The organism is Nostoc sp. (genome assembly GCF_036916735.1).
Lineage (GTDB): Bacteria > Cyanobacteriota > Cyanobacteriia > Cyanobacteriales > Nostocaceae > Nostoc.
Genome location: NZ_JBALFV010000026.1, coordinates 1 through 57,671, shown reverse-complemented (window position 1 = coordinate 57,671; position 57,671 = coordinate 1). Strand labels below are relative to the sequence as shown.

Annotated in this window: 38 protein-coding genes and 4 pseudogenes (1 of these 42 running past the window's edge); 20 read left to right on the top strand and 22 right to left on the bottom strand. The window is 41.3% G+C overall.

Annotation, left to right across the window (positions count from 1 at the left end):
• The 5 genes and pseudogenes from V7L20_RS32530 to V7L20_RS06695 all read right to left on the bottom strand — a co-directional run.
• Positions 1 to 284 (bottom strand): annotated as a pseudogene (locus V7L20_RS32530) (TnsD family Tn7-like transposition protein) (its annotated part extends 973 nt beyond the left edge of the window); the annotation flags it as partial.
• A 296-nt stretch (positions 285 to 580) separates the two neighbouring features.
• A pseudogene (locus V7L20_RS06710) lies at positions 581 to 1,194 on the bottom strand (TnsD family Tn7-like transposition protein).
• Between the two features lie 2 nt (positions 1,195 to 1,196).
• Positions 1,197 to 1,868 (bottom strand): annotated as a pseudogene (locus V7L20_RS06705) (TniQ family protein).
• Between the two features lie 120 nt (positions 1,869 to 1,988).
• Positions 1,989 to 2,273 carry a helix-turn-helix domain-containing protein gene (locus V7L20_RS06700; RefSeq protein ID WP_334743313.1) on the bottom strand — a complete coding sequence of 95 codons (285 nt, stop codon included), beginning with the start codon at positions 2,271 to 2,273 and terminating at the stop codon, positions 1,989 to 1,991.
• Entirely contained in the window at positions 2,266 to 2,577 is a 312-nt protein-coding gene (locus V7L20_RS06695) for a hypothetical protein (RefSeq protein ID WP_334743312.1), read from the bottom strand. Before V7L20_RS06695 ends, V7L20_RS06700 begins: the two co-directional genes overlap by 8 nt.
• A 95-nt stretch (positions 2,578 to 2,672) precedes the next feature.
• Between V7L20_RS06695 and V7L20_RS06690 the strand changes: the two genes are divergently transcribed.
• Positions 2,673 to 2,936, top strand: a complete 264-nt coding sequence (locus tag V7L20_RS06690; RefSeq protein ID WP_334743311.1) for a helix-turn-helix domain-containing protein — start codon at positions 2,673 to 2,675, stop codon at positions 2,934 to 2,936.
• Positions 2,937 to 3,598: 662 nt separating this feature from the next.
• Here the strand turns inward: V7L20_RS06690 and V7L20_RS06685 are convergent.
• The 6 genes and pseudogenes from V7L20_RS06685 to V7L20_RS06660 form a co-directional block, all read right to left on the bottom strand.
• Positions 3,599 to 5,458, bottom strand: coding sequence for an RNA-binding domain-containing protein (locus tag V7L20_RS06685; RefSeq protein WP_334743310.1), 1,860 nt, complete (start codon positions 5,456 to 5,458; stop codon positions 3,599 to 3,601).
• Positions 5,459 to 5,543: 85 nt separating this feature from the next.
• The gene (locus V7L20_RS06680) at positions 5,544 to 6,080 is read right to left on the bottom strand and encodes a hypothetical protein (RefSeq protein WP_334743309.1); all 537 of its coding nucleotides are present in this window, start codon (positions 6,078 to 6,080) and stop codon (positions 5,544 to 5,546) included.
• Between the two features lie 120 nt (positions 6,081 to 6,200).
• The gene (locus V7L20_RS06675) at positions 6,201 to 6,731 is read right to left on the bottom strand and encodes a restriction endonuclease subunit S (protein ID WP_334743308.1); all 531 of its coding nucleotides are present in this window, start codon (positions 6,729 to 6,731) and stop codon (positions 6,201 to 6,203) included.
• Entirely contained in the window at positions 6,728 to 8,530 is a 1,803-nt protein-coding gene (locus V7L20_RS06670) for a class I SAM-dependent DNA methyltransferase (RefSeq protein WP_334743307.1), read from the bottom strand. The genes V7L20_RS06675 and V7L20_RS06670 overlap by 4 nt, the downstream gene beginning before the upstream one ends.
• A 32-nt stretch (positions 8,531 to 8,562) precedes the next feature.
• On the bottom strand, positions 8,563 to 9,225 hold the full coding sequence (locus tag V7L20_RS06665) for a HEPN domain-containing protein (RefSeq protein WP_334743306.1): 663 nt from the start codon (positions 9,223 to 9,225) through the stop codon (positions 8,563 to 8,565).
• 10 nt (positions 9,226 to 9,235) lie between these two features.
• Positions 9,236 to 10,848: pseudogene (locus V7L20_RS06660) on the bottom strand (type I restriction-modification enzyme R subunit C-terminal domain-containing protein).
• 62 nt (positions 10,849 to 10,910) lie between these two features.
• Here V7L20_RS06660 and V7L20_RS06650 point away from each other — a divergent pair.
• Positions 10,911 to 11,057 carry a type I restriction enzyme subunit R domain-containing protein gene (locus V7L20_RS06650; RefSeq protein ID WP_334743303.1) on the top strand — a complete coding sequence of 49 codons (147 nt, stop codon included), beginning with the start codon at positions 10,911 to 10,913 and terminating at the stop codon, positions 11,055 to 11,057.
• 72 nt (positions 11,058 to 11,129) lie between these two features.
• Here the strand turns inward: V7L20_RS06650 and ruvC are convergent, their stop codons facing one another.
• A complete protein-coding gene (gene ruvC, locus V7L20_RS06645) occupies positions 11,130 to 11,621 on the bottom strand; it encodes a crossover junction endodeoxyribonuclease RuvC (protein WP_334743302.1) in 492 nt (163 codons plus the stop codon).
• Positions 11,622 to 11,795: 174 nt separating this feature from the next.
• Between ruvC and V7L20_RS06640 the strand changes: the two genes are divergently transcribed.
• Both V7L20_RS06640 and tsaE read left to right on the top strand, forming a co-directional pair.
• The gene (locus V7L20_RS06640) at positions 11,796 to 13,214 is read left to right on the top strand and encodes a gluconeogenesis factor YvcK family protein (RefSeq protein WP_334743301.1); all 1,419 of its coding nucleotides are present in this window, start codon (positions 11,796 to 11,798) and stop codon (positions 13,212 to 13,214) included.
• Between the two features lie 64 nt (positions 13,215 to 13,278).
• Positions 13,279 to 13,734, top strand: coding sequence for a tRNA (adenosine(37)-N6)-threonylcarbamoyltransferase complex ATPase subunit type 1 TsaE (gene tsaE, locus V7L20_RS06635; RefSeq protein ID WP_334743300.1), 456 nt, complete (start codon positions 13,279 to 13,281; stop codon positions 13,732 to 13,734).
• A gap of 725 nt (positions 13,735 to 14,459) precedes the next feature.
• Here tsaE and V7L20_RS06630 read toward each other — a convergent pair.
• Together V7L20_RS06630 and V7L20_RS06625 are read right to left on the bottom strand one after the other, a co-directional pair.
• On the bottom strand, positions 14,460 to 15,635 hold the full coding sequence (locus V7L20_RS06630; protein WP_334743299.1) for a patatin-like phospholipase family protein: 1,176 nt from the start codon (positions 15,633 to 15,635) through the stop codon (positions 14,460 to 14,462).
• Positions 15,636 to 16,236: 601 nt separating this feature from the next.
• Entirely contained in the window at positions 16,237 to 17,556 is a 1,320-nt protein-coding gene (locus V7L20_RS06625) for a dihydroorotase (RefSeq protein WP_334743298.1), read from the bottom strand.
• Between the two features lie 412 nt (positions 17,557 to 17,968).
• Between V7L20_RS06625 and lepB the strand changes: the two genes are divergently transcribed.
• The 5 genes from lepB to V7L20_RS06600 all read left to right on the top strand — a co-directional run bounded on the left by lepB (position 17,969) and on the right by V7L20_RS06600 (position 28,135).
• A complete protein-coding gene (gene lepB / locus V7L20_RS06620) occupies positions 17,969 to 18,610 on the top strand; it encodes a signal peptidase I (protein ID WP_334743297.1) in 642 nt (213 codons plus the stop codon).
• Between the two features lie 261 nt (positions 18,611 to 18,871).
• On the top strand, positions 18,872 to 19,654 hold the full coding sequence (locus V7L20_RS06615; RefSeq protein WP_334743326.1) for an MOSC domain-containing protein: 783 nt from the start codon (positions 18,872 to 18,874) through the stop codon (positions 19,652 to 19,654).
• A 1,119-nt stretch (positions 19,655 to 20,773) separates the two neighbouring features.
• On the top strand, positions 20,774 to 24,556 hold the full coding sequence (locus tag V7L20_RS06610) for a HAMP domain-containing hybrid sensor histidine kinase/response regulator (protein WP_334743296.1): 3,783 nt from the start codon (positions 20,774 to 20,776) through the stop codon (positions 24,554 to 24,556).
• A complete protein-coding gene (locus V7L20_RS06605; RefSeq protein ID WP_334743295.1) occupies positions 24,553 to 26,388 on the top strand; it encodes a two-component system response regulator in 1,836 nt (611 codons plus the stop codon). Before V7L20_RS06610 ends, V7L20_RS06605 begins: the two co-directional genes overlap by 4 nt.
• A gap of 418 nt (positions 26,389 to 26,806) precedes the next feature.
• Positions 26,807 to 28,135 (top strand): sensor histidine kinase, encoded by a 1,329-nt coding sequence (locus V7L20_RS06600; protein ID WP_334743294.1) that lies wholly within the window; start codon positions 26,807 to 26,809, stop codon positions 28,133 to 28,135.
• A 59-nt stretch (positions 28,136 to 28,194) separates the two neighbouring features.
• On the opposite strand, the gene V7L20_RS06595 is transcribed toward V7L20_RS06600, so the two are convergent.
• Complete coding sequence (locus V7L20_RS06595; RefSeq protein ID WP_334743293.1) at positions 28,195 to 29,823, bottom strand: hybrid sensor histidine kinase/response regulator; 1,629 nt, start codon at positions 29,821 to 29,823, stop codon at positions 28,195 to 28,197.
• On the bottom strand, positions 29,820 to 34,547 hold the full coding sequence (locus V7L20_RS06590; RefSeq protein WP_334743292.1) for a PAS domain-containing protein: 4,728 nt from the start codon (positions 34,545 to 34,547) through the stop codon (positions 29,820 to 29,822). The genes V7L20_RS06595 and V7L20_RS06590 overlap by 4 nt, the downstream gene beginning before the upstream one ends.
• A 261-nt stretch (positions 34,548 to 34,808) precedes the next feature.
• On the opposite strand from V7L20_RS06590, the gene ldpA reads away from it, so the two are divergent.
• The 3 genes from ldpA to V7L20_RS06575 all read left to right on the top strand — a co-directional run bounded on the left by ldpA (position 34,809) and on the right by V7L20_RS06575 (position 39,346).
• Positions 34,809 to 35,969, top strand: a complete 1,161-nt coding sequence (gene ldpA, locus V7L20_RS06585; protein ID WP_334743291.1) for a circadian clock protein LdpA — start codon at positions 34,809 to 34,811, stop codon at positions 35,967 to 35,969.
• Between the two features lie 84 nt (positions 35,970 to 36,053).
• A complete protein-coding gene (locus tag V7L20_RS06580; RefSeq protein ID WP_334743325.1) occupies positions 36,054 to 37,787 on the top strand; it encodes a R3H domain-containing nucleic acid-binding protein in 1,734 nt (577 codons plus the stop codon).
• 179 nt (positions 37,788 to 37,966) lie between these two features.
• On the top strand, positions 37,967 to 39,346 hold the full coding sequence (locus V7L20_RS06575; protein ID WP_334743290.1) for a glycerophosphodiester phosphodiesterase: 1,380 nt from the start codon (positions 37,967 to 37,969) through the stop codon (positions 39,344 to 39,346).
• A gap of 384 nt (positions 39,347 to 39,730) precedes the next feature.
• On the opposite strand, the gene V7L20_RS06570 is transcribed toward V7L20_RS06575, so the two are convergent.
• Positions 39,731 to 40,924: a Coenzyme F420 hydrogenase/dehydrogenase, beta subunit C-terminal domain gene (locus V7L20_RS06570; RefSeq protein ID WP_334743289.1), complete on the bottom strand. Its 1,194-nt coding sequence runs from the start codon at positions 40,922 to 40,924 to the stop codon at positions 39,731 to 39,733.
• Positions 40,925 to 41,070: 146 nt separating this feature from the next.
• Here V7L20_RS06570 and V7L20_RS06565 point away from each other — a divergent pair, with 146 nt between their 5' ends.
• Complete coding sequence (locus tag V7L20_RS06565) at positions 41,071 to 42,234, top strand: DUF58 domain-containing protein (protein ID WP_334743288.1); 1,164 nt, start codon at positions 41,071 to 41,073, stop codon at positions 42,232 to 42,234.
• 497 nt (positions 42,235 to 42,731) lie between these two features.
• Here the strand turns inward: V7L20_RS06565 and V7L20_RS06560 are convergent, their stop codons facing one another.
• Positions 42,732 to 42,974 (bottom strand): hypothetical protein, encoded by a 243-nt coding sequence (locus tag V7L20_RS06560; protein ID WP_334743287.1) that lies wholly within the window; start codon positions 42,972 to 42,974, stop codon positions 42,732 to 42,734.
• A gap of 758 nt (positions 42,975 to 43,732) precedes the next feature.
• On the opposite strand from V7L20_RS06560, the gene V7L20_RS06555 reads away from it, so the two are divergent.
• From V7L20_RS06555 to V7L20_RS06535, 5 genes are all read left to right on the top strand, one after another.
• On the top strand, positions 43,733 to 44,098 hold the full coding sequence (locus V7L20_RS06555) for a ferredoxin thioredoxin reductase catalytic beta subunit (protein WP_334743324.1): 366 nt from the start codon (positions 43,733 to 43,735) through the stop codon (positions 44,096 to 44,098).
• Positions 44,095 to 44,487 carry a DUF309 domain-containing protein gene (locus tag V7L20_RS06550; protein ID WP_334743286.1) on the top strand — a complete coding sequence of 131 codons (393 nt, stop codon included), beginning with the start codon at positions 44,095 to 44,097 and terminating at the stop codon, positions 44,485 to 44,487. Before V7L20_RS06555 ends, V7L20_RS06550 begins: the two co-directional genes overlap by 4 nt.
• Positions 44,488 to 44,749: 262 nt before the next feature.
• Positions 44,750 to 45,247, top strand: coding sequence for an LptA/OstA family protein (locus tag V7L20_RS06545; RefSeq protein ID WP_334743285.1), 498 nt, complete (start codon positions 44,750 to 44,752; stop codon positions 45,245 to 45,247).
• A 30-nt stretch (positions 45,248 to 45,277) separates the two neighbouring features.
• On the top strand, positions 45,278 to 46,006 hold the full coding sequence (gene lptB, locus V7L20_RS06540) for an LPS export ABC transporter ATP-binding protein (RefSeq protein ID WP_334743284.1): 729 nt from the start codon (positions 45,278 to 45,280) through the stop codon (positions 46,004 to 46,006).
• 434 nt (positions 46,007 to 46,440) lie between these two features.
• Positions 46,441 to 47,556: an LptF/LptG family permease gene (locus tag V7L20_RS06535; RefSeq protein ID WP_334743283.1), complete on the top strand. Its 1,116-nt coding sequence runs from the start codon at positions 46,441 to 46,443 to the stop codon at positions 47,554 to 47,556.
• Between the two features lie 204 nt (positions 47,557 to 47,760).
• On the opposite strand, the gene V7L20_RS06530 is transcribed toward V7L20_RS06535, so the two are convergent.
• The gene (locus V7L20_RS06530) at positions 47,761 to 48,381 is read right to left on the bottom strand and encodes a CP12 domain-containing protein (RefSeq protein ID WP_334743323.1); all 621 of its coding nucleotides are present in this window, start codon (positions 48,379 to 48,381) and stop codon (positions 47,761 to 47,763) included.
• A 430-nt stretch (positions 48,382 to 48,811) separates the two neighbouring features.
• Here V7L20_RS06530 and V7L20_RS06525 point away from each other — a divergent pair, with 430 nt between their 5' ends.
• Positions 48,812 to 50,071, top strand: coding sequence for a hypothetical protein (locus tag V7L20_RS06525; RefSeq protein ID WP_334743282.1), 1,260 nt, complete (start codon positions 48,812 to 48,814; stop codon positions 50,069 to 50,071).
• Between the two features lie 31 nt (positions 50,072 to 50,102).
• Here the strand turns inward: V7L20_RS06525 and V7L20_RS06520 are convergent, their stop codons facing one another.
• Complete coding sequence (locus tag V7L20_RS06520) at positions 50,103 to 50,783, bottom strand: S-layer homology domain-containing protein (RefSeq protein WP_334743322.1); 681 nt, start codon at positions 50,781 to 50,783, stop codon at positions 50,103 to 50,105.
• A gap of 161 nt (positions 50,784 to 50,944) precedes the next feature.
• A complete protein-coding gene (locus tag V7L20_RS06515; protein WP_334743281.1) occupies positions 50,945 to 51,424 on the bottom strand; it encodes a hypothetical protein in 480 nt (159 codons plus the stop codon).
• A gap of 190 nt (positions 51,425 to 51,614) precedes the next feature.
• Between V7L20_RS06515 and rpiA the strand changes: the two genes are divergently transcribed.
• Positions 51,615 to 52,325 (top strand): ribose-5-phosphate isomerase RpiA, encoded by a 711-nt coding sequence (rpiA, locus tag V7L20_RS06510; protein WP_334743280.1) that lies wholly within the window; start codon positions 51,615 to 51,617, stop codon positions 52,323 to 52,325.
• A 357-nt stretch (positions 52,326 to 52,682) separates the two neighbouring features.
• Here the strand turns inward: rpiA and V7L20_RS06505 are convergent, their stop codons facing one another.
• Complete coding sequence (locus V7L20_RS06505; RefSeq protein WP_334743279.1) at positions 52,683 to 56,942, bottom strand: DUF4347 domain-containing protein; 4,260 nt, start codon at positions 56,940 to 56,942, stop codon at positions 52,683 to 52,685.
• Positions 56,943 to 57,671 lie beyond the last annotated feature (729 nt).

The following is a 57,671-nucleotide window of genomic DNA, read 5'->3' as shown; positions in this document are numbered from 1 at the left end:
CCATTATCACCGCACATATCCTCTCGAACTAATTGAAGTCGCTCTAGTGGCAGGAAAGGTTTATAAAAGGGTAATAAAGTATGATTGTCTATGAAATCATCAACTGTGTAAGAATGCCCGGTGGGTAAAGCAGCAACAAATCTGTTCAATCCGCTTGGTAGGTCAACAATTGCAATCGCATTTTTTGTTTGGAATAAATCTCGAACTACTGAAATTTGACTAGGACAATAGACTCTCTCTTGAAAGCGAGCGCAAATACTATATAACAATTCATTTGGGTAAGGGTTAGGAAAGAAGCCAAGCCCAACCCATGTCCTTTTAAAAAATGTAAAAAGTCATTTGATCTTGTGAAACTTTTTAATGCTTAATTATTGAACACCATTTGTATATTGTTAGCACCTTTTAAAAAATATATGTTTTCTTTTAAAAATTACAAAGAACTATAATTTTAGGTACCGCATATTTCAAGTTTATCACATATTAAATAACCCACCTATGGTGTCGTGAACTTTTCCATTATAAAGGCGAGAAACACACTTTATTTACTTACAAAGTGCTATACAAACTATTTATTTTGCATTTACCTTAACAAAGATAATTTCAAATAACGTACTTGGCGCTCAATTGTCTCCTCACTAACACCAAGATATTGAGCAATTTCTGTAAAATTCAATGCTTGATTTTGCCATAAAATTTTCAAAGCATATTCCCAAGCATAACCGTATTCTATTTTCTTTGTTGCTATTGGTACTTGATACTTCTTAATTCTATCAAAATCTCTGTTGAAAGAGACAAAACCACAAATATAGCGAAAGCGAAATTCAGCTACAGCTTTAGTGCTGTTACTATAGTCTGTATGTTGGTATTTATCCTTAATTAATAGCTGTTGAAAATATTCACCCCCTCGATTGACGCATGGACAATAATCTGTTCCAAAAGGCTTATACTCCAAAGAAGTCTTAAAAAAATATTTACTGTAGATTCAAAAAAAATAATCAACAATAAATGATGTAAAGGATGTCTTATTTTACCATCTAAAATAAATATGTATATAAGCCAGTTACTACATCTACCAAAACCACATTGAAGCATTTTTAGAAGTGGAGGAGAGTAGTACTCTCTAAAATCATTGATAAGTTTAGCTAACGAATTTTTATCTTTAAAATTAAACTCTCCAGATTTTTTGTATAACATATTTATATAAATTTTACGTACAGAATCTCCAAAAAAATGACATTTGGATACTTTAAAAGCCAATCAACATTATGAGCCAATTGTATAAAATGTTTTAAATTGACATCTGATAATTCTAAATAATTATTTATCTTGGTCTTTACTGCTTCTTCTGCTGAAACTAATCCACGACGGTGAGCACCTGTTCCTACCTCACTTTTTTGTAGAATAATGTTATGTATTAGACAAACTTCGACTCCAGGAACTTGATGTAGGCGATGCCAATAGCATTCACAAAATTGCTTTTTATCTCCTAATATACATTGAGGACAAAAACGTAAATAATTCAGATGTCTCATAAAAATTTCAAAACGATTTAAAGTAACTTATGGATTATTTTGTTTCATTGCATCTCGAAGCATTTTGATTAAGTATGGTGGATAAAATGCACTATAAAATGACAATGAAGTATGCTCATCAATTAAGCGATCGGCTGTGTAATTATTTTCGGCGGGTAAAGATGTAATCAGATAATCTAACCTAGTAACTAAATATAGATAGACACGAGAAAAACTTTGTCCAAAAAGGTCTTGGCATATGTGCATGTTATTCTTGTAATTCATCCGTTCAGAGTACCGCGCACAAACACTGTAAAATAATTCATCTGGATAAGGATCTGGAAACCAACCAAGCATTGCTGGAGCGGTTTATGAACAGTAAGTAAGCTGGTGACGATAAATTGCACCCTACTACCTATTTTTTATCTCGGTCAAGGTGATGAACAAAAGTTTTGTCAATTTGCAAAAACTGAAGAATTAATTTGGTGGTTGAGAATTATGCCACTGTGACAACAGAGGATTAATTACTTCAGCATTGGCGAAAAGAAAATCAGCCACAGCCATAATTCTCTGATAAGGTAATCCAGCTTCTCGGCGGCTGGCTTGTCCACCTAACCAGTGATAAGCCGTCGATTTAGAGATGGCACAGATTTTTGCTAATTCCTCATAACCCAATCCCCAACGGTAACTAAACTCTTGGGGAGACATGAACATTTGGTTATGTATTTCTAGCAACTGTTGATGTTGTTGAGCTTCAGACATGATTGCCTTGAAGCCCTTCCAATGATGACTTTTTTAGTAATTCGATATCATCCTCGAAAGCGAAGTCGCAAGTACAAATTTTACGAGAGGGGCTGCGCTCATCTAAAAGAACCAAGTAATGTAAGCCAGTGGCAATGCAACTGGCTTGTTGGGTGTAGATTACTCCGATAACGCGGCCAAAGTCACCGTTGGGTACTTGAAACCAGCGCACCCACTCGCCGAGATGAAATCTCTGCTGAGGTAATTCGCTGGGAATAAGCTCTGGTAAGGTAACTGGCGGTATTTGAAGGAGTATTTCAGGCATAAAATTTTTGTACTAATCTCTAATGTTATTTATACACTACAAATAGTTATTTATAATATGTAGACTTATTCCCTGCACTTTTTGAACATTGTGCAGTGAGTGAAAAAAATGAACTAAGTATTAAACAGCGCTTTGGCAAAGCGGTCAGACGACGTAGGCGTGAACTGGATCTTTCTCAAGAGCAGCTAGCAGAACGAGCCGAACTTCATCGTACTTATATATCCAACCTGGAAAGAGGTGAGTTGAATCCTTCGTTAGAAACTATGGAAAAGCTAACAAACGCCCTAGACATATCCATTCCGGCAATGTTCATTAATTACGGCATTCAGGTTGAGAATGAACCAGGGAAGGATTGTTGAGCAGTTGCATACTGCACTTCATGATTCATCATAAAACTCAGACGCTTATACATTTGAGCAGGCTATCCAATAATAAATTGCCAATTGGTCAGGAACAAACGGTTATTGCTTCTTGATGCGCCAAGGTTTGCATTCAGCTAACGGTGAAAATTTCAAGACCATTAGTCCCCATCGACGTTCGCACGCACGCTGCTCTATGCCCTCTTTTTTCTAGCTTTGGGCTTTTAACGTACAAACGGCAGTATTCCAGTGGTTCCATTGACTGGTTTATTTTGATTACGTCAATTAATGATTTTGTGGCCTGTAGTCCCTTAAAAAATACCCATTATAAATGGTAATTGTCTAAACATATTCTCTTAGCTATTTAGAGATGAACTTTTACAAGGCTTATTTTTCTGACGTAAAATACAATACAGCAGAAGCCCCCCGGCTTAGGTCAACAGAGAAAGTCAATTAGTGCTACTAGTGAATATTGATAAAACCTATCCGATTATGTGCTACTAGTTATCTTGAGTCACCTTGCCACAAAATTGAGTAGCAGTTGACGGTTATGCAAGGGTACGATCGCCAGTTAAGCTGTGGATGGTTGGTGTCAACGCGGTGTTTTATGAGTTTTGCACAGATGGCGGAGTCTCAAAAGCCTAGTTAATTTCTGTATTTGGTCAAGATACCGTTTTGTATGCCTGCTGAGGGTGATTTAGTTGTTCGGGGTATCGCAGTTCTATTAATCCCCGGTCTAACATTAGGCTTAAATAGTGGTTCCTAATGCTGTCCGGTTTACGGTTGAGTAAGTGAGCTAATGTTCGGAGTGCTAGATAATGTTCGGAGCAAAGTTCTAAGATCACACGCTCGACTAACTCTTGATCTACGCGGCTTTTCTCACGAACAGGGACGGCAATATCTTTTAGACGCTTGTAATGTTCGGAGCTTAGTCCGTAATGTTCGGAGCTTGGCTCGTAATGTTCGGAGCTTGGCTCGTAATGTTCGGAGCTTGGCTCGTAATGTTCGGAGCTTGGGAGCAACGCAAGTAAATCCGATTGTTGTTGGTTGACTAAAGCGTAGTATGTGCCACGACCGCGACCAGAGCGTTCTAACCAACCATTATTTACCAAACGCTTAAGGCAGTCTCCTATGTCTCTGGGATGTTCGCGTCTGTAACACTGAATATCACTGTTACAAATATCTCCAAATTGATGCGCTAGTACCAAGATAATGCAATCTAGCTCTGTTAGTTCACAATAGTCATCCCCTATAATCTCCCTTAATTCTTTCTCGACATTTTCGGGAATTAGGCTCACCATTGGTAATGTAACTGATGTCATTTCTAAATCTAATTCTTCTGATACCAGGGGGTAAAACCATTGCTGCTCTTCCCAAGCGCGGAGAATTTTTCCAAAACCTGAGCCGGCCTTCTCACTTAAACCAAGCATTTGAAACATCTTTTGCAGGTTGGGATTGCGAGGATCGCTAATACCACCATCATAAAGTTGTTGAAGAGAGATTCTTAGGCGACCGGGATTATAAAATAAAAAACTATTTGTGAATTTGGTAACTACTAGAGGGCGAGTAGATACATGATCTGCGTGGATAAGGGAATTAACTAGAGCTTCTCGAAGTGCCTCGTGTACGTGAGTTTCACCTCGCCGCACAGCATCCCTATCAAGTTGAAATGGGACATTTATATCGTTGACTAGACGACTGTAAACGCGATAATAGAAGTTGAAAAGATTAGGCTCCCATTTGCCATCAAGCGTCAACCTATAAGTCCACCGAGTTTCTGGATCTTTAGAAAGCTGTTCCTGATAATCAAGTTGGTAGTGAGGAAGTGCATCTAAAATGCTTCGTTCACGACCAAACATCAGTAAACCTGCTAGTGTTAGTCCCTCTTTAGCTGTAAAGCGATCGTACCGCCAGCCACCTAACTGAATTAGCAAACTTTTCTCGTCTAACGCTAACCAAGGGTGATCGGGTTCCCTAGAACTAAACCTTTGACGAAATGATTTGAGTGTTTCTGGATCAAGATCGCTGAGATCAAACCCTTCTAAAATCTTAATGTCTTGAGGTTCATTACTGGCATCCTGAAACATCTGCTGCACTTCCTCTGGAGTGCAACGGTAATCTCCTTCAAAATTCCGCTTGTATGTGCCAGTCATTGGGTTGTTATTTATGTACACGGGACGCTGTGTTCGTGTAGCTCTAGGTACTTTTATAACGACCAAATTGTGTGCTTCAACCTTTACAATTTGTACCTCAGAGTTGGAACATATTGGCTTGTTGAGTTTCTGTGGGTTGTTATGATTATTCCAAAAGTTTTTTAATAATCCATCTGGGTTGCGTACTCCAGAAATGGCAAGTCCACCTTTGCCTTCGCTGACACCTAGTACAATGTAGCCTCCGTCTGTATTCGCAAATGCAGATACTGTTTCCCATATATCATTGGGTAATCCCCCTTGTGCGGACTTAAACTCAATTTCTTGGTCTTCTCCAAGGTTAATGCGTTGGAGTAGCGTTTCTAAGTCCATTCACAGACCTCTGTTAGTCAACTTTATTCATTATGGCTTAGTTAAATTTCCCAACTATGGACAAAGTTTATACTCTTATTTTTTCTTAAAATTCACCTTTAAAGGCTTTGTCAAGGATGAAAGGTAGCAGTGCATCAAGTTCTTTCATCGCCTGTTCTCTGAGTCGTTTCATTGTGTTTACTTTACTTTGGAGTTCATCCAGATAGGTGACAATACGGCGTTGTTCGGAGAGGGGTACATCAGAAGGGAAAGGAATATTCATTACAACTTCTTGCGAAATCTTTTTCATCGTTGGGCTTGTTCCCTTTGCTTTACTCTTGATGTAATCCCGAACTGGTGTGCAGGTAAGCCAACGGTGTACAAATTTTTTATCTGCTTTGGATTCATTAATATCCAAACGCATCATTAAATCTGGATAAATACAAGGGAATGGCGAACCATTGTAAATTGCAGCGTGTCCAACTAATTCAGGTGTATTACTTCTAGTAATGAGAAGGTCACCAAGTTTTAACCAGTAGTGTGCATCATGTGAGACAAGCTCAGATGTTCTTTTAAATTCTGTTTCGCGGTAACTAAAACCTGTGACAGCACCGAGTGACAGTACAGCAATACCTCCTGGCATATTATTACATCGAGCCGACCAGCCATTTCTTGGTTTACCATACAATACATCGGCTAAGTGACCATTGGTCGGAATATTGCTGAATAGCTTTGTAGATTCTACAACCTGAAGTACCTCAGTTTACTTTAGCGTTTGTTGCCTCAGCGATCGCACTTCCTCAACCTTTCCCAGCAGTTCCTCAATCCGTGCCACAATCCGCCGTTGTTCGTTTAGCGTGGGTAGAGGAATTGTATATCCAAGGACATCGTTTGGTCGTATTGCTGCATAGTTAGTTGATCCTTGAGCAGATACTTGATCGCGGAATGCTGGGGTGCGAATAAAATAGTCTAAAAACTTTATACCCAGCAGTGATTCATTAATTTCAAATAAAAAATAATGACTGCTAACAATAGCACCATCAAGATTTGTAGGCACAATACCAAATCCACCTATTTTGGCATCGATTTCAGCAACTAAAAAATCATCTGTTCTACAAATCTGTTGTTTTTTAGTTTTAATTTCAGTACCCTGAACTATATCTCTTAGTTCGATTCCTTGAGCGTGTAACTTGACACGGCATCGCTTATATTTTTGAAAATCATCAATTTCAATGAATTCCTTCCTATATTTAATAATTTTATCTAGTTTTACGTAATTCCAATCTTTGTTCATTCTGCTCCCGCCAAAACTTGCTGAATCTCCCCCATAATTTCAGCTACTCGCCTATCTTTTTCTAAGATATCAGCCACTAACTGTTCAGGCGGTAAATGCTCAAAATCCTGTTGAATATTTGGTTTTTTTCGGTCAAGGTTATAAATCGCCCAGTAAATAGCATCTCCTCTAGCATTTTCATCTTTAGCAATCTGGCGCTGAATTTGCTCTTTAGTTTGAGACTGTTTCACCTCATCTTTGACAACCTGAATCTGATTTTTAATCTGTGCAATATCTTTCGCTGGGGAAAAGTCCAAAATTGAATTTTGTAACCCTTGGATTTTTTCAGTTAATTGCTTAACTATCTTTACAAGCTGATTAGCAGTTTCTTCTGCTTTTTTAGCAGCATCCCAATGAGGTGTTGCTTCTTTTCTAGCCTGCTTATAAGCTTCACGAAAGTTATACTTATAAACCTGTCCATTCTCTTCTCGGTTCTTCCACCATGCCACACATTCAGCAAAATCTTCATCCTGTATCGGCTTAGTTTTGGTATAAGTTTTCCGTCCTTCTGGCAAAGGTAACTCATAGTACCAAATCTCATCCGTTTGTCCAGAACGGTCAAAAAATAAGATGTTTGTAGGAATTTTGGTATATGGTTCAAACACCCCGTTAGGTAAACGGACAATGGTATGCAGATTAAAATCCTTGAGTAAATCTTCCTTCAGCTTGGCGCAAGTATTATCCCCAAATAGCACCCCATTGGGAAATACTACTGCTGCACATCCTGGTTTGGGTCTTTGTCTGAGACGACGCATAATTAACTGAAGGAATAACAACGCCGTTTCTTTGGTTTTTCTATCTGGGGGAAAGTTTTTTTGAATTCTGTCTTCTTCCTCACCCCCAAACGGCGGATTTGTGAGAATGATGTCTACCCAATCTTTTTCATCCATCTCCGAAAGGGTAAACCGCAGACTATTACCATCATCAATATCGGGATATTCAAACCCATGTAACAGCAAACTCATGTGCGCTAACATCAAAGGCAAGGATTTTGCCTCAGCGCCAATAATGCTTCTTTGCAGTATCTGCCAATCTTGGGCGCTACAATTCTTTTTCAGGTATTCATACGCCTCGACCAAAAAACCACCAGTTCCGCAAGCAGGGTCAAAAATGGTTTCTCCCAGTTTCGGTTCCATCACCTGCACAATAAATCGCACTACCGGACGCGGGGTGTAAAACTCTCCCGAATCCCCCGCCGCATCTCGCATTTCCTTCAGCATCGACTCATAAAGGTTGCTGAGGAGATTCACTTCTTCTGATTTATCAAAGTGAATATCATTTACCTTACTCAGCACATCCCACAGCAAAGTACCACTAATCATGCGGTTAGCGACATCTTTGAACACCTTGGCGATGACATCAGCGCGATCGCGTCCGGTTTTGCTTTTGAGATTCCGCAAATAGGCGAGTAAGCCTGCACCTTTGATGCCATCTGGTAAAATTGCCTCATCATTGTTGATGAAACTTTTCAGGCGATCGCCAGTAAAATTTTCATTAGCTGCCCAATCTCGCCAGCGATAAGGCGGTTGAATAGTTGGTTTATAGGAGATTCCTTCTAATTCTGCTTCCACCTCATGCAGTTTCTCGGAATCATCCAAAAGTTTCAAAAACATGATCCAAGTCAACTGGGGAAGGCGGTCTAATTCTCCATTCAATCCCTTATCCGTCCGCATGATGTCACGCGCTGACTTAACCACGCTACCCAATTTTTGGGCGGTGGTTGTGGGTTGATTATTTTGTTTTGTGGAACGTTTTGGCATTTATGTACTGTATTTATACTTTCTAATAACAATTAATAACTATCTTGACTAGTAATTTGAGTGATATAAGTAAATACGACCGATTCAATAATATCAACAATTTGTTGTACGTGCTTCAAAAAAGCCTCTACTTGCTGCTTCTTAACAGTTTCCGAGGCACTTACTCTATGAGCTATTGAACCCCGTAAATTAATATATTTATCTAATTTTAGAGCCGCTTGAGTGGCTGACATTTTTTTCCAACGCCATAAGTGTGAAATATTTTTAATCGCTAACGACTCATCAAATAATTTATCAATATTTACTGTTATGGGTGTATTTAGTTGTCTGTTTCTTTTTTCTTGTAATTGCGTAAGTCTATTTCTGAGATAGTTTCTCCAACCATCATCTGCAAGACTCCAAGCTGCTAATTGATTTTGATCATCTTTTACCGATTTAGCTACTTGTTTTTTGATTTCTATTGATAAATTATCTGAGGATGTTGCATAATTTACTATATGTTCTAATCCTTCGGCTGCAATATCTTCACAATATGCCTCCCAGATGGTACAAATCAAAACAACAGCAGATTTATTCAGGACTTCAAGTCCATAACGTCTCCCACGACTACTTCCACCACTTGACTCATGAAGCTCTAATAGTTTATTAATATCTTCACAGTTTTTATCAAATTTTTGTTTAGCATTACTTTGCATATTCAATTTCTTATGCAGAATATAATAGATTCTGTACTTGATTCACTGCTTCCCTAAGTTGCGGAACTCCTCCAAACCGTTGAGCAATTTCCGCCACATTGCCATATTTATCAAAGTCGCGGTTAGCCTTAAAAGTCGTCGGAATATTAAACTCCTCAACTCCTTTTTCTGCATACTTGTCCAAAATAATCTCTAAAATTGCCCTAGCATCTTCCCCATACTCCTCAAAAAAATCAGCCTTACGACGACGCAACCTTTCAGCCCGTTGCTTACAAGTCAGCACTGGAGCATCAAAGGCAATATGACATAGTAAATCAAAAGGGTCAGCTTCAGGAAGCTTAGTGACTTGTTTTAACTCATCAAAATCAATTCCCCGATCTGCCAACAACTCAATAATTTCTGTACGCTGTTCTGGATCTGCCCAGCGTTGCTGTATTTCTATGGTAGAACGATACAAGATACGAACTTGCTCTCTGGTGTAGTCAATTAGTTGAGACAAGCACAGTTGATTATCTGGATTTAAATCATAAATTCTCTCTTCAATAATTTCTTCGCTTCCCCCGTCAGCGTAATATTTCCGAGGTGGTTCGTCATCATCATCTGGGATTCCCCAAAATCCAGACCTTTTATCCTCTTCCAAGTCGTCTGTTTCCTCTTCTAACTCTGCTGACTCCAACTCCTCCTCATGTTCAGAAAGTATTTTCCCCTGATCATCTATTTCTGATTCATTAATCAGGGCGGGTTCCCCATCAAAATCTCTATCTTCAAACAACACCGTGCTATTGGTATAGTCGAGTATATTAAACGATCCCTTATCCCGTTCTTCTCGTACACGAGTTCCCCGCCCAATAATCTGCTTAAAGTCTGTCATTGAACGAATAACACGAGCAAGCACAACATTTTTACAGGTGGGAATATCTACGCCAGTTGTTAGCAACTTAGCAGTAACAGCAATAATGTGAGTTTCATCTAAGACATCTTTAAATTTATAGAGATGTCCCTTACCTACATCACCACCATCAGAGGTAATGCGAGTTATGTAGTCAGGATTTGTTTTGGTGATATCGCTGTTGAGGTTGCGTAATTCCTTGATCATTGTCTTAACATGTTCCTCATCCACGCAAAAGACAATGGTTTTGGCATAGCGATCACCACTTCTCAAAAAATCTAGTAATGTGTTGTGCGATCGCCTATGTCCTCTCTAATTTGCTCCTTCGCTTCCCCAGTTAATCGTCGCCAAAGTTCATCAGGACTAGGAAACGATTCCATCACATCAGACTGCTTACCCGTGATGAAATCAAACTCTACAATTCCTTGTCCGTTAGTGGAGTAAGCAAACTTCACCCCTAGAAGATTGGCATAGTCTATTGCCTGTTCCAGTCCCTCATCTGGTGTTTTATGTTTTCGCTTGGCTTCCACCACGGCTAAGGAAAATTCTCCATTATATAGCAGCAAATAGTCTGTAAACTTCCGTTTCCCACGGGGTTGGCGCTTATTTTTCGGGCGAATCTTGCCATCAGTAAAATAATATTGCTCATAGTAAGCATGGGATTCTCTCTCCCATCCTGCATCCTTTAACTTTGGCTCCACATACTTACGGCAAGTATTCGCTTCATTGCTCATCTCTTATTTTTCTTGACTTCATCGTTTACTTGTCCAATTTAACCGCTAATTGCTGATAAATCTTGTCCAACCACATCTACGAGCAACTGTTGATTGGATTTGATGCACCCCGCAAGAGTGTCATGTATTTGGATAATCTTCTAAAAGAACATAACTTATTGCAAGCGATGCCTACGGCGGGCTACGCCTACGCTCGTATCGTACCCTAAGTATTTTTACTCTGTGACAGTTAGTAAAGAACTTTACGAACCAGTAAAGAACTTTATTGTTTGCGTACAAATTTACAGCTGATAAGAAGCTGTCAAAGCCACCGCCAAAGCATCAGCAGCATCATCTGGCTTTGGAATTTCATCTAAATCCAACTCCCGCGCCACCGCTTCTTGCACTTCCGACTTATCAGCATTGCCATACCCTGTTAAAGCTTGTTTAATTTGAGCAGGAGTAAACTCTACGTAGGGAAGACGACGCTGGGCCAACACCAGAATAAGTACACCTCGCGCCTGTGCAACCAGTATTGTACTTGACATCCGATAGAAGAATAGTTTCTCGATCGCAACCAAATCTGGTTTAAATTCCTCCATCAGGGTGTGTAAATCATCAAACAAGGTACATAAGCGCTGCCCCATTTCTACATTTGCTGACGTTTTTATTACCCCAAAATCCAGCATATTTACTGTAGTCTCTTGTATCTTATTAGGAATTTGTGTGCAGGTAATTACCCCAAATCCTAAAATTGCCAGTCCTGGATCTAATCCTAAAATTCGTCTTTCCATTAAATTCACTTTTACCAAGCTAGGGTATTGTTTAACTAGGAATACTGGCAATCTTGACCACTTGCTCTTAGTCTAATGGGATAGGCAAATATAATAGTTTCACACCTAGTGTTTTAAACCAAGTGGTGTAAATTTTCTGTTAATTATTGTTTGTAGCACTGCTGTAAATCAGGTATGTCAATTGGTTTTCTCAGACAAGCCCTCAACGCCCTGCAAAAGCAGTCGCGCTCTCGTACTTCCTATCGTGTTAACCAGTGGTTCAAATGGTTATCCCCTGGACTATCAGTAAAACGTTGGTTGTTAATCAGTATTGGGGGTGTACTACTGGCGAGTTTGGGGTTAGCTATCTGGATTAAGTTGACCCCAATTTTTTGGATAATCGAGTTTTTTAGGGGCCTCCTGGGAGTAATCACCAACATTTTACCCAACTATGTTAGCGGGCCTTTGGTGTTGCTTGGTGGCTTGCTGTTAGTGCTTTGGGGACAAACTCGCACTGTAGGCTCAATTACTAAAGTATTGAGAGCAGAAGGCGGAGAAGAACTCATTGATGTCTTGCTAGCTCATCATCGATTGTACCGAGGTCCAAAAATAGTGGTAATTGGTGGTGGTACGGGACTTTCTACGTTGTTGAGGGGACTAAAAACCTACAGTGCGAATATTACTGCTATTGTCACTGTCGCCGATGATGGTGGATCTTCAGGGCGGTTGCGTCAAGAATTTGGAGTGTTACCACCAGGGGATATTCGCAATTGTTTGGCTGCACTAGCAGATGAAGAAAAGTTATTAACAGAATTGTTTCAATACCGTTTTCGGGCTGGAGATGGGTTAACGGGTCACAGTTTTGGTAATCTGTTTTTAACAGCAATGAGTGATATTACTGGAGATTTAGAACAAGCAGTCGCAGCCAGTTCTAAAGTGCTAGCAGTACGGGGACAAGTACTACCAGCAACTCTCAGTGATGTTCGTCTCTGGGCAGAATTAGCCGATGGTCGCCGCATTGATGGGGAGTCTAGCATTCCCAAAGCTGGCGGTAAAATTGTCAAAATTGGCTGTATTCCAGCGAATCCTCCGGCAGTACCAGCAGCTATTAAGGCAATTAAAGAAGCTGATTACATTATTATTGGTCCAGGTAGCCTTTATACAAGCTTGATTCCTAATTTATTAGTACCAGAAATTGCCGATGCGATAGCTCAAACAGATGCCCCCCGTATTTATATCTGCAATATAATGACTCAACCAGGAGAAACTGAAGGCTACACTGTTTCAGATCACATTAGAGCAATTGATGCTGCTTGTGGGGAAAGACGGCTATTCGATGCTGTACTAATCCACAAAAAATCCCCCTCAGAACAATCACTCATGCGCTACGCCGAACAAAACTCCCATCCCGTTTTCCTGGATAGAGAAGCGGTAACTCAGCTAGGGCGAAGAATTGTTCCAGCTAATGTTTTGTATGAAGATGAAACAGGTGTTATCCGTCACAATCCGCAGAAACTAGCACAAGTGTTGTTGCGGTGGTACGGTAGAGGTCAGTCCCTTCTCCTGCGGAGACGCTATGCGAACGGGGAATTCAAAATTCAAAATTCAAAATGAAGGAAAATGAAAATTAGTCATTAGTCTAAACAAAGGACTAGTGACTAATAACTAATGACTAATTATGAAAATTTTTCTTGCAGATACAGAGGCGACCCTACGTTTAGGTATTACTCTCGGTGAATCCCTAACTCCTGGTAGTGTAATTTTATTAGAGGGTGATCTAGGTGCTGGTAAAACTACCCTAGTTCAAGGTATTGGCAAGGGTTTGGGAATTGCTGAACCTATTGTCAGTCCAACTTTCACCCTGATTAATGAGTATACAGAAGGACGCCTCCCCCTTTACCACCTAGATTTATATCGCCTAGAACCACAAGAAGTTGCAGCCCTGAATTTAGAGAGTTACTGGGAAGGTGTTGAAGTCATACCAGGAATTGTGGCAGTTGAATGGGCAAAACGATTGCCCTACAAGCCAGATAGCTATCTAAGTGTGAGCTTGACTTATGGAAATGAGGGCACTCGTCAAGTCGAACTCATCCCATTCAATTGGGCCATTAGCAAAGTCATTGCCGCAATTTGAGCTCATCTGCCTATTTAAATACGAGAAATGTCAGCCCCAGCTCTTAGAGACGCTGTGTTACGACTCTGCTCAACATAGATTTGCTTCTGGCAAATCAAAAGTCACTTTCTTTAGCACATACAACACGAAAAAATTTCTACAAACAGTCGAGGGAGAACTTCACACTCGTTCTATCTGCCGCTACCACGCTCACCACTGCAAATCACTAACATTGTTATCTCAACCCAAAATAAATAAAAAAATTTTGTAACAGCAGCTTTATTGCTGCAATAATTCAGTTAAAAAGCTGATTTAGATGGAGTATGAATCAAGAAAATGTAAACTGTTGTTGGGTTAAATGAGAGTTTTCACAGAACTTAGTCAGCTTGGTTTTACCCAATTAGTTCCTTACTGTGATTAAAAGAACAAATTTGAATTACTTCGTAGCCCAAGTTAGTAGAGGAAGATTAAACAACATCAAGCCATTTCTGTAAAAGTTGTTTAACTTTTCCTTATACCTAATATACCCAACTTTCGGTCATAATATATACACAAAAATACTGATTTATTAAATGTTTTAAAATTAGTTTAAATAATTTTCAATAGCAATAAGTTATTCTATTAACATCTGTAATTAATACTGATATTAATAAATTAAATAAAACATCTCGTATTTATACGATAATTATGTATAAATACGAAAATATTTGTTTTATATTAGTTGGAAATATATTTACGTAGATGCACTAGTTATCTTTAATAAAAGAGGCGATCGCTTCTTTTATCGGAGAACCGGAGTCGTCTCTGGTATAGTACGTAAGACCTTTATCAATGAATGCAGAAGTAGTATTTATTAACTGCTCAATAATCTCTAAACTAGCGTTATCTATTTCTTGACTGACTTTTTCTCCTGTAAATCGATTTTTTCGATCTTGTGGAGGTAATACAATACGAGGATCTTTATAAGTCTCTTCTGGCTTGGCTTTAAATGTCTCATTTAAGTCAAACTGAAGCCGTAAGTAACGTTTAGAATCGTATCCACCCATGATTTGCCGACAAATAGTACTATCAATCTCAGATGTAGGTTCCATAAAGATATTAGTAAGATTTTGTACCCAGTCTAAGCCTCTCCATTTGCTTATTTGCTTATATTGATATGGTTCACCAGTTTGACCTGTACCAATAGAAAGAATAGAAATATCTTCTAATCGTAGATTATCCAGTTTATATTTTTGCTTAATTGTTGGAGAGACTGAAGATTGACTGATCCTCATAACTAGACTCAAAGCTGCCAAACAAGGGTTGTTAGCAGAAACTCCTCCATCAATGTGTGGAAATTCCCAATTACCAAATTTTTCTTTATCTATAGGTTCTAATTTATATGGTGGAAAAAAAGTAGGAGCTGAGGCAGAAGCAGTACATATCTGCCATAAATAACATTCATCGTACCATCTGTCTCCTAAATCGGGATGACAATTTGTAAAAAAGGTTGTATTTCGATATAGTGTATCGTAAGCAAGAATCAAAATAATCGGTTTTTCAATGTCTTTTATTCTTGTGGATTTATATGTATCTTTGAGGACGCTAATAATTCCATCATGAGAATATTTAGGTGGTGAAAATACATCAAAAATTGATTTTATGATAGGCGGCAAGTTTTTATAGCGCTCTTTTCTATCAAGCGGAAATATATCTTTACCTCTATTTTTATACAGTTTAATGAGTTCATGACTCTCCTTTCCTAAAGCAATAGCTCCTGCTAACATTGAACCAGTAGAAGTACCAGAAATTAGATCAAAGTATTCGTGTAAAAAGTTTCCTTTTCCCTGGTTTCTAATTTCTTGTTCTACTTCTTGAAGTATTCGTGCTGCAACGACTCCGCGAACTCCGCCACCGTCTAAAGCTAAAATTTTGAAGGACATAGCAATTCTCTTTGATTATTTCTATGGTTATGTTTACGGGCATAGTTTCTGGGAACAAGCATCATGAAATGAATCACAATACGGTTCCATTTGCTTGTTTACTCTTATCCAAATGAAAGAATATCTAAGTTTTTTTACAAACCGCTAAGGACGCCAAAGACACCAAGCAGGGAAAAGAAAAATAAATAGGTAATTTGATATCAAGAAGGAAGTAGTTATTGAAGTTTTGGCTTGAAACACTTATAAATAAATTCAGGGTTTCAAGTTGCAATCTCTGATCCTGCGACTAGTCAATATCCTTGGGTTAAAAAAGTAAAGATAAAAAATAAGGATTGTCGTCTTTTAGCTTTAACCAAATGGCATTGATCTAGTCTTAACTTGGAATATAGCAATCCGATTTGATTCGGTGAATTATGCGTAGAGACTGGGGACACAACGACTTTGCTCAGTGTATCCCTGGGGACTGGGAAGAAGGAATAAAGGTGTACTGAGTTTTTTTTACGCAATCAAATATGAGTCCTATAGATGAAAATATTGCCAGTTCAAGTATGGCTTTGATGTCTAATTATTTGTCTACTACATAAGGTTAAATAAATATTTCCTATAACAAAGTTAAAGCTTGACCCCGCACTTGTGTATTTACCTGACCTTTGTCATAAACTATCTTACCGCCGACAATGGTGGTTGTAGCCCAGCCAGTAAGGTTCCAGCCTTCAAAGGGACTCCAACGGCATTTGGTTAAAAGTTCCTCACGCCGGACTGGACGATATGTGTTTAAATCTACAAGTACTAAATCAGCATCATAACCAGATGCGATCGCTCCTTTATTGGGAATACCATAAGCCGCAGCTACATTTTTTGACATCCAGTTAACAACTTGGGCAATAGTACACTTTCCTGCCATCGCCGCAGTTAACATCAAAGCTAGGGAAGTTTCCACCCCAGGCATTCCCGAAGGGCTATTGGGATATTCTTGAGCTTTTTCTTCTAAGGTGTGCGGCGCGTGATCTGTAGCGATGAAATCAATCACACCATCTTGCAAAGCTTGCCAGAGAACTTCGTTATCGTGGGGCGATCGCAATGGTGGATTCATCTGTGCCAAAGTACCAATCTTCTCATAAGCACTGGTGTTCAACAACAAATGCTGTGGTGTCACTTCTGCTGTTACCCAACTAGGTTTCTCCTGACGCAGCAAATCTGCTTCTTCGGCAGTTGACATGTGCAGAATATGCAGACGACGTTGATATTTTTGAGAAAGTTTTAATGCCAGTTGGGTTGCAAGCATTGCCGCTTGATTATCTTGAATTTGCGAGTGAACAGCTGGATCGTGGATGTTGGCAAATTCTTGACGGCGTTGGTTAATTCTAGCTTGGTCTTCGGCATGAACGGCAATTAAGCGATCGCCTTTAGCAAATATCGCCTCCAACGCTGTTTCGCCGTCAACCAGCAACTGACCATGCATCGACCCCATAAAAATCTTAATTCCCGGTGTTGGCTTTGCCAAGAGCAAATCTGGTAGATTCTCTGCTGTTGCCCCAATAAAAAAGCCATAATTAACCAAAGACTTTTGTGAGGCACGTTGTAGCTTGTCGTCTAAAGCCTGCTGTGTCGTTGTCAGAGGGCGCGTATTGGGCATCTCTAAAAAGGAAGTGACTCCCCCCTTAGCACAGGCGCAGCTGGCGGTGAATAAATCTTCCTTGTGTTCTAGTCCAGGTTCTCGGAAATGCACCTGCGGATCAATGACTCCTGGCAACAAAGTTAACCCTTCTGCGTCAATTTCAGTGGCTAGTGCCGTTTGGGATATTTTTGGTGCAACTTCGACTATTAGGCGATCGCGGGTCAATACATCCCCAATCATCAGTTCACCATTGGGTAGAATTATGCGAGCGCCGCGAATCAGTAAAATTTGTGGAGATGACATAGAGTTAACAAAGTTGAGACAGAAAGCTATGTATTACAGAGAATTATGCTTTTAGGTTAAACTTATTTGCGATCGGAGTAACCAATTTTTGCTGCACGTTAAAAAAAAGTTTATTTTTAATTGTATGAAGAACCTCGTCAATTAATTTTGGATTTTGGATTTTAGATTTTGGATTTTGGATTGACGTAGCCTAAAAGGGATGCGGCTTGGGTATTTTACATTGGTTTCGCCCACCAGAGGCGAGTCATGACCTAGAACAAACACCCTAATCCAAAATCTAAAATCCACAATCTAAAATTGGTAGTCAAGATGGGAGCATGACTAGGAAATTAAATTTTCCCGTTAAGATTAACAGATAAAGTCTCACTAGGCGAGTTAATTACCTACATCTTTCCTTCAGTTAAGTAATTTCATGCAAAATAAAGTGTCTGATAACAACTCTAGTCAACAGCCCGATAATTCTTGGATCGCAGAGCTAGGTAGAACAATTGTATTGAGCATTGTTCTAGCTCTGGGAATTCGCACCTTTGTTGCTGAAGCACGCTGGATTCCTTCTGGGTCGATGGAACCAACTCTGCATGGTACGCCAAACCAGTGGGAGGCAGATAAAATCATTGTCGATAAGTTGAAGTATAAATTTGCTGACCCGCAAAGGGGAGATATTGTAGTATTTTCACCTACTAAAGAGCTACAGAAAGAACAATATCAAGATGCCTTTATTAAACGTGTAATTGGCTTACCTGGAGAAAAAGTACAACTTAAGGATGGCAAAGTCTATATCAACAACAAACCTCTCCCAGAAGGCAATTACCTCAGTTCTGGTCAGACTACAGTCATTGATGTTTGCCAATCAGGACCACAGCCACCTTTTTTGGCGAAACCCCAGACTATACCAATCGGTTCATATTTAGTACTAGGTGACAATCGTAACAATAGTTACGATGGTCGCTGCTGGGGTGTTGTGCCCCGCGAAAATATTATTGGACGGGCTGTAGTTCGGTTCTGGCCTCTAAATCATATTGGAGGAATAGATAAATCGCCAATATATCCATGATTGACAATATTATTGACACTCCGCTAGTTTAACAAGTAACGCGAGTGCTTACTTTCTCGGAAAATCAGGGGAGTCATTGGTCATTAGTTATTTGTCAAGAGTTAGAAATTCTTCCCCAGCGTTCCGTGTCTCTGAAGGATTTTCAGCTAGCCACTGGTATAAGTAACAAAAAAATTTTAGATTTTAGATTGAGGGGTGCTAAATCACCAAGTTTGACTTTGTTCAGACTTTTCGCAAAATCTAAAATCCAAAATTGCTATGATGCCTTACTTAGCCAAGATTTTACTGTATCCAGTTAAGTCACTAGATGGTGTTGAAGTTGATAACGCTAGAGTTCTTACCAGTGGCGCACTACAGCATGACCGCGAGTTTGCCATTTTTGACAAACACGATAGATTTGTCAATGGCAAGCGTCATGCTAAAATCCATTTACTAAGGGCGCAATTTGCCCTGTTAAATAGAACTATCTTGTTGCACATCCCAGGCGGCGACTCACAACAAATTTTTCATCTGGATGAGGAACGGCAAGCATTAGAAGCAAGTTTGAGTGATTTTTTTGAGTTTGGTGTCACATTAAGGCAAAACTCTCTGATGGGTTTTCCTGACGATACACACTCACCTGGCCCAACGATAATTAGTAGAGGAACATTGGTAGAAGTAGCTTCTTGGTTTCCCGGTTTAACTGTAGATGAAATACGCCGTCGGATGCGTGCCAACATCGAGATTGATGGTGTACCAGCATTTTGGGAAGATCGGCTATTTAGTGAACAAGGTGATTTAGTCTCCTTTCGAGTGGGAGATGTGGATTTTTTTGGAGTTAATCCATGTCAGCGTTGTATAGTCCCAACACGCGATTCTTACTTAGGCAAAGCTTACCCAAACTTTCAAAAAATCTTTGTAACCCAGCGACAAGTAACTCTACCAAATTGGATTGCTTCATCGCCTTTTAATCACTTTTACAGATTGAGCGTCAATACCCAATTATCCCCATCCTCAGCCGGAAAAATTTTACAAATCGGCAATGAAATTGACTTGTTTCCATAATAAAATTAACATTTATTTAAAATAAAAAATATTAAGTAAATTTTTTAGATTTACCCTGTATTTATATGAAAATCTGAAAATTGTTGTATTTATTTTTGTATAAGTCCAAAGGTTTTAAGACCAGAAAATTAAGACATCAGCAATTAAACTAATTCGCAATTCGCAATGACTAGAAAGAAAAAGGTACAGAGCAAGTAAATTTATTTATGGTTACTGAGTTTATAGTGAGCATCTCGGCTTTGCTCGATGGAACCGCAGTCGAACTGCGTAGCCGAAGTATGAGCTTGGTAAATTATTGAATGCGTAAACGCGTGAATGCGTGACTTCGCCGTACCCCTGCGGGGAAGCAAGCTACGCGCAGCGTCCTGTAGGAAAGGGGTTGACGCTTGTTCGCCCTTGGCAGAAGACTCGCTAACGCAATAGGCCACGCCCCACTTCGCTAAAGCAATGGACTGTGCCTCGCTACGTTCGCAAAGCGCCTCGTAGAGAAGAGAGCAATTACGTTTTATAACGGGAATTTAGACCCAGACAAAAAACGCGCTGCTTAATAGGTGCAGGAAACTTAAACCCCCAAACTAAGTAGGTCGGCGTAAATAATTATTGTTGGCATAAAGCAGGGGGCATACTTCGACTGCGGTCAATACAAGGGGAGCAGGGAGCAGGGGGAAAAGAGTTTAAGCCTTATTTACTTTTCTTTACACAGTTTTGTTTTATTACACCGACTTACTTAGGTTAAAAATTAAATTTAGGATTAGGTACTAATGACGACCTGAATTTTAAAATGGCATACTGTAGCTTATCGGTTAAATTTTATTTCATCCGAGAAAATCTGATAAAACTGAGTAAATTTAGGTGCGATGTCTACGACGGGCTATGACGTTCGTTGGCGTAGCGTGCCGTAGGCAAGACTCGCTATGGGCGTCGCTAAATCTGAAAATTAGACCTTAGAGGAATTTAGCCAGTCAAAAAAGTAGAAAATAAATTTTTGTATTTTTTTATACTAACTACTTAAAATTTATGTCATAGTAAATGCATAATATGCCGTAATTATCCTGATATAAAATGTAGCTGATATGGCAAAAATACCCCTAATCTATGCTGGGGAAGAATTAAACAACAATGTTATCCAAACTTCAGCCTATCAAATCTATTAATCGCTTAGTTGGCAAAGTTTATGCCAATATGCCTCTAAGGTATGTTCTGATTGTGCCCTTTATATTGCAAATTTGTGGCGCGGTGGGACTTGTGGGCTATCTTTCGTATCAAAATGGTCAAAAAGCGGTAATGGAGCTTGCTACTCAATTAGAAAATGAAATCTGCGCTCGCATTGAACAGCATCTTGATAGCTATTTAACAACCCCGAAGCAAATCAATCAAATCAACTTAGATGCGATTGAGCTAGATTTGCTTAACCTTTCGGATTTTCAAACCATCGGCAATTACTTTTGGAAACAAATGCAAGTTTTTAATGTTGGCTACAACAGCTTTGCCAATCCTAAAGGTGAATTTATCGGTGTTGAACGTCTAGATAATGGCAACCTCTTGATTAATGAAGTTAACGAAAAGCATGGTATAGGCAAACTTTATATTTACCCTACAGACAACCAAGGAAATCGCCGCCAGCTTCAGCAAATTAAAAATTACGATCCTCGCCTAGAAGCTTGGTATGCAGATCCAGTCAAGTTAGACAAACGAGTTTGGAGTCAAATTTATCAATGGGAAGATAAACCAGAAATTATATCCATATCTTCCAGCTATCCTGTTTACAATAAAAATCACAAATTTGTTGGGGTAATTAGTGTTGATTTGCTATTATCACAAATCGGCAAATTTTTAGCCAATTTAAAGATTAATGATTTGGGTAAAACTTTTATTTTAGAGCGTTCTGGGTTAATAGTGGCTTCTTCTACTAGCGATCCACCATATACCGTCATTAATGGTAAAGGAAAACGTCTATCAGCATTAGATAGTCAAAATTCTTTAATTAGACTCACAACCCAGTCTTTGATCAAACGCTTTGGCAGTCTTAAGTTTGTTGGAAAAAAGCAACAGCTAAGTTTTACCGCCGATGGAATGCGTTATTTTGTGCAAGTAAAAAACTGGAAGGATGAACTGGGTTTAGATTGGCTAATTGTGGCGGTGATTCCCGAAGGCGAATTTATGGAGCAAATTAACGTCAACACCCGCATCACTATTTTGCTGTGTATGGTTGCTTTTTTAGTTGCGACAATAATTGGGATTTTGACTGCTCGCTGGGTAATTAAACCGATTTTACAATTAAACACATCAGCGAAGAAAATTGCTAAAGGTGAATGGGAGCAAATACCAGAAATTCAGCGTTCTGATGAATTGGGGGAACTAGCCAAGTCATTTGAAACTATGGCAAAGCAACTCCAAGTATCGTTCAATACTTTGTCAGCAAAGAATACTCAGATGCAAGTCTTAAATGAGGCGCTATCTCACAGTCAGAGTCGGCTAACTCAATTTTTAGAAGCCATGCCGATAGGTGTATTTATTATAAATGCTGAAGGTGAACCTTATTACACAAATAAAATTGGGCAGCAAATTCTTGGTCAAGGAGCGATCGCAAAAGTTAGCGCCGAACAATTATCAGAGGTATATCAAGCTTACCTTGCTGGGACAGATCAACTTTACCCCAGCGATCGCCAGCCGATATTGAGAGCATTGCTTGGGGAAAGCACCAGGATTGATAATATGGAAATTCGCCATTTTGACAAGATTATTCCTATTGAAGTTTTGGGAAAGGCAATTTATGATGAATCAGGAAATCTTGCTTTTGCGATCACTACATTTTTTGATATTACCCAACGCAAACAAGCAGAAAACTTATTAGCAGAATACAATCGTACCCTAGAGGCTCAAGTAAAAAAACGTACTGAAGAGTTCCAACAAGCGATCAAGCAACTGCAAATCACCCAACAAGAACTGATTCAATCGCAAAAAATTGCCGCACAAGAACAACAAGCAGCCATTCGGGAAGCGGCACGAAGCGCGGCCGCCAACCTTGCCAAAAGCGAATTCCTTGCTAATATGAGCCACGAACTGCGTACCCCACTCAATGCCATTCTTGGTTTTAGCCAAGTTATGAGCCGAGATTATTCGCTATCTAGCGAACATCAAGAAAACTTGGCAATTATTAATCGTGCTGGCGAACATCTACTTAACTTAATTAACGACATTCTAGAAATGTCTAAAATCGAAGCTGGCAGAATCACATTAAATAAGAGCAGCTTTGACTTAATTCATGTATTGAAGAAGTTAGAAGAGATGCAACACGCAAGTGCTGCATCTAAAAATTTAGAACTAGTGTTTGAATATGCACAAAATATTCCTAAGTACATAGAAACGGATGAAAATAAACTGTGTCAAGTCTTGCTCAACCTGTTGGGAAATGCCATTAAATTTACTAATACTGGGAGGGTAACACTAAAGGTGAGACTAGGGGCTGGGGACACTTCTGTTCGAGACGCTTTGCCAACGACAAGCTCAGTGCATCGCTGGGGACACTTATCTTCTCTACGAGAGGCTGCGCCAACGAGACGCTTTGCCAACGACAAGCTCAGTGCATCGCTGGGGACTAGAGAGAGCGAGGAAAGAGAGAATTTTTCGTTTTTACCCTTACCTGATGCTTCCTACCCCTCTGCTTCTTCAGCCCAATCCCCAATCTTTAATCCCCAATCCCTAATCTTCGAGATACAAGACACTGGCTGCGGTATTGCCCCACAAGAAATTGACTTGTTGTTTGAAGCTTTTGAGCAAACCGAAATCGGCAGAAAATCCCAACAAGGGACGGGACTGGGTTTGGCGATTAGCCGAAAATACGTGCAACTGATGGGAGGAGATATTACTGTCGACAGTATACCTGGTGTCGGTAGTAGATTTACCTTTGATATTCAGATTGCTCTAGCTTGCCCTAGAGAAATCCCGACAAACCAAATTAAATCCCAAATTCTAGCTTTAGCACCTACTGAGAAAGCATACCGTATCTTAGTAGTTGACGACTCCAAAGAAAGTCGGTTATTGCTAGTTAAAATACTCACATCTGTTGGCTTTGAAGTCATGGAAGCTACAGATGGTAGTGAAGCAGTTGCTAGTTGGGAATCTTGGCAACCACACTTGATTTTTATGGATATGCGAATGCCGGTCATAGACGGTTACGAAGCGACAACAATAATTAAAGCTAACCAAAGAGGGTATGGGGCAACCAATGCGTTGCGAAAGTTCCCAAACTCGGAACAGCTGCTGTCGTCAGGGAGCCAGTACCTTGCGCCCGAGTTCCCTGATTCCGACGAGTGCGAAGTTCTGAAAGTTGTACCCCTATTAAAAAGCCAGCTAGGTGCAGCGTCTCCCACACCAGAAGCAACTGGTGTCATAGGAAATGATGCCTCCACAAAGCAATCGCCAACAGCCCTGGCTGCCCCTTGTGACTTCTCTGAGACACCAGAGCAGAGTTTCTCCAATACACACACGATCATTATTGCCCTAACTGCTAGCGCCTTTGAAGAAGAACGCCAGAAAATTTTATCTATTGGCTGCGATGATTTTATTCGCAAGCCATTCACACAAGAAGTATTATTGGAAAAACTGAGCCAACATCTAGGTGTAAAGTATACCAACCAAATAAAAACCACAAACACAACAGTTGTTGATCAACCTACACAGTTCAGTGTTACCGAACTCCTGAGTCGTTTATCACAAATGTCACCTGAATGGCTCCAACAGATTTACTATGCCGCAGCTAGCTGTAGCGATGAACTGATTTTAGAGTTACTCAAGCAAATTCCATCAGATAATAGTCAAGTTTTCAAAGTTCTCAGGGATTTAGCGAATAACTACCAGTTTGAGAAAATCATGGAATTGACTAAAACAAACGTAGAATGAATTACGAGCATTTAGACCCTAAGAAAAAAGATATTTTGATCATTGACGATATGGCGGATAACCTCCGGGTTTTATCCTCCATATTGACAAGGGAAGGGTATAACGTTCGTAAAGCCTTGAACTGGCAAATGGCACAGACCGCAACTCAGACAGTATTACCGGATTTGATTCTACTCGATATTATGATGCCAGAAGTAGATGGCTATGAAGTTTGTCAGACTTTAAAAGCTTGGGAGTTAACAGCCGATATTCCGGTGATTTTTATTAGCGCTTTAGATGATGTTTTTGACAAAGTTAAAGCCTTTAGGGTAGGTGGCGTAGACTACATTACCAAACCTTTTGAGTTCCAAGAAGTTTTAGTGCGCGTGCAAAATCAACTGGCATTGAGGTCAGCACGCTTAGAAATATTAAAGCTAAATGTCGAATTGGAAGATCGAGTAAAACAGCGAACTGGGGAGCTAGAAAAAACTCTCCAAAAACTCCAAGAAGAAATCAATTCCCGCCAAAAATTGCAAAGTCAACTGTTAGACATAGCGCTGCATGATTCTCTGACTGGATTACCAAACCGAGTTTTGTTTATTAGACGATTAGAAAATGCTTTAAATCGGACCAAGCAAGAATCTAATTATCAGTTTGCTCTGCTTTTTTTGGACTGCGATCGCTTCAAAGTTATCAATGATTCCCTTGGACATCTGGTGGGAGATGAATTGCTCATAGCAATCGCTCACCGCCTACAAGCATGTCTGATACCTATTCATACTCTAGCACGATTAGGCGGTGACGAATTTGGAATTCTCCTAGAAAATATCACAGATATCAATATGGCCATTCAAGTCGCCGAACAGATTCTGCAACAGCTATCACTTACTTTTAAGCTGTCCAGATATGAAGTATTTATGAATGTCAGTATTGGGATTAGTTGGGGTAATAAAGATTACGACCGCCCAGAGTATTTACTACGGGATGCTGATACAGCAATGTATCGGGCCAAGGCTCAAGGAAGAGCCAAATATCACGTTTTCAATCCAGCGATGCATCAAGAAGCCATTCAGCTTTTAGAGTTAGAAAATGATCTGCGAAGGGCTGTTGAAAGACAAGAATTCCTGGTTTATTATCAGCCAATTATTTCCCTGACTACAGGCAGAATTTCTGGATTTGAAGCCTTGGTACGCTGGCAACATCCGATTCGCGGTCTGGTTTCTCCTATAGAATTTATTCCTGTGGCAGAAGAAACAGGTTTAATTAATGCTATCAATACTTGGATATTACAGTCAGCTTGTCATCAACTGAGCATCTGGCAACATTACCCAGTGACACCAGAACCTCTAACTATGAGTGTCAATTTGAGCGCCCGGTTATTTTTACAGCCTAATTTAATAGAGCAAATTGACCGAATAATTTATGAAACTAAAATAAATCCTGCATACTTAGAATTAGAAATTACCGAAAGTGTAATTATGGAAAATACTCATGCAATTAAAATAATTATTGAACAACTAAAAGAGCGGAAAATAAAGTTAATTATGGATGATTTTGGTACAGGATATTCCTCTTTGAGTTACTTACATAACTTTCCTTTTAATGCACTCAAAATTGATAAATCTTTCGTTAAACGGATGCAGGAAAACAAAGAGAATATGGGACTAGTACCAGCAATGATTGGCATTGCCAACTCAATGGGAATGAGTGCGATCGCTGAAGGTGTCGAAACACAAGAACAACTAGTCCAATTGAGAAGTTTAAACTGTAATTTTGCTCAAGGATATCTTTTTTCTCAACCCATAGCACAACAATTTGTTATTAAATTACTTGCTAAATCACCTCAATGGTAACTATCAAATAATACCTGGCAAAATTTTATTGTTGACGCTTGGCTAGATAATCTGGTTGTATTATCTACTATACTGCTATAAGCGAGCTATCAAGTTCGCAAAGTTCCTAATTGACTAATCGCTGTGGTAGCCTATAGAACTTTCCAAGCACTGTGGGAGTTAGACTATAAATACAAGTATTTCAGTGAAATTGATATAGCGGTTCCCAATTGTATAGAATACAGACCTAACCCCCAGCCCCTTCCCTTGAAGGGAAGGGGAGTAAGATTCAAAGCCTCTCTCCTTTTAGGAGAGAGGAATGGAAGTGAGGTAAAAACTGTACTGCACCCAAGCGAGAACCGCTATAAAAAATTTTCAGGATTATTTAAAATAAGTATTTACTATTCTTAATTTTTACAAAAATAGCTTTTAATACATAATGCATTTAAATCCAACTAACCATTATAAAAGAAATGTTTTAGTGGTCGATGATACCCCAGATAATTTGCGGCTTTTATCGGCAATGTTGACTGCACGAGGTTTTGAAGTTCGCAAAGCCTTAAATGGAAAAATAGCACTGACTGCTTGCCAAATGGTTTTGCCAGATGTGATTTTGCTGGATATCAATATGCCAGATATGGATGGCTATCAAGTTTGTCAACAATTGAAAGCTGACAAGAAAACTTGTGAAGTCCCAGTAATTTTTATTAGCGCACTAGATGATGTTCTAGATAAGGTAAAAGCCTTTGATGTTGGTGGTGTAGATTATATTGCAAAACCTTTTCATGGGGCAGAGGTTGTGTTGCGAATTGAAAATCAGATTAATTTACGTTTACTTCAAGTTAAACTGCAAGAACAAAACTTTTTACTCCAACAGGCTCTTGATGACTTGAAAACCTCTCAAGTTAAACAGATTCAGAACGAAAAGATGGTGGCGTTAGGACACTTAGTGGCTGGGCTTGCTCATGAGATTAATAACCCTATCAATTTTATTTATGGGAATCTCCAATATGCTGGTCAATATGTGAAAGACCTAGTGAGTCTGATTGAGGCTTATCAAGAGGAATATCCTAAAGCAACACCAAAAATTCAGCAAATAGCCAAAGATATAGACCTGAATTTTCTGCTTAGGGATCTGCAAAACCTTATAGGTGCAATGTATAGAGGATCTGATCGCATTCAGGAAATTGTACTAGCGCTACAACACTTTTCTCGCCATGATGAAGCAGAGATGAAGCGGGTAAATATCCATGAAGACATAGAAAATACTTTAGTAATGTTACAACATAGACTCAGGAAAACAGCAGACCGTCCTGCAATTGTTGTAGTGAAAAATTATGGTAATTTGCCCCTAGTCACTTGCTATGCGAGTGAATTAAACCAAGTATTTATGCATCTGTTGAATAATGCTATTGATGCAATAGAAGAGGGATTGGAAAATGGGGAGTGGGGAGTGAGGAAGCCATCTTCTACTCCCTACTCTCTACTCCCTACTCCCCAAATTTGTGTTCACACAGAAGTGACAGACTTGAATATGGTCAAAATTGCGATCGCAGATAATGGCCCTGGTATTGAAGAGTCGTTGCGATCGCGTTTATTTGACCCATTTTTTACTACAAAACCTGTGGGTAAAGGTAGTGGACTAGGATTATCTATTAGCTATCAAATTATTGTCCAAAAACACCGAGGAAATATTACCTGTACTTCTTCTATTGGGCAAGGAGCAGAGTTTGCGATCGAAATTCCCATTGAGCAAAAAGAGCCTTAGCCAATAGCGAACTTGGTAAGCCTTGAGTTTAACTGTTGATCAACCTATTGTGTCACTAATCACTCTGACAAGCTCAACGGCAGTTGAACTGTGAACGTTGTCCAGCCCTGAGAACTGGTAACTTCAATTGTGCCTTGGAGATATTCTACTAACTTCTTCAATAATGCTAAACCTAATCCTGTACCGCCATGTTGCCAGCGATCGCTTTGAGGAATTCGGTAAAACGGCTCAAAGATTCGAGATTGTTCTTTGTTAGGGATTATTACCCCAGAATTGCTAATTGTAATTTGCAAGTAAGATTGAATATTATCTAATACACCAGATTCAGCATCTTTATTTATTAAGCTTTTTGTGGTATTGATTACCCAAACATTTACTCTAATCTGTTCATCAGGCGGAGTAAATTTACAAGCATTGTTGAGTAACTCTGAAACAATTTCGGTCAAGCTAGCCAAGTCAGTAATTAAAGGTGGTAAATTTGGAGGAATGCTAAGTTGCAAAGTCTGTTGCCTAACTCCAGCCCGTTCCTCAAAATACTCGGCAACGTGAGGCAGCCAGGTTTGGAGTTGAATTGAAGTTAATTCCAATGGATAGACATCTGCATCAATCATTCGCATATATAGCAAATTGTCTACTAAATCTAGTTCTTGTTCGCACTGTTCACGCAGGATAGTTAAATAGCGGGCAACAGATTCAGATGGAGAAGGTGTGCTTGAATTTAAGATGCCCTGCCGATCAAGAAGATTTTCTAGGGTGGAGATGGCCATTTTGATATTTGACAAGGGCGTTCGCATTTCATGAGAAATAGTTGCGAGAAAATCCTCTTTCAAGTGGTTTAGCCGTTGGAGTTCTGCCACTTGAATTTCTAGTTGTTGGGCACGTTCAGTTGCAATATTTCGTTCTTCATTTAGCCTTCTTTGTGTGTCATCCCGAAAAACTAGTACTGCTCCTGTAATTACACCACTATTATTTCTCAAGGGAGTAGCACTATCAGCTACTGGTATAGTTGTCCCGTCTCTAGCAACTAGTAAGATGCGACTGCCTAGATAGATAGTAGTTTCTTGTTGCAGGGCTGCGATAATTGAATTTTGGGTAGGGATTTGAGTTTGTTCATCAATGAGCTTGAACACATCGGTTAACATTCGTCCCTTGGCTTCATTCCATCGCCACCCTGTCAATGCTTCAGCGACCTGATTTAGGTACTTGATGCTTAACTGAAGATCGACTACAATCACCCCGTCCCCCATTCCTTGAAGGATAGAACTCAAAAATTGCTCGCGATCATAGCGATTGAGTGCTGTTTGAATGGCAACGTAGAGTTCTTGCTCCTTGATTGGTTTGAGAATATATCCAAAGGGGGATGTTAGCGTTGCCCGCTCTACAGTACTTTTATCGGAGTGTCCTGTGACATAGATAGCAGGAATTTGTAAATTATCCCAAATTTGCTCTGCTGCTTGGATACCATCCATTTCACCCCGTAACCTGATATCCATTAAAATCAAGTTTGGGCTTAATTCACTTGCTTTTGCAATTGCCCCTTGTGCTGTATCGGCTATATCTAAAACAGTGTATCCCAGAGACTCTAAAGTTTCTTGCAAATTGATTGCCAGAATATATTCATCTTCAACAACAAGGATTCTAACCGTCTCTTTTGTATGTAAATTTGATGGGATGCCAATCGTTTTCATACCCGGCTTTTTGTAAAAGTAATTTTGAACTGTGTTCCCTCGTGAGAGTCAATTTCGAGCTTTCCCCTTAGTTGCTTGACTAAACCTTGGACAAGGGTTATGCCGAGTGTTTTAGCTTTCTTGCTATCAAAATTTTCAGGTAAACCAATACCATTATCTACAATAATGAGTGCCAAAGTAGACTGGGATTCTTGATAAAATTTAACCTCAATTTCCCCTCTACGATTACCAACAAAAGCGTATTTCAAAGCATTGGAAACCAATTCATTAATAATTAAGCCACAAGGAATGGCGGTTTCGATTTCAAGGCTAGCATTATCAACTTGAATCTTCAGTTGAATTTGGCTATAACTGACGTTATAGGAATCAAATAAATGAGTTGTTAAATCTGGGATGTATTGAGCAAAATCAATATCAGCAAGGTCTTCAGAGCGGTATAACTTTTCATGAACTAAGGCAATGGAGGCAATGCGGTTTTGACTATCGCGCAAAATTGCAGTTACCAGAGGATCTTGTGTACGTCTGCACTGCATTTGCAGCAAACTACTGACAATTCCTAAATTGTTTTTCACCCGATGGTGAATTTCTTTAAGTAATACCTCCTTTTCTTTTAAAGAGGCTTTGATTTTTTCCTCTGCTTGCTTATGCTCACTGATATCTTGTTGGACAGCCACAATAACGCTTCCATACTCAGGATGCTCAAAAATCGAAGCGTTCGCCCTACACCAGAACGGAGTGCCATCTTTCTTAACACTATGGATTTCATAAGTGGCCTCACCGTGTTGCAAGACAGCAGTCCTAATCGCCTGGTTAACTTCTTCAGGTGTATTATGTTTGTCACCGTAGTTGATAATCGATACATGCTGACCGATTAATTCACCAGATTCATAGCCAAACATCTGCTCAAATTTAGGATTGGCGTAGACAAACACGCCATCTGTGGCACGAACTAGGTAAATTCCCTCTGCCATATTGCAGGCGATCACTGCTTGCAGTTCTAACATTTGTTCAGCGCGTTTGCGATCGCTGATTTCAACTACAACAACGCCTATACTAATGGGTTCATCGGCTTCAGACTGAATCGGAAAGTAGGAAGCTAGCCAAGTCCTGATTACACCTGGGAATTTTGGGGTTTCTCCACTGATTTCCAAATCCAAAATCGATTCACCCGTTCTCAAAACATGTTGAAAGATTTGCTCCTGCTTTGATGCCACATCAGGGACAATTTCCCACGGTGTCTTGCCAATATGCGTGGCTACGGGAATACCATTAATTTTTGCTAATCCTTCATTAATCAATGAGTAACGCAGTTCCTGATCCAGAATGGTTATACCAACAGGTGCGTTATTGATGAAAGTATCCAATAACTTTTGCTTGTGAGCCAGTTCTCGCTCTAAAATCTTGCGTTCTGTGATATCTATCGCCACCCTACCCACTAGCTTTTGTGCAGACAATCCCAGAATCGGGAACTTATATACTAAGAACTCTCCAAGGGTGTTATCTGGTCGGGAAGCAACTTCGATCGCCTCAATCACCTGATTTGTCTGTATAACTGTCTGAATGCGATCAAAATGCTGCCGAGCAATTTCATCTGGGTAGAGATCAAAAATGGATCGTCCAATCACCTGTTCGGGTAGTAATTTAAATGTCCGCAGGTATGTTTGGTTTAAATAAAGTACACGCCCGTCCGGATCAGTGATCCAAGCTAGCACGGGGCTATTGTTCATAAATGCCTGGAACCGGGCTTCACTTTCTTGCAAGGCTGCTTCTGCTTGCTTGCGATCGCTGATATCAATAATTATCCCTAACATCCGAACAGGTTCGCCTGCTTCGTTGTAAATGCCGCGCCCTTTCCCAATCAGCCAGTGAACCCTGCCATTGGGATAAATCACTCGATATTCACCTTGAAAATTAGTATGTTGTGCTAGGGCATTTAATACAGCTTGTTCAATTCGGTCAACATCCTCTGGATGAACACAATCTCGCCATCGCTGATAGCTGGCTGTTAATGTTTCTGGCTCTAAACCTAACAAACGAAAATGGTTGTCGTTCCAGATAACTTCATTTGTTTTAACATTCCAATCCCAGATACCGATGTAGTTAAATTCTAACGTTAGTCTCAGTTGTTCTTCACTTCTGGCTAGGGCTGCTTCGGTTTGTTTGCGTAAGCAAAGTTCGTCGTAGACATCGCTGATATCCCGATGAGTACCAGTCATCCGCAAAGGGTTACCCTGTTCATCTCGCATTACAACTTTGCCATAGTTGGCAATCCATTTATATTCACCCGATTTAGTTCGGAGTCGATAGTCAAATTTGTAGGGTACTGAATTATCCTTTAAGTGATCTGCCAAGATTTTCTCAATCCAAGGCAGATCGTCTGGATGAACTAATGGCTTCCAGGTACTAAAATCCTGTGGAAGTTCATCGTAACTGTATCCAAGCATTTCTAAATAGCGAGGGCTGTAATATACCTCTCCAGTGAGAATATTCCAGTCCCACAAACCATCCCCAGAAGCCTCTAATGCTAATTGTAATCTCTCTTCACTTTGTTGGAGTTTTTCCTCAGCTTGTTTGCGTTCGCTAATGTCCCCAAGTGAACCGACCAATCGAACTGGATTTCCTTGCTGATTCCAGATAGCTTTGGCCCGCGCTCGCACCCAGCGATAACTGCCATCTTTGCACCGCAGACGATACTCAACGTTATAGTCTGCAACTTGCTGGAGCAAATAAGCCTCTTGTGCAGCCATAACTCTGGTATAATCATCAGGATGAATGCGAATACTCCACTCATCATCGCAATTGCTAATTTCGTTAGGTTTATATCCCAAAATTGTGAACCAACGCTCAGACCGGAAGGTTTGATTAGTAGATATGTCCCAATCCCAAATTGCTTCATTAGTACCTGCGATCGCTAATTGCCAACGTTCCTCACTTTGGCGCAATGTTTCTTCAGCTTTTTGGCGATCACGCAATGCAACTTCCCGTCCAGTGACATCTTGGGCAGTACCATAAAGGCGGATTACCTGTCCATCGGCGTTGAATTCTGCATGTCCAATGCCCTCGAAGTAGCGATTATAACCATTTAGTTGGGGTACACGGAGAATTTCTTTGTAGGACTCACCCGTGCTGATCGCTCGCTTAACAACTTGGTGCAATTTCTCTCGATCTTCAGGGTGATACAATTGCAGATTTTCCTCATAGTTCAACTCAACAAGTGTCGGTTCTCGATTGAAGAGGTCGAAAAGCCCCTTCGACCAGGTAATTTTGCCACTACCAAGTTCAAACTCCCAATTACCAAGACCAGCAACTCGCTGGGATTCTTCTAGCAAGGCTTGACTTTTGCGTAGTGTTTCTTCACTGTGCTTGAGATCGGTGACATCTACCACCAGTCCATCCCAAGCCACACGCCCATCTTTCAATTGACGTGGCGTAGAACGAAAATGGAACCATTTGAGTTGATCACTGGGCGTTCGGATTCGCAGTTGAATATCAAATACAGATAGATTTAGGGCGGACTCTGCAACGGCTGTTTGTAGGCGGGGGATATCCTCTGAGATAAACTGGCGATAAAGCAGAGATGAATCTCTGAGTGCATCTTCTACCTTGACTTCCATTAGTTTTTCAATTCCCCCACTCAGGTAGTCAAAGCGATCGCTACCATCCAATTCCCGGATCACCCGATAAACCGCGCCATTAGGCAGATTATCTCCAATTAAGTACAACATCACTTTACGCTCATACAAGGCGAGTTCTGTTGCTTTGCGTTCAGTGATATCTCGTCCTTCTGGAATCAACAAAACAACTTGGCCCATCTCGTTTTGCAACGGGCGCAGTGAAAAATCGATTGTTGCTACTCGGTTATTCGCGCCGAGAACATCTACTTCATAGCGGACAAATTCTCCTTGAGCTGCACGAGCGATCGCTTGTTTTAATTCTTCTTGAGTTTGAGGTGAAATCGTCCACCAATGTGCTTCCCAAAAAGGGCGATTAATCACATTTTCAAGCTTCAGTCCGCCAAAACTGAGCGCAGTCTGATTCGCCTCTAATAAAATACCATCTGGCGTTAGCAGTCCTGTAAATTGGAAAGTGTTATTGAAAATTGCCCGGAATCGGCGATCGCTTTCCTGTAGTGCAATAGTGCGTTCCTCCACTTTGGCTTCTAACTCAGCTTTGAGGGTTTGCAGGTTGTCGTGAAGTTGGGCTTGTTGGATAGCGATCGCTAGTTGCACCGTCAATTGGTTGAGCAATTCCACCTCAAATGTCTGCCATTGTCGCGGTGCAGAACATTGATGCACCATGAATAACCCCCACACAACTGCTGGAGTCCCTTGATTGTCTAACAAAATGGGGACAGCTAAATTCGCCTTGACCTGAAACTGTTCCAAAACTTGAATATGGCGATCGCTTAAACCCGCTTCGTAGATGTTCGTCGCTGCCCAGATTTTTCCTTGGCAGTATTCTTCCCCTTGGCTTTGCTGAAAACAGCTATCTTCAATCTCTAGTCCCAAGGTTGCTGTCCATTGGGGTAAAACCGACTCAGCTACGACTTTACCCTGCATTTGAGGAGTAAATTGATACACCAGCACGCGATCAGCCTTGAGTAACTGGCAGACTTCTTTGACACTGGTAGCAAGGATATCTTGAAACTTCAAGGACTTGCGAATATCAAGAGCGATCGCTCCAATTAACTTTTGTTGTTCCTGTAGCTGTTTTAGCTGCTGCATTAGCTGTAATTGTTAGCGTTTTAACCTACGTACAAGTACCCCATCCCCCATGCCCAATACTTCGGCTCCTTTCGACTTACTTCGACTACGTTCAGTACAAGTCGCTCAAGGCAAGTTGCAGTTCGACTGCGGTTCCATCGAGCAAAGCCGAGATGCTCACCGTAAACTCAGTACAAGTGCCCAATGCCCTGAATCAAGAAATCCGGACTTTTTATTGATCGCGGACTACTATTTTTAGTCGCATAAACGCATAATAGAATAGTGACTGATCTGTTCGCCCCTTTACAATCTCTCAAACAAGGTGACTGGTTCAAGCTAATCTGCGGAGCTAGCTTCCAGCATTTACCGGCAGTCAGAAGTTTAACGTTAGCCTATACTTTGGCGGGCGCTGACTGCATAGATGTTGCAGCTGATCCGGCCGTAATTGCAGCAGCGCAAGCAGGGGTACTTGTAGCCAAATCTCTGGCTACGGATGCCCAAAAGCGAGGCTTTAGCTACAAAGGTAACTCACCCTTTTTGATGGTAAGCCTGAACGATGGAGAAGACCCCCATTTTCGGAAAGCAGAATTTAATCCTACTGAGTGTCCTACTGAGTGTCCTAGACCCTGTGAACGGATTTGTCCGGCACAAGCAATCGTGTTTAACAATGTTGTAAAAGAAAATTTTTCGGGAGTAATATCACAAAAGTGCTATGGCTGCGGTCGTTGTATACCAGTTTGCCCTTATGGTATAATTGATACAAGTTCATATATGTCAACGCCGGGAGCGATCGCGCCATTGGTAATGTCAACGGGAGTAGATGCCGTAGAAATCCATACAAAAGTCGGGCGTTTGACAGAATTTGAGCAATTATGGCAGGCAATTTTACCGTGGGCAGATCAATTAAAGCTACTAGCTATCAGCTGTCCCGATGGCGAGGGGATGATTGACTACCTAAGAGCATTATATGACCTGATTACCCCACTCAAGAGTGCCTTAATTTGGCAAACCGATGGCCGTCCCATGAGTGGTGATATTGGCGATGGCACTACTTTAGCTGCGGTGAAATTAGGGCAAAAAGTTTTGGCAGCTAAGTTACCGGGATATGTGCAGTTAGCAGGCGGCACTAATAGTTATACCGTTGCTAAGTTAAAGGCAATGGGACTGCTCAAAGAGGCAAGGGAGCAGGGAGCAGGGAGCAAGGGGGAATTTTCTCCTCTGCCCCCTGCCCCCTGCCCCTCTGCCTCGATTTCTGGGGTCGCCTACGGTAGCTATGCCCGTGTACTGCTGTCACCAATTCTCGAACAGTTAGAGAATAAGGAGGTAAATAACACCAATGTACAAGCGAATCTTCGCCTTGAAGAAAATGACGTATTACTTTGGCAAGCTGTAAAACTTGCCCATTCTCTCGTTTCTCAGATCAAGTCACAGCAGGAGCATTAATTGCTCGTTTCGGGAAATTACCCAGAGCGGTTTCTCCTGCACGTAAATGTCCTCGCTATCTCTAAAAACGTCACCATAGAAAGCATGACGATTACAGACGATCTCCAAAAATTATTAGACATTTTGCCCCAAGACCTGCAACAATTACTAGAGAGTCATCCCAAACGAGATAGTTTAGTAGAAGTGGTCTTGGATTTGGGTCGTCGCCCAGAGGCTCGGTTTCCTAATCAAGCTGAGTATCTAAGCGAAGTACCCGTTACTCAAGAACAGATAGATGATTGTATTCAACGAGTTGGAATCTTTGGCGGAGATAATCGAGCAGGAATTGAGCAAACTTTGCATCGGATCAGTGCCATCCGCAACCGCACGGGTAAGATTATTGGCTTGACCTGTCGCGTTGGTCGAGCGGTATTCGGAACCATTGGCATGATCCGCGATTTGGTAGAAACTGGTAAATCGATTCTCATGCTGGGGCGTCCAGGCGTGGGCAAAACTACTGCCTTACGAGAAATCGCCCGTGTTTTGGCGGATGATCTGCAAAAGCGAGTAGTGATTATTGACACCTCCAACGAAATAGCTGGCGATGGTGATGTTGCTCACCCCGCCATTGGTCGCGCTCGGCGGATGCAAGTGGCTCATCCAGATCAACAGCATCAGGTGATGATTGAGGCAGTGGAAAACCACATGCCAGAAGTCATCGTCATTGATGAAATTGGTACGGAACTAGAAGCTTTAGCGGCTCGTACCATTGCAGAACGGGGTGTACAGTTGGTAGGTACTGCCCACGGAAATCAGATCGAAAATCTGATTAAAAACCCCACCCTAGCTGATTTAGTTGGGGGTATCCAAGCTGTGACGCTGGGAGACGATGAAGCTAGACGGCGAGGTTCTCAAAAAACTGTTTTGGAGCGGAAAGCGCCTCCTACCTTCGAGATTGCTGTGGAAATGTTGGAGCGTCAACGCTGGACAGTACACGAAAGTGTTGCTGACACAGTAGATAATCTGCTGCGGGGGCGTCAGCCTACCCCACAAACGAGAACCGTTGATGATCAAGGTAAAATTGCTGTTACCAGGCAGTTAGCTGTTGTCAATGGTCGCGGTGGACAGCTAGCGACAGTGGAAGAATCTTTCCCACCAGCGCGACCGTCTAATGGCTGGCGTTCATCTGGACAAATGGTAGCACTGCCGCCATTGCCTGTAGAGCGGGTAACTGGACGCAGTGAATTTGATCGTTTGCTGGATGAATCTTTCAATTATTCTGAGAGCATTGATTTTGATGCTGCTACTAGACAGCCAGGGCCGAATGGTGAAGATTTACCACTGCACGTTTACCCTTATGGCGTTAGTCGCCATCAACTAGAACAGGTAATTAGTGTGCTAACTTTGCCCGTGGTATTAACAAAAGATATAGATAGTGCTGATGCAATTTTAGCACTGCGATCGCACGTCAAAAACCACGCCAAATTACGCCAAATGGCCAAAGCCCGTCATGTACCCATCCACATGATTAAGTCCAGTACCATTCCCCAAATTACCCGTGGTTTGCGGCGGTTGCTGAACATGGACGACCCGGAAATGGCCGATGACCTAGAATTGCAACTGTTTTTGCACAATGGTAGCGATGATGAAATGGATGCCTTGGAAGAAGCGAGACTTGCTGTTGAGCAAATTGTGATTCCAAAAGGACAGCCGGTCGAGTTATTGCCACGTTCTCCCCAAGTTCGCAAAATGCAACATGAGTTGGTAGAACACTATCGTCTCAAGTCGCATAGTTTTGGTGAAGAACCAAATCGCCGCTTACGGATTTATCCGGCATAAACTCACCCCCAACCCCTCTTTGTTAGGGTTAGCCTGCCATTAGGCATAGCAGAGAGGGTAATCAGGAATAGGATTTATCCCCCAGAAGACAGGTGATTGCAGAGTTTAAACTCTCGTGAATCTTGTTTTAACCTCGAACTCTCAAACTATAAAGTTATAGATTTTCGAGGTTTGAAAATATGCTTCGTCTCAAAAGTTATGTAATATTTCTCTGCTTTTTTCTAGCATTATCTGTTTCAGTAATTCTAGGCAGTATCAATTTTGTTCACGCTATTGACTTGCACAGCCACAACCCAAACCTTCCTAAGCTAAATACTCTATACGGACAACCTCCGATAGTAATCGGTCATCGCGGCGGTGGAACTGGTTATCGTCCAGAACATACGGTGGGAGATTTTGGCCACGAGCTGATTGGTTCTCATAACTTAGGAATTGAATTTGGTGCAGACTATATTGAACCTGATTTGGTAGTAACCAAAGATGGAGTCCTGATTGTTCGCCACGAACCTCTATTGGCAACAGTGAAAACAGATAATAATGGCAATATTGTTTACGATGCTCATGGGAAACCTACTATCCAAGAAGCCACAACAAACGTTGCCGATGTTTCAGAATTTGCTAAACGTTTGACAACCAAAGTCCTTGACGGGAATCGTGTTACAGGTTGGTTTGCAGAAGACTTTACTTTAGCTGAGATTAAGCAACTGCGGGCAATCGAGCGCCTCCCAAAGATTCGCCCTCAGAATACTCAATATAATGGTGTGTTCCAAATCCCTACTTTTGATGAAGTTATTAACCTTGCCAAACGTAGCGAAGCAAAAACTGGTCGGAAAATTGGTATCTATCCCGAAACCAAGCACCCGACATATTTTGCTGAAGCTGGTAAATATTTAGATGGCACTCCGATTCATGTCAATACTTCGCAACTTCTGATTAATCAGTTGGTTGCGAACGGCTACACCAATCGCGATCGCATTTTTCTTCAATCTTTTGAAGTCTCTAATCTTAAAGAATTAAAAAATAAGATCATGCCAGCTGCTGGAGTCGATATTCCTCTGATTCAGTTAATTGATAGCAGTGGCGCTCCTTATGACTTTATTTACCACAAGGTTCCTCAAACCTACGCTGATCTAATCACTCCTAAAGGGTTGACCCAAGTTAAAACTTACGCAACAGGAATTGGTCCTGACAAACGGCTAATTGTGCCTGCCTCTGCACGATTAGATAAGCAAGGTCAACCGATTGATATTAATGGAGATGGGCAAATTAGCGATGCTGATAAGTTCCTCGAACAGCCAACTTCCTTAGTTAGTGATGCTCATAATGCTGGCTTGCTACTCCATCCTTACACCTTCCGCAGCGATTCATATTTTCTGTCCCCTGACTACCACGGGCAACCACTTCGTGAGTATGAACAGTTCATTAACTTAGGAATAGATGGCTATTTTACTGACTTTGCTAATTTTGGATACGTTGCCAAGCAAAGAGCGATACATCATCCTGTGAACCTCAAAGAATTAGAATATGGGAACTTCCAGAAATCAACTAACCCACAGTGAGGTTTATACCTCAATTACGGCAAATGACTGAGATGATGTTTGAAAAGTATTATTGCTAATACCAAAAGCTACCAAATCTAAACCCCCTACCCCCATTACCTTGTAGGGAATGGGGGTTTCAAAGCCTCTTGACCTTTCGGAGAAAGAAATAGAAGCGAGGTTTCTAGTATACTTTTAGACTTTTCAAACAACCTCTGAGAATTTTGTTATTATTTGCTACTTTAAGGTATATGCAAATAATTGAAATTTCTCCTTTTCAAGCATTTTACCGCAGTGTGGCAATGGTGATGCAAGTAGTTCAAGAGGAGCTACAGTATGTGACCAATTTTGACATTGTTGGGTGGTGCAATCCCAGTGATAATGCCCAATACCCCAGACTATTTTCTATTCTGGTAACTTATATTGCCCAACAATACGCTTGGCAAACTCAGGAACGTGTGCTTCTAATTTCTCAGGATGATTTCGCTTTACATACAAATAATTCCGAGTAAAGTGAGAATCAATGGAAAACCGTGCATATTCTAAACCCTTGGGGCCGATTTTTTCGATCACCACACCCATAAGTTTTGCAGCCCACATGGGGAGAGTCACCCCTTTATCGTAAGCAGGAATACTTTGCTGTACAGCTTCCTTCCGGTTGCCTTTAGATGTTACTAGTTGGGTGTCTAACTGGTCTTTCACCAAATCCAGCATTTCATTACCAGTATCATTTCTGACTACAATCCATTGCCAGCCGAAGGGTGCGCCCATGTAACCAACAACTAAATCCGCTAAGGAGTTGACATAATCAAAGCAACTCATACAAGATGGGGCAAAGACATCTTTGAGTTGATTGGTTTTCAAGCCAAAGAAAGGCACAGTTTCTGATGAGCCATCCTCATGTTTGAAGTGAACCCGGAAGTCTTGCATAAATTCGTAATGCACAACTGTCTCAGGCGATCGGCTGGTGGTTTCTAAGAATTTTTGCAATCCGGCGCGGTTAACATTATCTACGCAGGGCGTACCCAAAACATACAGCTTTTCTAAACCAAGTTGTTTTTCTACGGCTCGTAGCGCCTGGATCTGACAACCAACACCAATTACCAACAGCCGCTTCATCCCCGATTTCTCTATCTGTTCCAATACAGAAAGGTTGGGGGAAAGAGTTGGTTTGTTTACCCGCGCTGCTAGTATTTCTTGTGGGGTACGGGCGATGATGGGCATAGGTTGAAAACGGTCTTCTTTGGTGTTTTGTACACAGACGACACCTTCAACCATGCCGCAATTGAGCATTTCAATGGCAATACTGCTAACGATACCCGTCCATTGTGCGCCTTCGATAGGCTGTTGTTTTCGCGCTGCCATCATATCTTGGTGAACACCAAAGTACAGTTCATTAGGGTTGTCGAGATGGCGCGATCGCGTGTGCGTTTCTTCTTCAAGTTTGCCTATTTGCTGATTAATAAAAGCGCAGGCTTCCTTGACATAGTGAATATAGTATGTATTGCATAGTCCACACTCGCTACAGAGTTCTTTAGCAGGGCGGCGGCTGGTAGATTTTAAGGCTCTAGCTTTTTTGTGAGGAGAAATTGAGGTCATATAAATTTTTTGTTTGATCCAGGAATTGCTTTTATTACAATACCTTCACTGGCTACGAACTTGACGATAGAGATTGAACAAGAAGAGGATGGACGCAAGCACCAAGACACTGTGAATTGAGGGTAGTGTTGGGTTAAAAAAGAAACATGAAAATTATTAAATCCATCACCAATTGGTTAGAAACTCGCGCCAGTGCTCCTGCTTATGGCGGTTGGGTACTAGCAGCAACAGCTATTTGTTTTTTTGGCGCAGGTATCAATACGATGGCTGGTTGGCTGTACGCCATTAGCGGCATTAGTTTTGCCCTTTTGGGTGTAGCAGCCATCTTACCGCCGCGATCGCTCACAAATCTATCCATCACCAGGCGTCCCATTAAACCTGTGTCAGCAGGCGACGATTTAACTGTGGAATTAGAAATCCGCAATCAAACACAGCAGCCTGTAAGTTTATTGCAAGTTGAGGATATGTTGCCCTTCGTCTTAGGGAAACCAATACAAAAGGCTATCGAAACAATTCCTAGCCAAAGTAGTTACCGTTGGGTATATTACCACCCTACCCAGCGTCGGGGAGTTTATCGTTGGCACACTGTCGAACTGGCTTCTGGTGCGCCTTTGGGGTTATTTTGGTGTCGCCGTCAGCGTGATTCTGCTGCCAGAGCGATCGTCTATCCCACAGTATTACCCTTGCTTACCTGCCCGCTAGTAGACGAAATGGGGCAAGAAGAGAGCAAAAGGGGCGATCCTCGTGGTAAACCCTTGCAGACAGCGACAACGGGGCTAGTGCGATCGCTCCGCCCTTATCGCATCGGAGATCCTACCCGTCTAATCCACTGGCGAACTAGCGCCCGCTATGGAGAATTAAGGGTGCGGGAGTTAGAAATGGTTACAGGTGGACAAGAAATAGTTATTGCCCTTGACAGCGCTAGCAATTGGGAAGAAGAAAACTTTGAACAAGCAGTAATTGCCGCAGCTTCACTGTATTTTTATGCACAGCAACAGCAATTACAGGTGCAATTATGGACAGGATCAACTGATTTAATTAAAGGCGATGCCTATGTTTTAGAAACCTTAGCAGCAACCACAGTATTAGAAGATGCCAGTTCAGTAGTTCCTAAAAGCCATCCTTTGATTTGGCTAACTCAAAACCCCCTAAGCCTTGCTACTCTTCCTCAAGGCAGTCGCTGGATTTTGTGGCCAAATATTTCTTCACCAGGAGAACAACAGGTAATCAATTGGGAACAACCTGGTATAGTTTTGCAAAGCGATCGGCCACTGCAACCCCAACTGCAAAAAACATTAAATTCGTATTAATTAATAACTTTTGGCAAAAAACACACTTAGGAGGGCTATAGGACTCATATTTGATTGCGTGAAAAAAACTTAGTACACCTTTATTCTTTCTTCCCAGCGATGCAGTGAGTTTCGACTTTGCAAAAATCGAGTTTCGGCTACGTGGTAATCGAGTTTCGGCTACGCTCAACTGCCGCAAAGTCGAGATTCAACTACCGCTTGTCGTTGTGTCCCAAGTATTGAGTCTCTACGAGTAATTCACCGAATCAAATCGAATTGCTATATAGGAACAAAACCTACTCTACAGATTGTAAAGCTTTTAGCCCACACAGGTGTAGCTCTTGTTTGTGTAGCCATAACTTCTAGTCGTTTGGGCAAAGTGCAAGGTTTGAGTTAACTTTGCTTTAGTTGTTTACGTCTTAATACTGAACCAGCACTTAAAGTAGCTATTGACAGTAGCGCTGGTAGCAATCTAGGTTCAAGAACAGATGTAACGTTTTCATTAAAGGTAAAGTTATCTAGTGTAAACAGTGTCCCAGGACACCCTTGCTTATAAGATAATCTGGTTCAACTCCACCAAATGCCGTAAACTTTAATTCATCAACATCAAAATAATTAAAATTAACTAAAGTTGGCTGTGTGGTATCTACAACCACAGTTTTTAAATACAAGGTTGTACCGTTGTTTAAACCTTTTACAGTAACCGAAAGACCATCATTCCAAGCAACTGTTAGGTAAGCAACTGTTGAAGTTAAAAACACTATCACTTACTAGGGCTAGGTTTCCGTACTGATTAAAGCTCACGTAGTCTCCTGACACTCTGCCATTGTCAGAGCCTGAAAGTGAAACAGGAGTATACGAGCCATTTAAGTAGCCAAAATTGTCCCAATTAAATCTTCCGTAACCATTAGGAATCTGATCATAAAATGAAACAGGCGCTATATCATCAAAGATTAAAACAGTTGCTTATACTACTGTTTCTATTCCCAACACAATGACTGTTGCTGCGATCGCAGCAGTCGATAACTTTTTTGCAGCACATGAAATACTCATACTAGTAGTTGTAACTCTTCATAAATTTTTGCTTTGTGATTACAACATTTCATAATATACATTAACTCACAGGCAAATAAGTATTATTACTTAGTAATTTTTATAAAGTCTCATAAAGTTTATGATAAAAAGAATTCAATACAATGTATAAATAAAGCCTGACATAAGTCTAATAGAAGGATTGCCCTTGGCATCTTCACTTAGACGCGTCACAGCGTCGTTTGTTGAGTAGAATAAATCAACCTCTTGACTTTTAAAGTCTGCCTCAAGATGCAACTTGAATTTTGATTAGCTTAGAAGTTAAGCTTGTGTGGTTTTTTAGATTTTGTCTGATCCCAGCACACCAAACATATCAACCTTTAAACAAAGGTAAAACAATTTGAATGGGTAAAGTTAGGGAAATACAACCGTAATCCCCTAGTGAGGCTGAGGTACAATGCAAAGAAATATTTAAATTATGAGCGACATGATCACATCAGAAAATAACACAAAATCCAGCGATAAAAGCTTAGAGGCAATGCGACATTTTTCCGAACAATACGCCAAGCGTACTGGAACATACTTCTGTTCTGAACCTTCTGTCACCGCAGTTGTCATTGAAGGACTAGCCAAACATAAAGATGATCTAGGTGCGCCTTTATGCCCCTGTCGCCATTACGAAGATAAAGAGGCTGAGGTTCACGCCACATATTGGAACTGCCCGTGTGTGCCAATGAGAGAACGCAAAGAGTGCCATTGCATGTTGTTCCTCACCCCTGAGAACGAGTTTGCTGGGGAAAAACAAGAAATCTCTCTCGCAACAATTAAAGAAGTGCGAGATAGCATGGGATGAGCGAAACCATCCCCCAAGAGTTTTGGCAAGGCGTAGAACAGTTCAATACTGGTCAGTTTTACGCCTGTCATGACACTTTAGAGGCTTTGTGGATCGAAGCCAGTGAGCCGGAAAAAACCTTTTATCAAGGCATTCTGCAAATTTCTGTGGCGCTGTATCATTTGGAGAATCGCAACTGGCGAGGTGCAGTAATTCTACTGGGAGAAGGCAGCAATCGCCTACGCCGTTACCCATCTAGCTATGGCGGCGTTGACGTGGATGAGCTATTGAGTCAGAGCGCAGTGTTGTTGACGACATTACAACAAATAGGGCCAGATAAGATTACAGCTGGTGATTTGGGTGAAAATCAAGTCTTATCTTTGCCTAGAATTATCATGTCTACTGATTAGACATCTGGTAAATTAATTGTGCGTTGCCTGAAATCCTTGGTAGGCACAATTAATTCATGTAAATGTAAAGCGTCTTCAGGCAGGGTATTGTGTCTACGTTATTTTCACTCAGATGTGAATTTCTTGAAACCTTGAGGTTGGGGGTAGCGTCACTATTTCAGCTAGTAGTTATCGGAAATCACTCCAGATTGGATATTTCATATCTGGATAAAGTACTTGAGATAATTAAAATGCAAGCTGAAATCGTGAATCCCTAATTGCTATGATGCCCTGCTATCAATTGCCCATATCCCAGATGCGTCGCTTTGGATTAGCTTTAATGCTGCCAGTTGCACTCTTGGGCGCTTTTGTCTTCCCTACCCAAGTGCAAACCGCCACTGCACAAACATCTAGAGACAATCGTCCCCTGACTATCCGCGCTGATGTGCAAGAATATGACGCGAAAAACCAAGTAATTACTGCTCGTGGTAATGTGCAAATGTTGTATCCTGCTCGCCAGCTTCAGGCAACATCTGCCCAAGCACAGTACTTTAGCAAAGAACGCCGAATTGATTTTAGTGGGAACGTCTATATTTTGCAACAAGGCGGTAACAGTATCCGGGCGGAGAAGGTAACCTATTTAATCGACGAAGGGCGATTTGTTGCCTTACCTCAATCCAACCGTCAAGTAGAGTCCATCTACATGATCGAGGAATCAGATAATGATAGACAAACTGCAACACCTGCCCCAAAAACACCACCTTTGAAGCCTTCTAATTAGCATTTACCACTAACAAAGGGCGGCTCCAGCGTGAAAATTGTTTTAGAGAATATCCACAAATCTTATAGCAAGCGAGTAATTGTCAATCGTGTCAGTCTTTCTGTTGCTCAGGGCGAAATCGTTGGTTTACTAGGTCCCAATGGGGCTGGTAAAACGACAACATTTTACATTGCCACAGGTTTAGAAAAACCCAATCAAGGAAAAGTCTGGTTGGGTAATCTAGATGTTACAGAAATGCCAATGCACAAAAGGGCGCAACTGGGTATTGGCTATTTAGCACAGGAACCAAGTGTTTTTCGCCAACTCTCGGTAGAGGATAATATTCTCTTGGTGCTAGAGCAAACGAATGTGCCACGATGGGAATGGGCAAGACGACTCACAACTTTACTGCGGGAGTTTCGGTTGGAAAAATTAGCTAATAGCAAAGGAATTCAACTTTCTGGTGGTGAGCGACGGCGGACGGAATTAGCAAGGTCTTTAGCTGCGGGAAAAGAAGGGCCAAAATTTTTACTTTTGGACGAACCATTTGCAGGAGTAGATCCGATCGCAGTCTCAGAAATTCAGCAAATTGTCGCACGACTGCGCGATCGCGGCATGGGAATCCTAATTACAGATCATAATGTCCGCGAAACCTTATCCATTACTGATCGCGCCTACATCATGCGCGAGGGACAAATTCTCGCTTTTGGCGCTGCTGACGAACTCTACGGCAACCCCCTGGTGCGGCAATATTATTTAGGTAATAATTTTCAAGTCTAAATTTATCATTATTTATTTAATAATTTCAAAGGCTATTTTGAAATGTTAAACATGAATTTATTAGTTAGATTTCAAGTATTTAAAATTTAATTTCAAATAAATATAGGACTAATATTTGATTTATGAAAAAGCTCGGTACAACTCGAAAAGCTTAATTTATTATTCCCTATTTCCTATTCTCCACTCCCCGCCTATCGCGCTTGTGCTGCGCTTCTTAGCGAGACGCTTCTCTACCAGAGGCTTGTCGCGACACGCTCCGCGAACGCCAACGCGAACGCGCACCACGTAGATAATTTCAAAAATCAAATACGATTCTTATAGTAAATATATTTTATTTTGCCAGGGTTGCTAACATTTAAATTTTCAAGTTAATCATGATATCAAAGAAACTTACGTCTTTCTACAACCTCTATTCGCTGCTGCCTTTTACGATCATGGATCGTTATCTTGCTAGCGAATTGTTAGCGCCGTTTTTCTTTGGTGTCGGAGCTTTTTCATCAATTGGCGTTACTATCGATGCAGTATTTGATTTAGTCAGAAAAATTGTAGAATCTGGGCTACCCATAGGCATTGCCATTCAGGTTTTTTTGTTAAAGTTTCCCAACTTTATTGTTTTAGCCTTCCCCATGTCTACACTGCTAGCTACTTTGATGACTTACAGTCGTCTTTCTAGCGAGAGCGAACTAATTGCCCTGCGTGGTTGTGGAGTAAGTGCCTATCGCATAGCACTAACTGCTGTGATATTGAGTTTTGTAGTCACAGGAATGACATTTGTATTTAACGAACAAATTGCACCAGCAGCAAATTACCAAGCAGCGATGACTTTGGATAACGCCCTTAAATCAGATAAGCCAACTTTTAAACAGCAAAATATTTTCTATCCTGAATACCAGGATGTTACACAGCCAGATGGCTCTAATAATAAAATATTGACACGCTTGTTTTATGCTGACCAATTTGATGGTAAGCGGATGTTAGGTTTGACGATTATAGATCGTTCAACAAAAGGTCTGAATCAAATTGTGGTATCAGAATCTGCCCAATGGAATCCCTCTCAAAATGTCTGGGATTTTTACAATGGTACTATCTATTTTGTCGCTGCCGATCGCTCTTATCGCAACATCGTCAGATTTGAACACCAACAACTGCAACTACCGCGCACGCCACTAAGTCTGGCAGAAAAAAGTCGAGACTATGGTGAGATGAATATTGCTGAAGCACTAGATCAACTACAAGTAGAACTTCTCGGTGGCGATCGCCAAAAAATTCGTAAACTCGAAGTGCGGATTCAACAAAAAATCTCCTTACCTTTTGTATGTGTAGTTTTTGGCTTGGTAGGTGCAGCAATGGGAAGCATACCTCAGCGAACTGGCCGAGGTACAAGCTTTGGGATTAGTGTTGTAGTAATTTTTTCGTACTACTTAATTTTCTTTATTAGTGGTGCGATCGCGCAAGCAGGTGTCCTCTCTCCCTTTATAGGGGCTTGGTTGCCCAACTTTCTTTTTTTGGGAATAGGTCTGTTCTTATTGATGCGAGTTGCCAATCGGTAAATTGAAATAGCAGCGAGCAGGGGAAGCAGGGCAAGCAGAACTATTGACCAATCCCCAGTCCCCAATTCGCAGCGATGCACTGAGTTTCGACTGCGCTCAACTACCACTTGTCGTTCGTGGAGCGTCTCGTTGGCGCAGCCTCTCGTAGAGAAGAAAAGTGTCCCCAATCCCCAATGCCCCTTCCTCTTCATCTCCACACTTCAATTACGGATGATAATTTCGACATTCTGGTGCATTTGGATTTTCTTTACAGTATTCTTCAAAAGAGACTTTGGCTGATACCATACCCTCAGCTTTCTGATGAGCGGCTTCTGCTTGAAGTTCTTCTACTTCATCCCAGGCGGCTGCACAGGCTTTAGAATAAGCACCTTGTTCGGTACAAATAGCCCGAGAATGCTCAATGGCTTTTTGAATTCTCTCTTCCAGCAATAGGGCTTTTGGCGCTTCCACAAAATCGCTTTTGGTCAAAATGTCGGTAATTGAAATGATGCCCAACAGCTTACCTTGAATCACAGGCGCTCGATGAATACCAGTGTTAGCAAATAACCGCGCTACATATTCCACGCCCAAATCAGGATTGACCACAATGCAAGGCTTGCTCATAATTTCGTAAACCCGCACTTGCTTTGGGTCTTTGCCGTAGGCTGTTACTTTATAAACAATATCCGTTTCTGTGACAATGCCATAAGCATCATTGTCATAGCGACGATCTACAACTAGCGCCCGCAATTTTTTGTCCTTCATCAGCCCCACTGCTTCAGCAACAGTCGCCGAACCGCGAATGGTAACTACATCTTTGGTCATGATATCTTCAGCTTTCATCATTGCTGTAGTCTCCTGGTTAATAGTACGGTGCAGCACAGTGCCTTCAGAGGCATATCGGAGCATTGCAGCATACAGTTTAATTTCCTAACTAGAAAATAAAAAAGTTGAACTTTTGTCCAGCTACAACAATAAATTAGACCAGTTGTCAACTCCTGATGTTATCCAATTTGACCGATACCCAAAAATCAGCATAAATTGCCATAACTTTATAGAAAATCTCCCCAAAGGACTTCAGCCCCTAAAAAGTAAATTTTTGACTACTACATATCTATTGGTACTGACTAATAACTGATGGAGAAGTTAGGATAAAATTACTATTCAACTTCAGTTGAGATATTTCCTGTTAAGGAAAGTAAAAAAATTAAACAGCAACGCCATCAGCTTCCATCAAGTTTTACCGATTTCAAGTAAATTTCAATTATTAATACCCATGCCAAATCGTGATTATCCTCCCGCCTACTTACGCTATCTCAAAGCCAGGTTATGGAATTTGGGGCGACCTGGTTTTTGGGGCACTGCAATTTTTTTATCAGTAGTCGGACTAGTAACTTGGGAATACTGGTCAAACCCAGATATTTTCGTTTATAAGCAAAAAAGCCAAGTTGCTTCCCAAGAGCCTGCTGATTACTCACTTTCAGAAGAAAACAAAGCCATTGCAGCAGATATTGATAACCTACCAGTTTTATTTAATGACTTTGATCAAGCAACTCCTTCAGTAACCCCGAATAACTCCAAAGAAAATACTGAGGCAAAAAATAGTCAAAACTCCTTAGAGGATGTAATTAAAAAACAAAATTCTGCTAATGATACCAAATTAAATCCTAGTCTAGGCGTTAATGCCAATACCTCTCCAGGTGTGAAAAATCCCTTTGTTGTACAAACAGAAAATTTATTGCGGACTGGGACGGTTGATAATAATAGCCAGTTTTTAGGTATTAAGCCCTTAACTACGACATCTGAATCAACAGAGGGGGAAACATCTTCTAGCCTGGGTATTGGATTAACGAATCAAACCAACAAGAATCAAAATTCTGTCTCCACCAGCCCTCTGCAACCAGCACTCAACCAATCGACAAACCAGCAATATTCTAGCTTCAATGGGACTGCAACTCAGACAAATACTTTAAGCCAAGCCTCTGAGCCAGGAACAACGTTGATGCCACCCATTAAAAGCTTACCCAGTCAGAATTCTCTACCAAGTGCTGGGTTAACTACTCAGACAGGCTACACCTCAACGGGTACGAACTTGCAGCAAAATCCCTACAGTAATGTAAATAACTTAAATAACGGTCAGATATTGCCTAGTAATGGGTTAAATACTCCTACAGGTTATACATCAACGGGTACGAACTTACCACAAAATCCCTACAATAATTTAAATAACGGTCAGGTCGTGCCTAATGTAGCACCATTAACGCCCCCAGGTACTTATGCTGCACCAAGTAATATTGCACCTTACTCTAGCCAAATTCCAAATCAAGGTGTTGTCACCTCTACAAATCCTGTGGGATATGGGAATTATGGGTTACAGCAACCGACGCAACCACCACAATCTACTTATGGGAATTATGGGTTGCAGCAACCGACGCAACCAGTACAGCCTAATTACGTGTTGCAGCAACCAACACAGTCTAATTCTTTATATCTTCGCCAGATTCGAGACAGGTATAGAGGTTCAGATCAAAGGTGATTTGTAAGCACCTTGGCTGGATAAAGTCTAGCTAAGGTGTTTGTGGACTATTTGGAATAATCGGAACTTCTGGTGTTTCGGGTTGTTTCTGTTGTCGTTGTAAATATTTACTCAATACATAAGCCATATCTCCACGGGTTACAGGTTTTAATGGGGAAATATAGCCTTGAGCATCTGTATTGAGAAATCCTTCAGTAGCGACTGTAGCGATCGCTTTTCTAGCCCAAGTTGGGATAGACTTTTCATCTGGATATGAAGCCAGAATATCATTCACAGCCTCATCGGGAAATTGAAATACACCATAAGCCTGGGCGAAAATAGCAAGAGCTTCAGCCCTTGTCACCTTTTGGTTAGGGAAGAATTCATTGCCCCGATAGCCTTTCATGATGTCAGTTTTTAACACTGTCTGTATATCATTAAATGCCCAATGAGAACGAGGAACATCTGGAATAGCTAAATTTTCTTTGCTAACACCTTGTCTTTTATTTAGCCCAAATGCTTTTACCATAATTGACGCTAATTCGGCCCTACTGAGTAACTTTTCTGGATAAAACTTGCCATCAGAAAAGTTTGTCATCCATTTGACAGCAGTTACCTGTTGAATGGCATCAGATGGGACTTGAGAAGTATTTTCTGGCACTGAGGTCTGAGCAATTGTCGGTAAGTTTTGTAGGAGTGCCACTAAAGATAGAATAATTGAAAGCTGACGCATCATAATAACCACTTTTAGTTGGTAAGTGAATTTAAAAAACTACGTTACTGAGGCTAAAGCAAAATTTAGTATTTTTTATAACCTGTAATTCAGGTAATGACGAATTTAGGCTGGGCAATGTTGCTCTAGCTACACTCCATGTAGCTATGTAGCTAGAAATTTTAAAAATTAGGACTATGTTCATGATCCCAGCACTTCCCATCATTCCAGATTCTACCAGTGTGTTCACATTCTGCTTTATCGTCAATCCAAGGAATTGAAGTAGGGTAATACGAGCTAGATGTGGGAGTAAGTGAAGACAATGCAAAAGGAAATATAGTGTAGCTACAAATCGATAGAATAATTAGAAATCCTAGAAGAAATAAGATATTGGCAGGAGTCCAAAAAGGATATAAACCTCTTTCAGAGCGTAAACGCTCTTTAGAGCGGCGTTCTGAACCTGCTAGCAACACCAGATAAAATCTTAATCTGGGAATTGGTACTGAAACTCTTATGTCTATAGAATGACGTTTCGTAGCACGAGAGGCCAAACCCTTTTTTATCGCTTCTAATTGCTCTACCGTGAAGGTATTTGCTATTTTCGGGTCAATCTCAGCAAAAAGCTGCTTAAAAGTCGGATCAGTATCCTGTGTTTTTTTCATGTTCATCGTATATTAATATACATTATATACATTAGTCATCTCCTTTGTTCCGGACACTAGGATGTTTTATTTTTTAAAAGTCTCTAATCAAGGAAGTAGAAACTACCAAAAACTTGTTTTTTACCTTTCATCTTTTGAGGTTATCTGCCCACTACTATGGACTATAGTCAGTTTTTCAGGAGTTTTGGCAATGACCGCAGCAGCAGATCCCGTAAAGTTGATGAAGCAAGAAGTTGGCAAAGCCGCCGCCGCCTTAGTAAAGTCGGGTTCTATTGTGGGATTGGGTACGGGGTCAACGACAGCATATACGATTCAGTTTTTGGGCGATCGCCTCAAGTCTGGTGAACTTAAAGATATCATTGGTATACCGACATCATTTCAGTCAGAAGTACTGGCGAAGCAATACGGTGTACCTCTGGCCACCTTGGATGCTATTGACCACATCGATATTGCCATTGATGGCGCAGATGAAGTCGATCCGCAGAAGAATTTGATTAAAGGCGGTGGTGCAGCACATACCCGCGAAAAAGTCGTGGACTACCTGGCAGAACAGTTTATCGTCGTGGTAGATAGTGGTAAGTTAGTAGAACGCTTGGGTTCTACTTTCGCTGTACCTGTGGAAGTGATTCCAATGGCAATTACTCCTGTGACTAATGCCATTAAAAAACTCGGTGGCAAACCTGAACTCCGCATGGGTGTAAAAAAAGCTGGGCCAGTGATCACCGATCAAGGTAACTTTGTTTTAGATGTCAGATTTGAATCTATTGAAGATCCAGTCAGCCTAGAAAAGACATTGAATAATATTCCCGGCGTCCTGGAAAATGGTATTTTCGTTAACTGTGTTGATTTAGTTTTGATTGGTGAAGTTAAAGATGGTCAACCATTAGTGCGGCAACTGTAAGAGTTATAGATTTTGGATTTTAGATTTCACAGACATCTAAAATCCGAAACTTCTTTCGCTACAGTAACCCAAAATTAATATTCTTCATCGCCTCAATATGCGATCACAGTTTTGCCTTATCTTGCCCAATAATTAGTGAAGTACCTACATCGACTGCTAGGCAGTACGGTGTAGGCTTCGGGTAAACTCCCAAATTTTCATGAGGGTACTCATAGAACCTGATAGCGAAGCGTCAGCTGATACTTTGGGGTCAGATTCTATCATCAATTTACCCTTCCGGCTTTTTATAATTGGAAAAACTCCCAGAGTCGTGTGAGGTTCAATCTTAAAACAGTCCCTACAGACTAGAGTTCAGCGCTAGACGATGACATTAGTACCGACTACCAGGTTTGTCGCAGTGAAATTATTCAAAGTTGCAAAAGTATAAAAATTGTCACCAAAGTAGGCAAATTGAACTTGTGTAGAAGTACCGGATTGCACAAACCGCAGATAACCATCTGAGATGGGATTACTGCTACTGTAGCCTTGACTCTTAAATAAGCCAGTAAGGATTAACTTATCCTCACTTTTATTAAAGTCAGTGATTGTATCACCATTGCTAATGTTTTGGTAAATGAACTGGTCATTACCACTACCGCCAGTCAGCGTATTACTAAAATTACCGCCAATGAGGATGTCATTACCAGCACCTCCGATGAGGTTATTATTACCAGCACCACCAACCAGGGTATCATTACCATCACCACCAATCAGGGTATCCTTACCAGCACCACCGCGCAGCAGGTCGTTACCACTCTTGCCGTCAATGCGGTCATCGCCCCCTTGACCATTAATAACATCTGCTGAATTGTCAAAGCCATTGATATTGTTGTTTAGATCATTGAGAAAGGTAACTGTGTTTTTGTTGAAGATGGTGCTTTGGGTGGAATTGGCATCGAAGACATCAAAGCTTTCACTAATGCTGGTTTGCCCATTAAATAGGATATTGCCTACTGCTGATACGTTCTCTAGGTTTTCCAGAGAAAAGTTTTGTAGGATAACTTTATCATTAGCCACCCCTTCAAAGGTAACTTCCAGATTGTTACTATTCTGGGTGAGTAGTAGATTTCGGGCTGTCAATCCAGCACCTTGAAATTTGAGGGTATCCACTTCGGCAATGATTGCTGCTGATGGATTTGAGCCTTTACCTAGCCCACCGAAATCGGTAATGGTATCAACGCCGTCACCTAAGTTGTAAACAAATCTATCTTTGCCGCCGCCACCAGTTAAGATGTCGTTACCTTGATTACCTGTGATGGTATCGTTCCCGGCTTGAGCGTTAATTATGTCACCGTTGTTCTTGCCTACTAAATTATCAGCGCCATTGGTTCCATTTAGACCGTTAAACTCTAATGCACCAATATCAACTGTATTCTGAGATATTCTGTTAAATCCATCACCCCGTTGATCAGTTGTGATACCTACTGGAATGAGAGCATTATTGCCAGCGTTAATGGCGGGACTATCCGCAAGTAAGGCATTAGTAAAGGTTGTACCACCATTGTTTTGCAGGGGGCTGAGTTTTGGATCAATGAGGTTGGTTCTGGTGCCGACGAAGGTGCTGGTAGTAAAGCCAGTGCTAGCAGTGTTGTCGCCAATTAGGTTATTACCAGCGTCGGTGAAGCTGCCAAAAACGTCGCGGGAATTACTGGAATCGCGGGGATCATCAGGATCGCCTATGTAGAAGTTGCCTGCAATGATGGTATCGCCAACGATAACAGTGCCGCCATTACTTACAACACCCCCACCGTTGCCATAAACATTGTAAAAGCCCTCTGCTGTGTTATTGGTAATGGTGTCATTGGTAAGGGTGAGAGTGCCGCTGTTCAAGATGCCGCCGCCGGTATAATATACACTATTATCAGAGACAGTGCTGTTAGTCAGGCTAAAAGTACCTGAGTTAGAGATGCCACCGCCGTCTGCCGCACTATTATTAGAGACAGTGCTGGTAGTGATATCGACAGTGCCTGAGTTATAAATGCCACCGCCGTAAGATGGGTAAGGGTCAGGAACATAACGATTAAGACCACTGGCATCCGCCCTATTATTAGAGACAGTGCTGTTATTTATACTGAGTTTGCCTGTGTTGAATATGCCACCGCCATAGGCTGTGTTGTAACCGACGTATGCGTAATTATTAGAGACAGTGCTGCTAGTCAGACTCAGGTTGCCTTTGTTAAAGATGCCCCCGCCTAATGATGACCCTCTATTACCAGAGACAGTGCTGTTAAGGAGACTGAGGTTGCCTCTGTTAAATATGCCGCCTACTTCCCCTCTATTGTCAGAGACAGTGCTGTTAGTCAGGCTGAGGCTGGTATTGCTATTGAGTAAAATACTGCCTAAAGGATCATTAGCATTAGCAATCTTTAAGCCATCAATGCTGACATCTGTCCCAGAACCTGATATCTCAAACACGCCTGAGGAATTATTCCCACTCACAATAAGGTTAGATACCCCAGTCCCCAAAATGGTAATATCATTGGTAATGGTTAATTTGCCAGAGGTCAGGGTGATGATATCTGGGGTGGCATCGGTGAACACGCCCGCAAAGGTAATCGTATCTGCCCCAACGGTGGCATTGGCATTGAGGATAGCCTGCCGCAATGACCCCGATCCAGAATCGTTGGTATTAGTTACCACAAATGTGCCAGTATTAACAGGTGGCGGGGTGACAGGGGATTGGACTTCGTAAGCACCAATATCAACAACACCGTTGAATATTCGGTTAAATCGAGCGCCGCGTTGGTCAGTGGTGACACCAGTAGTAACTAGGGAATTCTTGCCAGCATCAATAGCAGGGCTATTCGCAAGTAACGCCTGGGTAAAAGTTGCACCACCGTTATTTTGCAGCAGTCCGAGTTTGGGGTCAATGGGGCTACCACTTGTGCCGACGAGGGTGCTGGTGGTAAAGGCAGTGCTACCAGTATTATTGCCAATCAGGTTATTGCCGGAGTCAACCAAGCCACCACTTACGTCAGGGTGTATATCACCGGAGGTGGACTTGTCGAAGTTGCCTGCAATAATGGTGTTACTAACACTAACGTCATCAGAGGAATCCAAGGAACTAAAAACGCCTCCGCCATTACCAGTACCATTACCATCTGAGTCAGCTGTGTTGTTATTAATTGTAGTGCTAATTAGGGTGAGGCTGTTGTCACCGACGTAGGCTTGGTCATTGTATATGCCACCGCCATCCTCTAACGCAGTATTGCCAGAGATGGTGCTATTAGTTAGAGTAGCTGATCCGGAACTATAACCATCATCATTTCCGTTAAAAATGCCACCACCGGAGGTTGCAGTATTGCCAGAGACAGTGCTATTTGTCAGCCTGAGATTACCGCCTTGATTATAGATGCCACCACCGGAGTTTGCCGTATTGCCAGAGACACTGCTGTTAATTAGGCTGAGAATACCAGTTTTACCAGAGGAAGCATCATTAAAAATGCCGCCTCCGGCAGTATTGCCATTATAAATCTTGCTTGCCCCGGTATTGCCATAAACACTGCTGTTAGTTAGGCTCAGAGTACCACTGTTATAGATACCGCCTTGGGTATTGCCAAAGACGCTGGTGTAAGCAAGACTGAGGATGCCGCTATTAGAAATGCCATTTCCTGCTGTATTACCAGACACACTGCTTTTAGCTAGGTTGAGGATGGAACTTCTATTAACCTTAATACTGCCGCTAGCGATCGCCAGTCCATTAATATTGACACTTGTCCCTAATCCTGATATCTCGAATACTGTAGAGGCATTCTTTCCAGTCACAGTAAGCTTAGATGTCCCAGTCCCCAAGATGGTAACATCATCGGTAATCGTCAGTTGCCCAGAGGTGAGCGTGATGGTATCTGGGGTGGTATCTTTGAATATTCCCCCAAAAGCGATCGTATCATCCCCAGCAGTAGCGTTGGCTAAGTTAATTGCCTCCCGGAGTGTTGTGATGCCGTTGTTCGGATCGCCATCATCTGTGTCCCCAGTATTATTTACCGTGAACGTCGCCAGTACCCCTGCGTAAGCCTGCCGCGTAGTTTCTGCAAATGCTAAACTCACTTCCATATCAGCCGTGCGGACTTCTAACTGCCAGTTACCGCCTAATGCTGCATTACCAATTTGCTGACGAGAAGCGGCAATATTTGCTTTGGTGAGTTGGTGCAGTTTGTCTACAAATTCTGTCCCAGCATCACCCAAAGCCACATTGCAACTATAGATGAGTAAGTTCCAAAGGTTATTACTTTTGGCAGAGGTTGAAAATAGATTTTGCCATAATTGCAGTTGCTGGCTGTATTCGTCGAGAGTATCCAATCCTAAATGGGTGTTGCCCAATTGTAAGCAACCTGGGGCACCATGGCACACAATATGAATATTAGTTAAATTTGGACGATTGCAACTCGCTAGAATTTCTGTAATTTGTTCAATACCATCCTGTGTTGATTCAAGCACGAACACTTGGGCATTATCAAGCACGCCATTGACCAAATCGCTATAGTCTTCAACCGCCATGTCGATGAAAACTAAGCTATGAACATAGGAAGTGGAAGTTGTAGGATTTACTTGGAAATGTGAGGTATGTATCGTTGCCATTTGTTTACTTCGAGCTAAGGTAATGAAGGAAACTCAAACGAGTGCATCTCATTTTGGTAGATATATAGTTAGAGGATGTTTGAAAAGTCCTCCAGCGTGTGTTTCACGACCCTGGCTACCGAGAAACTGCTACGAGAGAATCGGAGTTCTGGAATTTGAGATCGCACCTCTGAGTCGCACTTGAGCTCAAGCCGACCCTTTTCAAACATCCTCTTAAGCTTCAAACTGAAGTTGCTGCTTTTGGGATTTTATAAAATATCTGGTTTTTCAGTATTTATTATGCAAATTCCAGCAGATTTAAAGTTGGTGAGGTACACAACGATTCGTCTGTTACCCCAGGTATAAAGCGTGTTTTACTCCTGTATTCTGTATTTTGAATTATGCTAAATTAGTTAAACATCAAAAATTGGCTTAAAAGTAAAGATCATCTGCTTTGGGGAAGTCAAAAGTCAAAAGCCCAAATCATTGCCACAATCATAAAATTTTAGTAGAAAATTTTTATATTTTTTGTCTAGCAAGGCTTTCAGAATTTTATAAAGCGATATCAACATAATATGTAATCAATAACCCAATATGCTTGGCTCTGTGGAAAATTGTAGTAGCGCGGCAAGCTTAAAATATTGGGTAAAGAGGTTAGGGACGACTACCGAATGAACCCCAACAAGTACATCGTCAATCTCAGTGAAGCAGAGCGCGCTCGCCTGAAAGATATTAGTCGAAACGGTCAAG

Coding starts and splice junctions, on each gene's coding strand:
- V7L20_RS06535 (WP_334743283.1), top strand. CDS start 46,441: ATGGATCGTTATCTTGCTAGCGAATTGTTAGCGCCGTTTTTCTTTGGT.
- V7L20_RS06545 (WP_334743285.1), top strand. CDS start 44,750: ATGATGCCCTGCTATCAATTGCCCATATCCCAGATGCGTCGCTTTGGA.
- V7L20_RS06695 (WP_334743312.1), bottom strand. CDS start 2,577: ATGCCTGAAATACTCCTTCAAATACCGCCAGTTACCTTACCAGAGCTT.
- V7L20_RS06555 (WP_334743324.1), top strand. CDS start 43,733: ATGATCACATCAGAAAATAACACAAAATCCAGCGATAAAAGCTTAGAG.
- V7L20_RS06515 (WP_334743281.1), bottom strand. CDS start 51,424: ATGAAAAAAACACAGGATACTGATCCGACTTTTAAGCAGCTTTTTGCT.
- V7L20_RS06685 (WP_334743310.1), bottom strand. CDS start 5,458: ATGGACTTAGAAACGCTACTCCAACGCATTAACCTTGGAGAAGACCAA.
- lepB (WP_334743297.1), top strand. CDS start 17,969: ATGCAAAATAAAGTGTCTGATAACAACTCTAGTCAACAGCCCGATAAT.
- V7L20_RS06680 (WP_334743309.1), bottom strand. CDS start 6,080: ATGCCAGGAGGTATTGCTGTACTGTCACTCGGTGCTGTCACAGGTTTT.
- V7L20_RS06590 (WP_334743292.1), bottom strand. CDS start 34,547: ATGCAGCAGCTAAAACAGCTACAGGAACAACAAAAGTTAATTGGAGCG.
- V7L20_RS06610 (WP_334743296.1), top strand. CDS start 20,774: ATGTTATCCAAACTTCAGCCTATCAAATCTATTAATCGCTTAGTTGGC.
- V7L20_RS06675 (WP_334743308.1), bottom strand. CDS start 6,731: ATGAACAAAGATTGGAATTACGTAAAACTAGATAAAATTATTAAATAT.
- V7L20_RS06670 (WP_334743307.1), bottom strand. CDS start 8,530: ATGCCAAAACGTTCCACAAAACAAAATAATCAACCCACAACCACCGCC.
- V7L20_RS06505 (WP_334743279.1), bottom strand. CDS start 56,942: ATGGCAACGATACATACCTCACATTTCCAAGTAAATCCTACAACTTCC.
- V7L20_RS06525 (WP_334743282.1), top strand. CDS start 48,812: ATGCCAAATCGTGATTATCCTCCCGCCTACTTACGCTATCTCAAAGCC.
- V7L20_RS06605 (WP_334743295.1), top strand. CDS start 24,553: ATGAATTACGAGCATTTAGACCCTAAGAAAAAAGATATTTTGATCATT.
- V7L20_RS06530 (WP_334743323.1), bottom strand. CDS start 48,381: ATGATGAAAGCTGAAGATATCATGACCAAAGATGTAGTTACCATTCGC.
- V7L20_RS06640 (WP_334743301.1), top strand. CDS start 11,796: ATGTCAATTGGTTTTCTCAGACAAGCCCTCAACGCCCTGCAAAAGCAG.
- tsaE (WP_334743300.1), top strand. CDS start 13,279: ATGAAAATTTTTCTTGCAGATACAGAGGCGACCCTACGTTTAGGTATT.
- V7L20_RS06625 (WP_334743298.1), bottom strand. CDS start 17,556: ATGTCATCTCCACAAATTTTACTGATTCGCGGCGCTCGCATAATTCTA.
- V7L20_RS06615 (WP_334743326.1), top strand. CDS start 18,872: ATGCCTTACTTAGCCAAGATTTTACTGTATCCAGTTAAGTCACTAGAT.
- V7L20_RS06665 (WP_334743306.1), bottom strand. CDS start 9,225: ATGCAAAGTAATGCTAAACAAAAATTTGATAAAAACTGTGAAGATATT.
- rpiA (WP_334743280.1), top strand. CDS start 51,615: ATGACCGCAGCAGCAGATCCCGTAAAGTTGATGAAGCAAGAAGTTGGC.
- V7L20_RS06600 (WP_334743294.1), top strand. CDS start 26,807: ATGCATTTAAATCCAACTAACCATTATAAAAGAAATGTTTTAGTGGTC.
- V7L20_RS06700 (WP_334743313.1), bottom strand. CDS start 2,273: ATGTCTGAAGCTCAACAACATCAACAGTTGCTAGAAATACATAACCAA.
- V7L20_RS06550 (WP_334743286.1), top strand. CDS start 44,095: ATGAGCGAAACCATCCCCCAAGAGTTTTGGCAAGGCGTAGAACAGTTC.
- V7L20_RS06575 (WP_334743290.1), top strand. CDS start 37,967: ATGCTTCGTCTCAAAAGTTATGTAATATTTCTCTGCTTTTTTCTAGCA.
- V7L20_RS06570 (WP_334743289.1), bottom strand. CDS start 40,924: ATGACCTCAATTTCTCCTCACAAAAAAGCTAGAGCCTTAAAATCTACC.
- V7L20_RS06565 (WP_334743288.1), top strand. CDS start 41,071: ATGAAAATTATTAAATCCATCACCAATTGGTTAGAAACTCGCGCCAGT.
- ruvC (WP_334743302.1), bottom strand. CDS start 11,621: ATGGAAAGACGAATTTTAGGATTAGATCCAGGACTGGCAATTTTAGGA.
- V7L20_RS06580 (WP_334743325.1), top strand. CDS start 36,054: ATGACGATTACAGACGATCTCCAAAAATTATTAGACATTTTGCCCCAA.
- V7L20_RS06520 (WP_334743322.1), bottom strand. CDS start 50,783: ATGCGTCAGCTTTCAATTATTCTATCTTTAGTGGCACTCCTACAAAAC.
- V7L20_RS06630 (WP_334743299.1), bottom strand. CDS start 15,635: ATGTCCTTCAAAATTTTAGCTTTAGACGGTGGCGGAGTTCGCGGAGTC.
- V7L20_RS06595 (WP_334743293.1), bottom strand. CDS start 29,823: ATGAAAACGATTGGCATCCCATCAAATTTACATACAAAAGAGACGGTT.